The organism is Salinicoccus kekensis (genome assembly GCF_900220995.1).
GTDB classification, from domain to species: domain Bacteria; phylum Bacillota; class Bacilli; order Staphylococcales; family Salinicoccaceae; genus Lacicoccus; species Lacicoccus kekensis.
Genome location: NZ_OBQF01000003.1, coordinates 173,015 through 230,685, shown reverse-complemented (window position 1 = coordinate 230,685; position 57,671 = coordinate 173,015). Strand labels below are relative to the sequence as shown.

The 57,671-nt window shown below is 47.9% G+C and carries 57 protein-coding genes and 2 riboswitches (2 of these 59 running past the window's edge); of the genes, 27 read left to right on the top strand and 30 right to left on the bottom strand.

Going from position 1 to position 57,671, the window contains the following annotated elements:
* On the top strand, positions 1 to 1,071 hold the 3' portion of the coding sequence (gene serA, locus CRN96_RS07650; RefSeq protein WP_097040788.1) for a phosphoglycerate dehydrogenase. The gene continues 522 nt to the left of window position 1, outside the view; 1,071 of the gene's 1,593 nt are visible here — the last part of the coding sequence; its start codon lies off the left edge, out of view; its stop codon occupies positions 1,069 to 1,071.
* 343 nt (positions 1,072 to 1,414) lie between these two features.
* Here the strand turns inward: serA and CRN96_RS07645 are convergent, their stop codons facing one another.
* The gene (locus tag CRN96_RS07645; protein WP_097040786.1) at positions 1,415 to 2,509 is read right to left on the bottom strand and encodes an HAD family hydrolase; all 1,095 of its coding nucleotides are present in this window, start codon (positions 2,507 to 2,509) and stop codon (positions 1,415 to 1,417) included.
* 153 nt (positions 2,510 to 2,662) lie between these two features.
* On the opposite strand from CRN96_RS07645, the gene CRN96_RS07640 reads away from it, so the two are divergent.
* The 3 genes from CRN96_RS07640 to CRN96_RS07630 are packed head-to-tail and all read left to right on the top strand — an operon-like array spanning position 2,663 to position 5,995.
* Positions 2,663 to 3,622, top strand: a complete 960-nt coding sequence (locus tag CRN96_RS07640; RefSeq protein ID WP_097040784.1) for an AAA family ATPase — start codon at positions 2,663 to 2,665, stop codon at positions 3,620 to 3,622.
* Positions 3,612 to 4,811: a DUF58 domain-containing protein gene (locus CRN96_RS07635; RefSeq protein WP_097040782.1), complete on the top strand. Its 1,200-nt coding sequence runs from the start codon at positions 3,612 to 3,614 to the stop codon at positions 4,809 to 4,811. Before CRN96_RS07640 ends, CRN96_RS07635 begins: the two co-directional genes overlap by 11 nt.
* Positions 4,808 to 5,995 (top strand): hypothetical protein, encoded by a 1,188-nt coding sequence (locus CRN96_RS07630; protein ID WP_097040780.1) that lies wholly within the window; start codon positions 4,808 to 4,810, stop codon positions 5,993 to 5,995. The genes CRN96_RS07635 and CRN96_RS07630 overlap by 4 nt, the downstream gene beginning before the upstream one ends.
* A 19-nt stretch (positions 5,996 to 6,014) precedes the next feature.
* Here CRN96_RS07630 and glnA read toward each other — a convergent pair whose 3' ends face one another.
* From glnA to CRN96_RS07595, 7 genes are all read right to left on the bottom strand, one after another.
* Positions 6,015 to 7,352 carry a type I glutamate--ammonia ligase gene (glnA, locus tag CRN96_RS07625; protein ID WP_097040777.1) on the bottom strand — a complete coding sequence of 446 codons (1,338 nt, stop codon included), beginning with the start codon at positions 7,350 to 7,352 and terminating at the stop codon, positions 6,015 to 6,017.
* A 22-nt stretch (positions 7,353 to 7,374) separates the two neighbouring features.
* Positions 7,375 to 7,704, bottom strand: coding sequence for a MerR family transcriptional regulator (locus CRN96_RS07620; protein WP_097040775.1), 330 nt, complete (start codon positions 7,702 to 7,704; stop codon positions 7,375 to 7,377).
* A 188-nt stretch (positions 7,705 to 7,892) separates the two neighbouring features.
* Complete coding sequence (locus CRN96_RS07615; protein ID WP_179647147.1) at positions 7,893 to 10,979, bottom strand: efflux RND transporter permease subunit; 3,087 nt, start codon at positions 10,977 to 10,979, stop codon at positions 7,893 to 7,895.
* Between the two features lie 126 nt (positions 10,980 to 11,105).
* Positions 11,106 to 12,452, bottom strand: coding sequence for a sodium-dependent transporter (locus CRN96_RS07610; protein ID WP_097040772.1), 1,347 nt, complete (start codon positions 12,450 to 12,452; stop codon positions 11,106 to 11,108).
* A 347-nt stretch (positions 12,453 to 12,799) separates the two neighbouring features.
* Positions 12,800 to 15,157, bottom strand: a complete 2,358-nt coding sequence (locus CRN96_RS07605) for an FdhF/YdeP family oxidoreductase (RefSeq protein ID WP_097040770.1) — start codon at positions 15,155 to 15,157, stop codon at positions 12,800 to 12,802.
* Between the two features lie 66 nt (positions 15,158 to 15,223).
* Positions 15,224 to 16,513: an L-lactate MFS transporter gene (locus tag CRN96_RS07600; RefSeq protein ID WP_097040767.1), complete on the bottom strand. Its 1,290-nt coding sequence runs from the start codon at positions 16,511 to 16,513 to the stop codon at positions 15,224 to 15,226.
* A gap of 77 nt (positions 16,514 to 16,590) precedes the next feature.
* Entirely contained in the window at positions 16,591 to 17,880 is a 1,290-nt protein-coding gene (locus CRN96_RS07595; protein ID WP_097040765.1) for an L-lactate MFS transporter, read from the bottom strand.
* Positions 17,881 to 18,041: 161 nt separating this feature from the next.
* On the opposite strand from CRN96_RS07595, the gene fdhD reads away from it, so the two are divergent.
* From fdhD to thiE, 4 genes are all read left to right on the top strand, one after another.
* Positions 18,042 to 18,827, top strand: a complete 786-nt coding sequence (fdhD, locus tag CRN96_RS07590; RefSeq protein ID WP_097040763.1) for a formate dehydrogenase accessory sulfurtransferase FdhD — start codon at positions 18,042 to 18,044, stop codon at positions 18,825 to 18,827.
* 72 nt (positions 18,828 to 18,899) lie between these two features.
* Positions 18,900 to 19,018, top strand: a riboswitch (TPP riboswitch).
* A gap of 148 nt (positions 19,019 to 19,166) precedes the next feature.
* Complete coding sequence (gene thiD, locus CRN96_RS07585; RefSeq protein ID WP_097040761.1) at positions 19,167 to 19,964, top strand: bifunctional hydroxymethylpyrimidine kinase/phosphomethylpyrimidine kinase; 798 nt, start codon at positions 19,167 to 19,169, stop codon at positions 19,962 to 19,964.
* Between the two features lie 5 nt (positions 19,965 to 19,969).
* A complete protein-coding gene (gene thiM / locus CRN96_RS07580) occupies positions 19,970 to 20,749 on the top strand; it encodes a hydroxyethylthiazole kinase (RefSeq protein ID WP_097040759.1) in 780 nt (259 codons plus the stop codon).
* Positions 20,742 to 21,365: a thiamine phosphate synthase gene (gene thiE / locus CRN96_RS07575; protein WP_097040757.1), complete on the top strand. Its 624-nt coding sequence runs from the start codon at positions 20,742 to 20,744 to the stop codon at positions 21,363 to 21,365. The genes thiM and thiE overlap by 8 nt, the downstream gene beginning before the upstream one ends.
* A gap of 83 nt (positions 21,366 to 21,448) precedes the next feature.
* Here the strand turns inward: thiE and CRN96_RS07570 are convergent, their stop codons facing one another.
* The 4 genes from CRN96_RS07570 to CRN96_RS07555 form a co-directional block, all read right to left on the bottom strand.
* Positions 21,449 to 22,234 (bottom strand): N-acetylglucosaminidase, encoded by a 786-nt coding sequence (locus CRN96_RS07570; protein WP_097040756.1) that lies wholly within the window; start codon positions 22,232 to 22,234, stop codon positions 21,449 to 21,451.
* 65 nt (positions 22,235 to 22,299) lie between these two features.
* Positions 22,300 to 22,842: an NADPH-dependent FMN reductase gene (locus CRN96_RS07565; RefSeq protein WP_097040754.1), complete on the bottom strand. Its 543-nt coding sequence runs from the start codon at positions 22,840 to 22,842 to the stop codon at positions 22,300 to 22,302.
* A 104-nt stretch (positions 22,843 to 22,946) separates the two neighbouring features.
* On the bottom strand, positions 22,947 to 23,129 hold the full coding sequence (locus CRN96_RS07560) for a hypothetical protein (protein WP_097040752.1): 183 nt from the start codon (positions 23,127 to 23,129) through the stop codon (positions 22,947 to 22,949).
* Positions 23,130 to 23,221: 92 nt separating this feature from the next.
* Positions 23,222 to 23,410 (bottom strand): hypothetical protein, encoded by a 189-nt coding sequence (locus CRN96_RS07555; protein WP_143544301.1) that lies wholly within the window; start codon positions 23,408 to 23,410, stop codon positions 23,222 to 23,224.
* 119 nt (positions 23,411 to 23,529) lie between these two features.
* Here CRN96_RS07555 and CRN96_RS07550 point away from each other — a divergent pair, with 119 nt between their 5' ends.
* The 3 genes from CRN96_RS07550 to CRN96_RS07540 all read left to right on the top strand — a co-directional run bounded on the left by CRN96_RS07550 (position 23,530) and on the right by CRN96_RS07540 (position 27,369).
* Entirely contained in the window at positions 23,530 to 24,888 is a 1,359-nt protein-coding gene (locus tag CRN96_RS07550) for an aldehyde dehydrogenase (protein ID WP_097040748.1), read from the top strand.
* A 128-nt stretch (positions 24,889 to 25,016) separates the two neighbouring features.
* A riboswitch (SAM riboswitch) is annotated at positions 25,017 to 25,115 on the top strand.
* A gap of 59 nt (positions 25,116 to 25,174) precedes the next feature.
* On the top strand, positions 25,175 to 26,452 hold the full coding sequence (locus CRN96_RS07545) for an O-acetylhomoserine aminocarboxypropyltransferase/cysteine synthase family protein (protein WP_097041051.1): 1,278 nt from the start codon (positions 25,175 to 25,177) through the stop codon (positions 26,450 to 26,452).
* Positions 26,452 to 27,369: a homoserine O-succinyltransferase gene (locus CRN96_RS07540; protein ID WP_097040746.1), complete on the top strand. Its 918-nt coding sequence runs from the start codon at positions 26,452 to 26,454 to the stop codon at positions 27,367 to 27,369. The genes CRN96_RS07545 and CRN96_RS07540 overlap by 1 nt, the downstream gene beginning before the upstream one ends.
* A gap of 35 nt (positions 27,370 to 27,404) precedes the next feature.
* Here CRN96_RS07540 and CRN96_RS07535 read toward each other — a convergent pair whose 3' ends face one another.
* Both CRN96_RS07535 and aroF read right to left on the bottom strand, forming a co-directional pair.
* Entirely contained in the window at positions 27,405 to 27,695 is a 291-nt protein-coding gene (locus CRN96_RS07535) for a chorismate mutase (protein WP_097040744.1), read from the bottom strand.
* A 19-nt stretch (positions 27,696 to 27,714) separates the two neighbouring features.
* Positions 27,715 to 28,752 carry a 3-deoxy-7-phosphoheptulonate synthase gene (gene aroF / locus CRN96_RS07530; RefSeq protein ID WP_097040743.1) on the bottom strand — a complete coding sequence of 346 codons (1,038 nt, stop codon included), beginning with the start codon at positions 28,750 to 28,752 and terminating at the stop codon, positions 27,715 to 27,717.
* A gap of 416 nt (positions 28,753 to 29,168) precedes the next feature.
* Between aroF and CRN96_RS07525 the strand changes: the two genes are divergently transcribed.
* Together CRN96_RS07525 and argF are read left to right on the top strand one after the other, a co-directional pair.
* A complete protein-coding gene (locus tag CRN96_RS07525; RefSeq protein ID WP_097040741.1) occupies positions 29,169 to 30,029 on the top strand; it encodes a prephenate dehydrogenase in 861 nt (286 codons plus the stop codon).
* A 185-nt stretch (positions 30,030 to 30,214) separates the two neighbouring features.
* Positions 30,215 to 31,219, top strand: coding sequence for an ornithine carbamoyltransferase (gene argF / locus CRN96_RS07520; protein ID WP_097040739.1), 1,005 nt, complete (start codon positions 30,215 to 30,217; stop codon positions 31,217 to 31,219).
* A gap of 85 nt (positions 31,220 to 31,304) precedes the next feature.
* Here the strand turns inward: argF and CRN96_RS07515 are convergent, their stop codons facing one another.
* On the bottom strand, positions 31,305 to 32,150 hold the full coding sequence (locus CRN96_RS07515; protein ID WP_097040737.1) for a hypothetical protein: 846 nt from the start codon (positions 32,148 to 32,150) through the stop codon (positions 31,305 to 31,307).
* A 345-nt stretch (positions 32,151 to 32,495) separates the two neighbouring features.
* Here CRN96_RS07515 and CRN96_RS07510 point away from each other — a divergent pair, with 345 nt between their 5' ends.
* Positions 32,496 to 33,587: a PLP-dependent transferase gene (locus CRN96_RS07510; protein ID WP_097040735.1), complete on the top strand. Its 1,092-nt coding sequence runs from the start codon at positions 32,496 to 32,498 to the stop codon at positions 33,585 to 33,587.
* 40 nt (positions 33,588 to 33,627) lie between these two features.
* On the opposite strand, the gene mqo is transcribed toward CRN96_RS07510, so the two are convergent.
* The 3 genes from mqo to CRN96_RS07495 form a co-directional block, all read right to left on the bottom strand.
* Positions 33,628 to 35,136 carry a malate dehydrogenase (quinone) gene (mqo, locus tag CRN96_RS07505; RefSeq protein WP_097040734.1) on the bottom strand — a complete coding sequence of 503 codons (1,509 nt, stop codon included), beginning with the start codon at positions 35,134 to 35,136 and terminating at the stop codon, positions 33,628 to 33,630.
* Between the two features lie 201 nt (positions 35,137 to 35,337).
* Positions 35,338 to 35,667 carry a PH domain-containing protein gene (locus CRN96_RS07500; RefSeq protein WP_097040732.1) on the bottom strand — a complete coding sequence of 110 codons (330 nt, stop codon included), beginning with the start codon at positions 35,665 to 35,667 and terminating at the stop codon, positions 35,338 to 35,340.
* Positions 35,668 to 35,680: 13 nt separating this feature from the next.
* Complete coding sequence (locus CRN96_RS07495) at positions 35,681 to 36,349, bottom strand: HAD family hydrolase (protein ID WP_097040730.1); 669 nt, start codon at positions 36,347 to 36,349, stop codon at positions 35,681 to 35,683.
* Between the two features lie 96 nt (positions 36,350 to 36,445).
* On the opposite strand from CRN96_RS07495, the gene CRN96_RS07490 reads away from it, so the two are divergent.
* Entirely contained in the window at positions 36,446 to 36,886 is a 441-nt protein-coding gene (locus tag CRN96_RS07490; protein ID WP_097040728.1) for a YtoQ family protein, read from the top strand.
* A 147-nt stretch (positions 36,887 to 37,033) separates the two neighbouring features.
* Here the strand turns inward: CRN96_RS07490 and CRN96_RS07485 are convergent, their stop codons facing one another.
* Positions 37,034 to 37,507, bottom strand: coding sequence for a glutathione peroxidase (locus CRN96_RS07485; protein ID WP_097040726.1), 474 nt, complete (start codon positions 37,505 to 37,507; stop codon positions 37,034 to 37,036).
* Positions 37,508 to 37,632: 125 nt separating this feature from the next.
* A complete protein-coding gene (locus tag CRN96_RS07480; RefSeq protein ID WP_097041049.1) occupies positions 37,633 to 38,685 on the bottom strand; it encodes a PTS sugar transporter subunit IIC in 1,053 nt (350 codons plus the stop codon).
* Between the two features lie 364 nt (positions 38,686 to 39,049).
* On the opposite strand from CRN96_RS07480, the gene CRN96_RS07475 reads away from it, so the two are divergent.
* Both CRN96_RS07475 and CRN96_RS07470 read left to right on the top strand, forming a co-directional pair.
* Positions 39,050 to 39,397, top strand: coding sequence for a hypothetical protein (locus CRN96_RS07475; protein WP_097040724.1), 348 nt, complete (start codon positions 39,050 to 39,052; stop codon positions 39,395 to 39,397).
* Between the two features lie 197 nt (positions 39,398 to 39,594).
* A complete protein-coding gene (locus CRN96_RS07470; protein WP_097040722.1) occupies positions 39,595 to 40,065 on the top strand; it encodes a hypothetical protein in 471 nt (156 codons plus the stop codon).
* Positions 40,066 to 40,105: 40 nt separating this feature from the next.
* Here CRN96_RS07470 and CRN96_RS07465 read toward each other — a convergent pair whose 3' ends face one another.
* The 9 genes from CRN96_RS07465 to CRN96_RS07425 all read right to left on the bottom strand — a co-directional run bounded on the left by CRN96_RS07465 (position 40,106) and on the right by CRN96_RS07425 (position 47,247).
* Positions 40,106 to 40,954, bottom strand: a complete 849-nt coding sequence (locus tag CRN96_RS07465) for a MetQ/NlpA family ABC transporter substrate-binding protein (protein ID WP_097040720.1) — start codon at positions 40,952 to 40,954, stop codon at positions 40,106 to 40,108.
* A gap of 31 nt (positions 40,955 to 40,985) precedes the next feature.
* The gene (locus CRN96_RS07460) at positions 40,986 to 41,672 is read right to left on the bottom strand and encodes a methionine ABC transporter permease (protein WP_097040717.1); all 687 of its coding nucleotides are present in this window, start codon (positions 41,670 to 41,672) and stop codon (positions 40,986 to 40,988) included.
* Entirely contained in the window at positions 41,665 to 42,393 is a 729-nt protein-coding gene (locus tag CRN96_RS07455; RefSeq protein WP_097041047.1) for a methionine ABC transporter ATP-binding protein, read from the bottom strand. The genes CRN96_RS07460 and CRN96_RS07455 overlap by 8 nt, the downstream gene beginning before the upstream one ends.
* A 132-nt stretch (positions 42,394 to 42,525) precedes the next feature.
* Positions 42,526 to 43,212, bottom strand: a complete 687-nt coding sequence (locus CRN96_RS07450; RefSeq protein ID WP_097040715.1) for an ICP22 family protein — start codon at positions 43,210 to 43,212, stop codon at positions 42,526 to 42,528.
* Positions 43,199 to 44,536, bottom strand: coding sequence for a sensor histidine kinase (locus CRN96_RS07445; protein WP_342745140.1), 1,338 nt, complete (start codon positions 44,534 to 44,536; stop codon positions 43,199 to 43,201). Before CRN96_RS07445 ends, CRN96_RS07450 begins: the two co-directional genes overlap by 14 nt.
* A 45-nt stretch (positions 44,537 to 44,581) precedes the next feature.
* Complete coding sequence (locus tag CRN96_RS07440) at positions 44,582 to 45,256, bottom strand: response regulator transcription factor (RefSeq protein WP_097040713.1); 675 nt, start codon at positions 45,254 to 45,256, stop codon at positions 44,582 to 44,584.
* 151 nt (positions 45,257 to 45,407) lie between these two features.
* Positions 45,408 to 45,980, bottom strand: a complete 573-nt coding sequence (locus CRN96_RS07435; protein ID WP_097040711.1) for a thymidine kinase — start codon at positions 45,978 to 45,980, stop codon at positions 45,408 to 45,410.
* A 62-nt stretch (positions 45,981 to 46,042) separates the two neighbouring features.
* Positions 46,043 to 46,411: an iron chaperone gene (locus CRN96_RS07430; protein ID WP_097040708.1), complete on the bottom strand. Its 369-nt coding sequence runs from the start codon at positions 46,409 to 46,411 to the stop codon at positions 46,043 to 46,045.
* A gap of 20 nt (positions 46,412 to 46,431) precedes the next feature.
* Positions 46,432 to 47,247: a metallophosphoesterase gene (locus tag CRN96_RS07425; protein WP_097040706.1), complete on the bottom strand. Its 816-nt coding sequence runs from the start codon at positions 47,245 to 47,247 to the stop codon at positions 46,432 to 46,434.
* Positions 47,248 to 47,408: 161 nt separating this feature from the next.
* Between CRN96_RS07425 and dhaK the strand changes: the two genes are divergently transcribed.
* Genes dhaK through dhaM form a run of 3 tightly spaced genes read left to right on the top strand, consistent with a single transcriptional unit; the run spans position 47,409 to position 49,326 of the window.
* Positions 47,409 to 48,371 (top strand): dihydroxyacetone kinase subunit DhaK, encoded by a 963-nt coding sequence (gene dhaK, locus CRN96_RS07420; RefSeq protein WP_097040704.1) that lies wholly within the window; start codon positions 47,409 to 47,411, stop codon positions 48,369 to 48,371.
* Between the two features lie 11 nt (positions 48,372 to 48,382).
* On the top strand, positions 48,383 to 48,967 hold the full coding sequence (gene dhaL / locus CRN96_RS07415) for a dihydroxyacetone kinase subunit DhaL (RefSeq protein WP_097040702.1): 585 nt from the start codon (positions 48,383 to 48,385) through the stop codon (positions 48,965 to 48,967).
* Positions 48,964 to 49,326 (top strand): dihydroxyacetone kinase phosphoryl donor subunit DhaM, encoded by a 363-nt coding sequence (gene dhaM / locus CRN96_RS07410; protein WP_097040700.1) that lies wholly within the window; start codon positions 48,964 to 48,966, stop codon positions 49,324 to 49,326. Before dhaL ends, dhaM begins: the two co-directional genes overlap by 4 nt.
* Before the next feature lie 427 nt (positions 49,327 to 49,753).
* Here dhaM and CRN96_RS07400 read toward each other — a convergent pair whose 3' ends face one another.
* Complete coding sequence (locus CRN96_RS07400; protein WP_097040696.1) at positions 49,754 to 50,311, bottom strand: sugar O-acetyltransferase; 558 nt, start codon at positions 50,309 to 50,311, stop codon at positions 49,754 to 49,756.
* A gap of 112 nt (positions 50,312 to 50,423) precedes the next feature.
* On the opposite strand from CRN96_RS07400, the gene CRN96_RS07395 reads away from it, so the two are divergent.
* The 7 genes from CRN96_RS07395 to CRN96_RS07365 form a co-directional block, all read left to right on the top strand.
* Complete coding sequence (locus CRN96_RS07395; protein ID WP_097040694.1) at positions 50,424 to 51,695, top strand: amidohydrolase; 1,272 nt, start codon at positions 50,424 to 50,426, stop codon at positions 51,693 to 51,695.
* Between the two features lie 264 nt (positions 51,696 to 51,959).
* On the top strand, positions 51,960 to 52,178 hold the full coding sequence (locus CRN96_RS07390; protein WP_097040692.1) for a heavy-metal-associated domain-containing protein: 219 nt from the start codon (positions 51,960 to 51,962) through the stop codon (positions 52,176 to 52,178).
* A 22-nt stretch (positions 52,179 to 52,200) separates the two neighbouring features.
* Positions 52,201 to 54,096 carry a heavy metal translocating P-type ATPase gene (locus CRN96_RS07385; RefSeq protein ID WP_097040690.1) on the top strand — a complete coding sequence of 632 codons (1,896 nt, stop codon included), beginning with the start codon at positions 52,201 to 52,203 and terminating at the stop codon, positions 54,094 to 54,096.
* Between the two features lie 150 nt (positions 54,097 to 54,246).
* Positions 54,247 to 54,894 carry a Crp/Fnr family transcriptional regulator gene (locus CRN96_RS07380; protein WP_230822274.1) on the top strand — a complete coding sequence of 216 codons (648 nt, stop codon included), beginning with the start codon at positions 54,247 to 54,249 and terminating at the stop codon, positions 54,892 to 54,894.
* A 190-nt stretch (positions 54,895 to 55,084) separates the two neighbouring features.
* Positions 55,085 to 56,707 carry a BCCT family transporter gene (locus CRN96_RS07375; protein WP_097040687.1) on the top strand — a complete coding sequence of 541 codons (1,623 nt, stop codon included), beginning with the start codon at positions 55,085 to 55,087 and terminating at the stop codon, positions 56,705 to 56,707.
* An 87-nt stretch (positions 56,708 to 56,794) separates the two neighbouring features.
* The gene (locus CRN96_RS07370) at positions 56,795 to 57,349 is read left to right on the top strand and encodes a DUF4256 domain-containing protein (protein WP_097040685.1); all 555 of its coding nucleotides are present in this window, start codon (positions 56,795 to 56,797) and stop codon (positions 57,347 to 57,349) included.
* A gap of 170 nt (positions 57,350 to 57,519) precedes the next feature.
* Positions 57,520 to 57,671, top strand: the start of a protein-coding gene (locus CRN96_RS07365; protein ID WP_097041042.1) for an ABC transporter substrate-binding protein. 1,177 nt of this gene lie beyond the right edge of the window; only the first 152 of its 1,329 coding nucleotides appear in the window; the start codon lies at positions 57,520 to 57,522; its stop codon lies beyond the right edge, outside the window.

Below are 57,671 nucleotides of genomic sequence, written 5' to 3'. Positions count from 1 at the left end.
CTTTCCGATGAAAAGGCGAAAGAGTCCGGAATCGAGAAGCTTGAAGTGGACCAGATTGCTGAAGTGGCGGATTTCGTCACCGTCCATACACCGCTCACACCGCAGACCAAAGGCATCGTCGGCAAATCTTTCTTCGAAAACTGCAAGCCCGGCCTGCGCCTTGTCAACGTCGCACGCGGCGGCATCATCGATGAAGCGGATCTGCTCGAGGCGCTGAAGGCCAATAAGATCGGCGGTGCAGCACTCGATGTATTCGAAGAGGAGCCCCCGACCAATATGGAGCTCCTGTCCCATCCGTCCGTCGTCGTGACACCGCACCTTGGTGCTTCCACAATCGAGGCACAGGAGAAGGTCGCAGTGAGCGTTTCCCGGGAAATCATCGAAATACTTGAAAACAACACAATCATACATGCAGTCAACGCACCGCGCATGAGTGAGAATATCAACAGGGAACTCCAACCATACATCAATATTGCGAGCCATATGGGATCTGTCGGCATCCAGCTGATGAATAAGCCGCCGAATGAGATCCGCTTGAAGTATCACGGCGATATTGCTGTCGACGATACGAGCATGCTGACCCGCTCATTCATCGCGAGCATGCTCCGTCCGCATTTCGGGGAAAGCGTCAATATCATCAATGCGCTTTATTTCCTCCAGGAGCAGGATGTCACGTATAAAGTCGAAAAGAAAGGCAAGACCAAAGGATACAACAACTATCTGGAAGTAGAACTCGCGAACGCTGATGAAGACCTCGTGCTCGGAGCAAGCGTCCTCGATGGCTACGGGGAGCGTATCGTGAAACTCGACGATTACCAGGTCGACATCAAACCGACCCAGCATATCCTTGTCATCAATCATATCGACCGTCCCGGCATCATCGGCGATATGGGCATGATACTCGGCAAACACCAGGTCAATATCGCGAGCATGCAGCTCGGCCGTTCAAACGAAGGCGGTGCGGCATTGCTGTCACTCTCACTCGACTCACGGGTGAGCGATGAGGCCCTGGTCGAACTCAGTGTTATAGAAGGCTTCAGGGATGTTAAGCAGGTGGACCTGCAGATCTGATTTTGAATGATATGGAAAAGAGAAGTTCACGGTGAACTTCTCTTTTTTGTTGTTTGAAGTGGGACGCGGCCGATTTGAGAACTCTGATATAGGTGGTGAGATCGGATTCTGAGGCGTCATCCGATTTGAAAGCCTTGATATGGGGGGTTGAGATCGGATTTGAGGTCTGATTCCGATCTGGATTCATTAAAACGCACCGTGAGACCGGATTTGGTGCGGGATTCCGATTTGGCGCCACCTGAATATCCATCGAAATCGGATTAGAAAATCCCCAATATCCTGCGAGCAAATAAAAAACCGCTGGAGACCTTATTCGGGTCTTCAGCGGTCTTTATTCATCCAATCATTTAACCATATTTTCAACAGAGAGCACATCCGGCACGAGGTTCTCACGTGAGACACCGAGGTCGGTGAATGTCGGGATGATGTCATCGCCGGTCAGGCCGGTGAGTGTACCGATGAATTCGACTTCCATCTTGTCAGCGCAGAAAAAGTCTGCAACGGAGTCGCCGACGACGTACACTTTCTCATCGGAGATGTTCTCGCCTTTAACGGCTTCTTCGAAATATTTTTCATCCTGGGCGTACAGCGTCCATAAATAGCTGTACGGATGGGGCTTGGAGAGCTGGCGTTCCACGCCTTCCACGGCTTCTGCCTCTTTCACTTCGGAGGCGGTGGAGATCCTCTCGTCTTTGAAGTACTCAAGCAGTCCTGCCGCCTCGAAAGGTATGAGTGTCTCTTCTCTTGAGCGGCCGGTTGCGATACCGATCGTGAGATTCCGGTCGATCAGGTTCTGAAGCATCTTTTCAAGGTCTTCGACCGGCGCAAGCCATTCTTCCTGATGGAGGAAGCCTTCCTTGTCGCCTTCGATCGGCAGCGTGCTGCCCTTCATCCGCTCACTGCCAAGGTACCATTCCTGATACACGTGCTGTCCGAGCAGCCACAGTGTGCTGTTCGTCCTGAAGTCATCCTCTTCATTTAAGAATTTCAAAGATGTTGCATAGTTGACGAGACCTTCGTAAATCGTCTCTTTAGTGTATTCATCGCCGTCAAGGAATTCCAGAACTTTTCCATAATCGGGCTCGACATCGCCAAGCATCTCACCGATGCCGTATAAGTCATTGATATCCACATTGCTTATATTGATACCCGAGTCTTTAAGCAGATTGATATAAACGATTGAGAACGTGATATAGAGCATATCCCAATTCGAGTTCAGTCCCATTTCCTTATAGCGGCTTAAAACTTCATCATCCAGAAAGATTTTACTTCTGATTTCTGCAATCTCCTCATCCGTATAGGACGTTTTGAATTTTTCCTGGGTCAGGTTCAAATACCTCGGATTGAAAAGCAGTTCATGCACGGATAGAGCAGAAACATCAAAACATCTTTCCTCACTCAAAAATACACCGTCAACATCAAAAATTACAACGGACATAATGCGCCTCCTTCAAAGCGGGTTTTTTCGTCATGATTAACTAAATTTTCTCATAGAAGCGACAAAAAGTCGAATACTATTCCATTTATTCATTCTTTATAGTTCCATGTTTGGTATAATATCAACTAAATTTACAAATAAAGGGGAATTCACATGTCAGTGGCTGGTTATCTGAATGATTTGAAGAAGGAAATAGGCAAAGTGCTCGTCGGACAGGAGGAGGTGATCGACCTTATCTTCATCAGCATCATCCAGAAGGGGCATATTTTATTCGAGAGTGTGCCCGGCACCGGGAAGACCGTGCTCGCAAAGTCGATCTCCAAAGTGCTCGGCGGCGACTTCTCGAGGGTGCAGTTCACGCCGGATGTCCTGCCGACGGATATAACGGGGATGAACATCTATAATCCGAAGACGCAGGCGTTCGAATTGAACCGCGGACCGGTCATGACGAACATCCTCCTTGCCGATGAAATAAACCGCGCCACCCCGAGGACACAGTCGGCCCTCCTTGAAGTGATGGAGGAGGGGCAGGTGACGATCGACGGCGTCACCCATCCGGTCGATTCGCCTTTCATCGTGCTCGCCACCCAGAATCCGATTGAATCGAAGCAGGGCACGTTCGACCTGCCTGAAGCGCAGATGGACCGCTTCTTCCTGAAAATCGATCTGGGCTACCCTTCTTTCGAAAATGAAATGACAATGCTTGATCTGCACAGGGGGGACGGTCCCCGTGATGCCATCAATCAGGTTCTGTCGCTTGATATCATCAGGGAAATGCAGGCTGAAGCCGGGAAAATACATATCAACCGGACAGTAAAGGATTACATCATCAACCTCGTCCACCGGACAAGGGCCCATGAACATATCGCGCTCGGTGTCTCACCGCGCGGGACGATTGCGCTGATGCAGGCGGCGGTCGGTGCTGCACTGATCAATGGCCGGGACTACGTCACGCCGGATGATGTGAAATACATTGCACCCTACGTGCTGACACACCGCATCGTCTTGAACATCGAAGGGATGACGCTCACTTCGGAAAAAGAAGTCATGGACCGCATCCTCAAGAGTACGGAAGTGCCGGTCGAATACGGAGTTGAAAGAGATGAAGTATAAGAGGCAGCATACCGAATCAAAGATGGCATCGGCCCTTTTCTCCATCATCGCCGTCATGGTCATATTCGATCTGCTGTATACCGCGCAGCTGAATGCATGGCTGCAGCTCATCATCGGAATCACCGCCGCAATGGCCCTGTTGAATTTATTTCATGAAAAAAATGTCGCAAAACACCTCACCGTTGATGTGATGCCGGGAGAACTCAGAAAGTATAAGGGGCAGGAAGACGTCCTGTATCTGCAAGTCACCCAGCGCGGCCGCCTGCCGGTGTTGTCTGCAGAGATCACCATCACCGCAGGGGATGATATTGCCTTTTATAACGATGAGTCATTGAAAATCAGGAACGTCACCGAGACTTCCCGCATTTTTTCAGTATTTCCCGGGAAATCGACGACCATCGAAATTCCCTTCAAAGCCGTTCACAGGGGCACCAGCAAAATCATCGAAACCAAAATCGCCGTACCGCGCATATTCGGTTTCGGTCATATCAAGCTTGAGCAGGCCGGCTCCGCAAATCATGAAATACTGATTTATCCGGACCGCTACGCACTGCATAACCGGTCTTTGAAGGCAAAGATTGAACAAGGCGCATACAGGGATAAGAACACATTTTTCCACGATCCCCTCCTCACCACCGGCAGCCGCCCGTATGAGACGACCGACTCTCTCAGGGATGTACACTGGAAATTGAGCGCCCGCAGCGGTGAACTGATGACGCGGGAATATGAAAAGACGACGCATATGTCATGGCTTTTCCTCATCAACCTGCGCTCTGATAAGTCATTTGCCCCGCCTGCCGATATAGAGGTCACTTTCGAAAAGCTGGCCTTCATCTTCGGGACGATGGCCGAAGATGGCATACCGTACAGGATCATGGCCAATATGCGCACTTTCGACCGGCACCAGTTTTTCACGCTGGATGAAAGTTCCGGAAAACTCCATTACCGTCATGCCCTGGAGGCGCTCGCGAGGATAAAGACCGTCACTTACACGATCAGTTTCGACCGTTTCCTGAAATTCGTGAAGCAGTCTGACAAAATGCCCACCCACCTTATTTTCACAGGTGAAGCGGATCCTCTCATCATGGCGGAACTCAAATATTACATAGAACAAGGGACAGCTGTCTACCAGCTGGATGAACATGGCCTCGAACCATTCAAGTATGGCAGGAAGGAGGCGGTGACGTGAGCAGGATAAAATACCATGCTTCATTCCTGCATGCCTTCCTTGTCGAAATGGCATTGTTATTGTCGGTATATCTCTTTTTAAACATCCATAATGTGGCGGGCGACCGGGATCATGTGCTGTTCTTCCTTGCTGTTGTGCTGGCGCAGTATCTCGCAGGCCATCTGATTGCAGCAAGACTGCCGGTGAAATATATTTATTTACTGGTGCCCGTGACCCTCGCTGCCGCGCTCTTCAGCGGTGATTATTTCTTATCCGCACTGCTCATCAGCACCATTCCGGTGTGGCGCCTTGAACAGCTGCACTACAGCCTGGATGAAACCATTGCTCCCGGTACGGTGATCGCCGGTCTGGTCTGGCTCATCATCATCACGATGATCTCCACGCCTGAAACCGATGCGCACATCGCTACTTTCAACATCATATTCATCGCCTCACTCGCAGGATACATCACAGGGAGGATCCTTACATTGGCACTGGACAGCGGGTACGGTAAGCGGCCTTATATCAGGCTGACTTCGTTCCTCATCCTGGCCTTCATCACCCTGGGCATTGTGCTGATGCAGATGTACCGGCTTGCTGTGTTTATTTTGAGCTATGCGGTCATCTTCCTCCTGAATGCAATGGTGTTCATGCTGAGGCCCTTTTTCGACTTTCTGGAAGGCGTGGAGCTGGATTACCCGGAAGATGCCTTCCAGGAGGATGAAGCGGAGCTCGACGGCTATCAGACACCGGATGAAGTGGCATCAGAGACGGGCCAGGTGCTCGGCATCCCCTTTGGGGCGATCCTTCTCACGCTGGTGGCGGCTGCCGTCATTTTCGCCGTTTATTCGTATTTCAGGAAGCGGGAATCCCGCACACGGGAAGTGCATGTACAAGAGACGCCGCACACGGTAAACCATACGCCCGTGAATGCGCCGGCGTCCAAAAAAGCGCCGCCCGGCAAAGCCCGCAGGATGTATTTTGATTTTGAGAAATGGGCCGCTTCAAAAGGATACGGCAGATACACCGATGAAACGATCGAGCAGTGGTTCAAGCGGCTCCGCCTTCACGAGCACACTTCCATATCAAAGCTCGGACATTACCAGGCCATGCGTTATAAGGACCAGGCACTGACCCATGAGGAGCTTGAAGATCTGAAGACATATATCCGTGAGTTTAAAAATATCCTAAATAAAAAAGCCTGATTCCTCAGGCTTTTATTCATCAATACTGGTTCAAATACTGGTCGACTTCCCATTCTGAAATCTGGGCACGGTACATGTCCCATTCCACGGTTTTATTGCTGTAGAACTGCCTCATGATGTGCGGACCGAGTGCATCCTGCACCACCGCATCTTCCTTCAGCGCTTTCAGTGCCGTATACAGAGTGGAAGGCAGGTCTTCGACACCGAGTGCCTCACGCTCTTCCCTTGTCATTTCATAAAGGTTCACATTGATCGGCTCCGGCAGACCGATCTCATTCTTGATGCCGTCAAGGCCCGACTTCAAAATGACGGCAAGTGCCAGATAAGGATTTGCCGCAGGATCCACTGAACGGATTTCCGCCCTTGTGGACAGCTTCCTTGATGAAGGGATCCTGAGGAGCGGTGAGCGGTTCTTGCCGCTCCATGCGATGTAGCTCGGCGCCTCGTAACCCGGCACCAGACGTTTATAGGAATTGACGATCGGGTTGCAGACCGCCGTGAATCCTCTCGCATGCTTCAGTATGCCGCCCATGAAATGGCGCATCTCCTGGCTCAGGCCGAAACTGTCATTCTCATCATAGAACGCATTCTCTTCGCCCCTGAAGAGTGATACATTAAAGTGCATGCCGCTGCCGTTGATGCCGAAAAGGGGCTTCGGCATGAATGTCGCATGCAGATTATGCTTCCTCGCGACCGTTTTGACGATCAGTTTAAATGTTTGTATGTTATCACATGCACTGATTGCATCCTCATATTTGAAGTCGATTTCATGCTGTCCCTGGGCCACTTCATGGTGGGAAGCCTCGATTTCAAATCCCATGTCCTCGAGCTCAAGCACGATGTCACGCCTGCAATTCTCACCGAGATCCGTCGGTGCTAGATCAAAATAACCACCCTGGTCGTTCAGTTCCCTTGTCGGGTGACCATTTTCATCCAGTTTAAATAAAAAGAATTCCGGCTCCGGACCGAGGTTGAATGCCGAATATCCCATCTCTTCCATTTCCTTCAGCACACGCTTCAAATTTGAGCGCGGGTCCCCTTCGAACGGCTCGCCGTCCACTGTATAAATATCGCATATCAATCTTGCGACTTTCCCTTTCCCTGCCGTCCACGGGAAGATGGACCATGTTTCGAGATCCGGCTTCAAATACATATCGGATTCCTCGATGCGCACAAAACCTTCGATGGAAGAGCCGTCGAACATCATTTCACCGTCGAGTGCCTTATCCAGCTGTCTTATGGGCACTTCAACATTCTTGATCGTACCGAGTATATCCGTAAACTGCAATCTGATGTACCTGACATTTTCATTTTCGGCGATGCGCTTGATGTCATCCCTCGTGTAATTGTTCTTCATCCATTCACTCTCCCTCTTATTTCTAGAAAAATCTTGATAAATCCCCGCGGTTTGGCAGCGTCCTGTTCAGTTCTTTGTAATTCAGTATTTCACCAGCCGGGTGGCTTTCATCTCTGCCGAGTATCTCCCCGATCCGTTTCATCGTGAACCCCTTCTCCATCAGCATCCTGATGGTGAGCAGCCTTTCAAAATCATTCATCGAGAAGAGGCGGTGATTGCCCTCACTCCTTGCGGGCGTAATCAGTCCGGCCGCTTCATAATGGCGGATTTGACGCGCGGTCAATCCAGTCAATTTCATCGCTGATGACATTGGGAATACGGGAGCATTTCTTCGACTTTCATCATTGTTCATGATCACCACTCCAACTATGGGGAAAATAATAACACATTTTTTTCCATCCACAAAATCGATGTCAGATTATCTGACATCGGTCTAATTATATAGAAAAACAACCTGCAGGTATATCATTTTCAACATCAAAAAACGCACCGGATCCACCGGACGGTCCCGTGGATCAAATGCGTCTTTTATTTGTGATATCACCTGTTGAACTTATCCCGGTTCTTTTTACGGTTCATCGTCAAAGTCTCTTTTGTGAACAGCGAGTAGACGACAGGGACGATGACCAGTGTCAGGAGCGTGCTCGCAAGCAGCCCGCCGATGACACTGATGCCCATCGGCTGGTTGATTTCGGAACCTTCACCGAGTCCGATGGCGATCGGCACAAGCCCGAGTATCGTCGTGAAAGCCGTCATGAATATCGGCCGTGTACGGACATCGACCGCTTCGATGATCGCTTCATAGGCATTCATGCCGCGTGCCCTCAGCTGGTTGATGAAGTCCACGAGGACGATGCCGTTGTTCACCACGATGCCGATCAGTACGAGCATCCCGATGAACACCGGTACACTCAACGGTGTATCGGTCAGCCACAACCCGAGCATGACACCGACGGCGGAAAGCGGGATCGTGAACATGATGACGAACGGATACTTGAATGATTCGAATTGGGCCGCCATGACGAGGAATACGAGTATGACCGCAAGTATCATGGCCATGATCATATCCATGATGGAGTCTTCGATCAGCTCCTGGTCCCCCGTGAATGACAGATTGCTGCCGGCGGACAAGTCCAGTCCGTTCACGATATCCTGCATCTCGGTCACCGCTTCCGATAAGTTAGCACCCGGTTCAAGTTCCAGTTCATACTGGTAGGCATGCTGGCCGTTGATCCGCTCGACGGCGGACGGGGCCGGCTGCCTGTCGACCGTCGCCACTTCATCCAGCGTCACAGCACCTTCTTCCGTCCTCGAGATCACCATATCTCCGAGGGCCTCCTCCGAGTCCACATCTTCATCCGGCAGCGTCATGCGCACCATCAGATATTCCTCCGCGCTCTCGTCGAGGACCAGGAAGACATCCATGCCGGTCGTCATGTTATTGAACGTACTTGCCACTTCGGAGGCAGCGAGGCCATTCTCAAAAAGTGCATCATGATCCAGCGTGATGGCAAGTTCATCTATCGTATCGGTCGTGTTGTTCGACACTTGGGTGACGGAGTCCATTTCACCGAGCGCCCTTGTGATCTTCTCTTCATCTTCCTCCAGGTCCTGCTCGCTGCTGTTCATCAGGTCAAATGTCAATACGGAGGAATCGGTGCCGGTGGAAGTGGTCGTCATCATGCTGACCTCGGCATCCTCGACGTGGCTTTCCGCGATGCTCTGCAGCTCTCCGCCGACCTCATCCGCCACTTCATTGGTCGAACGTTCACGTTCATCCGGGGGCACCGTCGTCACATAGATCGAGCCCTGCGAGGCTTCCCCGCCGGCCCCGATGCCGCTCGTATCAGATGCACCGGCCATTGCAAGGAAGACATCGACCTCTTCGATGCCGAGCAGATAATCCTCCATCTCCAGTAGTGCCGCTTCGGTCGTTTCCAGGTTCGTACCAGAAGTCATGTCGATATTCGCTGTGAAGAAGCTCTCATCCGTTTCCGGCAGGAAAATCATGCCGGTGCGGTAAATACCGAAAGCACCGAGCGCGACCAGGGCACCTACAATCAGGAACGTCAGCAGACGGAATCTCAAGGCGAATTTGAGCATCCTCTGGATTACACGGTTATATATGCTCCTGCGCCTTTTCTCCTCCATGGAAGTGTTCACGGTCTTCATGAATTTGCTCGCAAACATCGGCACAACGGTGAGGGCCACAATCAGGGAGGCCAGCAGACTGAATGCAACCGTCAGTGAAAACTGCGTGAATATCTGTCCGATGATCCCTTCGATGAACAATACGGGCAGGAAGACCGCAATCGTGGTGAATGTCGAAGCCGTGATCGCAGCCGCAACTTCCCGCGCCCCTTCATACGCCGCCTCTTTCGGCGTTTTCCCGAGGCCAAGATGCCGGTTGATGTTTTCAATCACGACGATGCTGTTGTCGACGAGCATCCCCACCCCGAGCGCAAGGCCGCCCATCGTCAAGAGGTTCAGCGTGAAATCAGAAAAATACATCAGCACGAATGTGAAGATGACCGAATACGGTATCGCGATGCCGATGATGATCGGACTCCTCACATTCCTCAGGAATAAGAATAAAACCACCATCGCAAAAACGGCACCGAGAATCAGCGCAGTGGCGATGTCCTGGATTGAGCGGTTTATGTAGTCACCCTGATCGAACAGTACATCCCCCTCAATCCCTTCGAACCTCGGTTCATCAAGCGTACTTTCAAGCACATCCAGAAATTCTCCCGAGACCTGTGATGTATTCCCGTTGGATTCTTCAAGCACATTGATCAGGACGGACGGGTTTTGGTTCGTCCTGGAGATCGTCTCCCCGCTGTCACTCACCCGGACAATTTCGCTGATCTCACCCAAAGTCACCTCTTCGCCGGCCTCCGGATCGATGGTGACCGGGAATGCCTCAAGATCTTCAATCGACTGCATCTGTGCCTGGATGCGTGTGGTGATGGATTCTGTGCCATCGCTGATCGTCGTACCCGGCAGCGATATATCACTCGAAGCGAGCATCTGCTGAAGCGTGCTCATCTCCAGCTGATAATTTTCCATTTCATCGGAATCCAGCTGTATTTCAATGGTTTCCGTGGTCAGACCTTCGGCATCGACGCTCGCCACGCCTTCGATCCGCTCCAGTTCCTCGCTCAACTCCTCCACCAGACCCTGGAATTCAAGCTCTTCCAGTTCGCTGCTGACGGACATCTGGATGATCGGCAGCTGTGACGGGTCGAATTTCAGGAAGCTCGGATCGCCGGCACCGTCGGGCAGCTGGACATTATCCAGCGCCTGGCTGATTTCCCCTTCCACATCATTGATATCCGTCGCCCAGCCGAATTGAAGGAGGGTCAGGCTTGAGCCTTCCTGGGCGGTGGAAGCCATCGTATCCAGTCCTGTGGTCGTAGATAAGCTCTCTTCAATCGGTATCGTGACCTGATCGTTCACCTCTTCAGGCCCGGCCTGGTCATATGTGGCAACGACGACGCCGATCGGCGGATTGATTTCCGGTATCAATTTCAGCGGTATGTTCACAAGTGACACTGCACCCAGCACGATGACCAGCAGCATCGTCACCATCGTCAGCACCGGCCGTCTGATAGAAAGCTTTATCATGGACTTCTCCCCCATTCATCCCTCTGGCTTAACCCCTCATATCAAATTTCATTTTACCACTTTTAATGTGAATTTACTAAATACAATAAAAAAAGCGTCAACCTTGAATGGTTGACGCCTGTAGGTTTAAAAGAAGTTCAGGAGGTTCGCTGCGAACACCAGTATGATGATGACCGGCAGGATGAACTTCAACAGGAATATCCATGCCCGGAAAAGGGGGTACATGGCAGTGCCCTGAACGACACCGATCTGGTTTTTGATCGTTGAGTATTCCAGGATGTAGCCGACGAACACTGATGAAATCAGTGCGTTGAACGGAAGCATGATGTTGGAGACGAGGAAGTCCACATTATCGAAAATCGTCCCTGCAAAGAACTGCACCTCGTTCAGCACACCTTCGGACAGCGCGGAAGGGATGCCGATGATGAAGACGATGAGGCCGAATACATAAGCCATCGTTTTACGCCTGTTTTCGTTGCCTTTGATTGCGTTGGCTACATTGATCTCAATCATCGAGATGGCCGAAGTGAGCGTTGCGAACAGGAATGCGATCAGAAACAGTATGTAGAATACATTTCCAAGGGCAATCTCGCTGAAGACCTGCGGCAGCACGATGAATATCAGACCCGGACCGAACACGTTCTCCATTTCAAATGAAGCGATTGCCGGGAATATCGCAAGGCCCGCCATCACTGAAATCACGACGTTCATCAGTACGATGTAAAGCGCCGACTGCGTCAGATTGTGCGTTTTATCAAGGTATGAGGCATAGGTGATCATCGTCGTCGCACCGATGCTGAGTGCAAAGAATGACTGGCCGAGCGCATACAGCACCGCTTCGGAGTTGATGTTCTCAAACGACGGCCTCAGGAAAAATTCCACACCCTCCATCGCACCCGGCAGCGTGAGTGAACGGATGATGATGATCAGAAACAGGATGAACAATAAAGGCATCATGATCTTCGATGCACGTTCCAGACCTTTCTGGACGCCCTGGGCGACGATCAATACAGTAAGCAGTATAAATACGCCCTGCCCCAAAATGACATAGAGAGGATCCGTGACGACACGTCCGAACATCTCCCCGTAATCGGCAATCTGCAGCAGACCGACCGTATTGAAGAATGCCACCACAAGATAAAGCAGGATCCAACCGCCGATGACACTGTAGAATGACAGGAGGAGGATGACCGCTATATTACCGCTCCAGCCGAAAATCCGGTACCATCTTTTACCGCCGAGATATTCGAAACTCTCGATCGGGTTCCTCCCTCCTGCCCGTCCGATGACGAACTCTGATAAAAGCAGCGGCAGTCCCACAACAAGCGTGAACAATAGAAATATAAGAAGAAACGCCCCGCCGCCATGCTCTGCAGTCATATAGGGAAAGCGCCACAAAGCACCGAGACCGATCGCCGATCCGGCTGCAGCAAGTATGAATCCGATTTTAGAACCCCATTGAGATTTTTCCACGTCTTACCCTCCTGTAAAAAAGTTTAGAATAATTACATATGCTACCATATACAGCCCTACATGAACAGTAGGAAATTCAATCGGCATTCTGCTCATTTCCCTTGAAAATCGTCTTTGAATGAGCAGGATAAAGCAAATTCTGCTTACTCAACCTGAAAATCGTCGTCGAATGAGCAGAATAATAGGATTTCTGCTTATTGATTCCAAAATCTGCCCTTGAATGAGCAGACAAGAGCAAGTTCTGCTCACTTACTCCAAAATCTGCCCTTGAATGAGCAGACTCTTATATTTCCAGATTCCTCCAAAAAGAAAAGCCGGCGCGGGGCCGGCTTGCTTAAAATTCATATTTAGTTCGGATTGTCTTCCAGATCCGGAATCGATTTTTCGTAGTACTGACGGTCTTTATTGGCGTTGAAGTGGTCCGCTTTCTCCACTTTAACATCAGTGACGTAGTCAGGCATTTCAACGAAGTTTTCGTAGATGCCTTTCTCAACGAGGTAGTTCCCTTCAGGGAAGAGGACACCGACGTTGCCGTCCTTGATGTCTGCAATTTGGACGAAGCCTTGGAAAACGCCGTTCTTGTTGTAGAGTACGACCGCTTCGTTTTCTTCAAGACCTTGTCTGCGTGCATCCGCTTCACTCATCAGGACGCCGTAGCGGCCCATGTGGTTGAATGCATCCGTCTCGCCGTACACCATGGAGTTGAACTGTTTACCGCGGCGCATCAGGAGTTTGAATTCTCCGGCTTTCGCGTTGTTGTCCGGGATATCCATGCTGATCAGGTTGGCACGGCCGTCCGGTGTCGGACATACGCCGCCTTCACATAACCATGCTCCGCCGTACTGGTACACGTCGCCTGCCTTCTTCAAGTACTGGACACCGTCGTATTGAGGGTTCGCCTTGGCGATCTCATTACGGATCTCCTGTCCGGATTTGAAGTCGATCAGATGTGCATTTTCAGGTTTTACGCGCTTGGCAAGATCGATGTAGATCTTCCACTCACTGCGTGCTTCGGCAATGCGGTTGCGGTTCCCTTCGATTTCAGGGGAGAAGTAGATCATTCTCTCCGTTGAAGTCGACAGTCCGCCGCCGTCCTGCTCGTAGCGTGTTTTCGCCGGCAGTACGATGACCGCTTCTTTGGCATCCAGAAGTGTGGATGTGTTCAGGATGATATCCTGATGCACACGGATGTCCAGGTTCTCAAGGGCATCCTTTACAAAGTCCGGATCCGGCATCGTCTCAAGGAAGTTACCGCCCGACATGTAGTAGAGTTTCAGCTTTCGCTCGCTGTCTTCAGGGAGCATTGCATTTTCGATCGTCACACCCACGGAATCCCCAGGCCATTTCGGCAGTTCGAAATTCCAAAGTTTTTCAATTCTCTCAGTGTTGATTTCATCATAGTCTCCACCCGGCAATGAGAACGGGTCTGCACCCATTTCGCCTGAGCCCTGGACACTTGAGTGTCCGCGGAGCGGCATAAGGCCGTTGTACTTGCGTCCGAGCCATCCGCGCAGGAGGCCGATGTTTGCAACTTGTGAAATGTTGTCTGTCGCATGTTTGTGCATAGTGAGGCCAAGTGCCCATACCATTACACCATTTTTGGACTGTGCGAGCAGGTTGCCGAGCTCGACAATTCTTTCCTTCGTGATGCCTGAAGATTCGATGATTTCATCCCATGACTGGCTTTCGACTGTTTCTTTCAATTCTTCATAGTTGTTGACATGATCACGTACGAACTCGTGGTTGATCGCGGAACCTTCGACTTCAGCTTCCATTTCGAACCAGTGTTTCATGATACCGTGCATCAGCGCGATATCACCGCCGATGTTCACTTCGTAGAAATCATCTGCAAGCTGTGTGCCGAATAATGCAGACTCGACTACAGACGGCACCCAGTAGTTTTCCATAGCAGGTTCCCTGTATGGGTTGATCACGATGATTTTAGTACCGCGTTTTTTCGCTTCCATCATGTACTTGGTGGAGACAGGGCTCGCGTTTGAAGCCACACTTCCCCAGAATACCAGCACATCGGTACCGAGCCAATCCTGATAGTTACAAGTTGAAGCACCGACGCCGACTGAGCGTTTCAATGCTGATTTACTCGGTGAGTGACAAATCCTCGATGCGTTGTCGATGTTGTTCGTCTCAAGGTAACGCGCCGTCTTCGCAGCAACATAATATGATTCGTTCGTGATGCCGCGGCTTGTTAAGTAAAATGCATACTGCTTCGGATCAAGCTGCTTCATTTTGTCCGCAACGGTGTCCATTGCCTCATCCCAGGAAATTCTTGTGAATCTGTTTTCACCTTTACGGCGGATCATCGGATAAGGTATGCGGCCCAGTTCACGCAGCTCTGAAGAGCTTAGCTTCCTGAGTTCGTTGATGTCCTGGTGCAGCATCTTAGGTTCGATCGGCGGCGCTGTGTTCAGTCTTAAGACGTTGAAACGCGTTGTACAGACATGCGGGCCTGTCAGAGTCTGGTCCTGAAGGCCGCCCACGCCGAGCGCACATCCGTCACAGACCCCTTTTAAGATTATATTTTTGGCATAGTTCAGGTTGTCTTTGTTCTTCCATGCAATCTTGGCTGAATCTATGATATGTCGTGGTTTGACTTTTGTGATTCCAAAAGGTACAGGGCTGACCCATAAACTTGTGTCCCATCTCTTTGTTTTGTTAATAGGACCCGGGTGTAAAGTTTTACCCATTTATGACACTCCTTTTATCCATAATAAATATATTATACATTAATTTTATATGTTTCAAAAGGATATTTACTCAGCGAGCTGGGGTTTATCTTGTAGAGTTTGTGAACTTCCCGTCGTTTCGCCGGCACTTTCCCTGATCTTTCTGATATCAGCACGTATAAGCAGTGAAAGTATGAGCGCCACAACAAACATCCCCGTGAATATATACAGCGTCAATGTGTAGCTTGCCGTCGCCTCGTATATCTCAGCCACGATGAGCGGACCTGCAAGACCTGCTGCTGCCCATGCGGTCAAAATATAGCCGTGGATCGCACCGAGCTGCCTCGTGCCGAAGATGTCGCCGATGTAGGCGGGAATCGCAGCAAAACCGCCCCCGTAACAGGAAATCATGATGAATAATAATATCGCGAACAAGTATTCATTCGTGACGGCCGGCAGTATTGCGAACACACCGATCTGGATGACGAAGAAGATCGTGTACAGGTTCGGCCTGCCGATATAGTCTGAAATGGATGCCCATATCAACCTGCCGGCGCCATTGAAGACACCCATGACACCGACGATGAGTGCTGCGGCCGCCACCGTCACACCGGTGACTTCCTGAGCCATCGGACTGGCCACTGCAAGGATTGCGATACCGCAGGTGATGTTGATGAACAACATCAGCCACAGGAAGTAAAACCGTCTTGTCTTGATTGCCTCATTGGCGGTGAGCTGCACATAATCCCGCTTCACTTCCTTCGGTGAGTCGTCTTCATTCTTCATGCCTTCAGGCACATAGTCTTCAGGCGGCCGTTCAAGATACAGGCTTGAGGCCAGCATCACTATGAAATAAATGGCTCCAAGCACAAAAAACGTCGCCGGAATGCTGAGTGTACCCATCAGGAATTCCATGGCAGGGGATGCGATCATCGCAGCAAAGCCGAAGCCCATGATTGCAAGACCCGTCGCCATCCCCCTTCTGTCCGGAAACCATTTGATGAGTGTCGATACAGGCGTGATATAGCCGACCCCGAGTCCGATACCGCCAAATACCCCGTAACTGATATACAAGAGCCACAGGCTTTCAACTTGTACAGCATAACCGCCGATGCCCATGCCAATCGCGAAAAATAATGTTGCGACCAAGCCGGAAATCCGCGGACCGTACCTCTCAACAAAATGCCCCATGAATGCTGCCGAGAGCCCTGAAAATAAGATCGCCAGACTGAATGTGAACGATACATCGGACAATGACCAGCCGATTGATTCCTGAAGCGGGCCGGTGAAGACACTCCACGCATATACAGATCCGATCGATATATGGATTCCCACAGCTGCAAGCGCTATCAACCAGCGATTCTTTTTAACTTCCATACCCTTTTCCCCCATAAGCCTAAAGATTTACATCAAATATGGTCGTCATATAAAATGCATATGTTTAAAAAGGTTTTTTACTCAGCCAGCTGCGGCTTATCCTGTACACTTTGCGGACTTGCCGCCGTCTCACCGGCACTTTCCCTGATCTTTTTGATATCAGCGCGTATAAGCAGTGAAATGACGAGCGCCGCTACAAACATCGCCGTGAATATATACAGCGTCAACGTATAACTTGCCGTCGCCTCGTATATTTCAGCAACGATGAGCGGGCCTGCAAGACCTGCTGCCGCCCATGCGGTCAAAATGTAACCGTGGATCGCACCGAGCTGCTTCGTCCCGAAGATGTCGCCGATGTAGGCGGGAATCGCAGCGAAACCGCCTCCATAACATGAAATCATGATGAACAGTAATATCGCAAACAAGTATTCATTCGTCACGGCCGGCAGTATTGCGAACACACCGATCTGGATGACGAAGAAGATCGTGTACAGGTTCGGTCTGCCGATATAGTCTGAAATGGATGCCCATATCAGCCTGCCGCCACCATTGAACACACCCATAATGCCGACGATGAGTGCTGCAGCGCCGACTGAAATGCCCGTGATCTCCTGCGCCATCGGGCTCGCCACCGCCAGTATTGCGATGCCGCAGGTGACGTTGATGAACAGCATCAGCCACAGGAAGTAAAAACGCCTTGTCTTGATCGCCTCATTGGCGGTGAGCTGGACATAATCCTGCTTCACTTCCTTCGGTGAATCATCCGTATTCTTCATGCCTGCAGGCACATAACCTTCAGGCGGTCGTTCAAGATACAGGCTCGATGCCAGCATCACTATGAAATAAACGATTGCGAGTATGTAGAATGTCGCCGGAATACTGAATGCATTCATCAGGAATTCCATTGCAGGTGATGCGATCATTGCAGCGAAGCCGAAGCCCATGATTGCGAGCCCCGTCGCCATACCCCTTCTGTCCGGAAACCATTTGACGAGCGTCGAGACAGGTGTGATGTAACCGATTCCAAGTCCGATACCACCAAATACACCATAGCCCAGATAAAGCATCCACAAGCTTTCAATCTGTACTGCATAACCTGCTGTCGCCATACCGAGCGCGAAAAATGATGTCGATACCAAGCCTGATGCCCTCGGACCGTACTTTTCAACAAAATGCCCCATGAATGCTGCCGAGAGGCCTAAAAATAAGATGGCCAGACTGAATGTGAACGACACATCAGACAATGACCAGCCGATTGATTCCTGGAGTGGGCCGGTGAAGACACTCCACGCATATACAGATCCGATCGAGATATGAATACCTACGGCTGCAAGCGCTATCAACCAACGATTCTTTTTCACTTCCATTCCCTATTCCCCCATAAGCTTAAAGATTTACATTAAATACGTTTATCATATAAAATGTATATGTTTGATATAATGAATTATATAGGTTGCCCACAATTTCAACAATAGTTTATTTTTAAATTGTGAATATTTTATGAAAATATTTTTAAAGAGGTTAGATTATGGAAATTACTACAGAAAGGAAAATTGTCAGATATCAAAGCGGACAATTTTCAAATATAGACGATATGGTGGCTGAAGAATTCCCGCTCACTGTGTATATTAATGATATCGAATTCGTCACCCTCGTCTGTTCCCCCGACCATCTGGAGGAGCTGATCATCGGCTTCCTTGCTTCCGAAGGCGCCATAAGGTCATACAGTGATATAAAATCCTTCAATCTCGATGACAGGGGTGGTTTCTGCCACATCAAACTGCATAAGTCGATACCGACAGACCATTTCCAGTATTCGAAGCGGATACTCGGTTCATGCTGCGGGAAGAGCCGCCAGTTCTATTTTCAGAACGATGTCGACACGGCCAAAGTGTCGATGAGTAAAACGACGCTGACACCGGAGCAGGTCAGCAGGCTGATGATCGAGATGCAGACGACGAGCACGATCTTCAAGGAGACCGGCGGCATCCATAATGCAAGCCTCGGCGACCCGGATGGCACAGTGGTCCACCGTGGTGATATCGGCCGGCATAACGCCCTCGATAAATTGTACGGCTACTGTGTGCAGAATAATATCTCCGTCCGGGACAAAGTACTTGTATTCAGCGGCCGGATTTCATCGGAAGTACTGACCAAAGCCGCAAAAATCGGTGTGGGCATCGTGCTGAGCAAATCTGCGCCGACCGATCTTGCCATTGGACTTGCCCATGACTTGAACATCACAGCCGTCGGATTCGTCCGCGGTGAATCGTTCAATGTTTACACCCATCCATGGCGCATCACCGAAGACTGATTGTTTCCAAAATGCCGGATCCTTCATTTGACTTACGCACCCGGCACATCTATGATGAAATTAAGTAAATAACAGTACCACTAGGGGTGCATTGGCTGAGATAGCACATCCGGGAATAAACTTCCGGAAAGTGCTGATCCCTTCGACTTGATCTGGATAATACCAGCGTAAGGAAGTGGTTTAGTACTTGAATATCAGACAGCTGACCAAATATATACATCTATAGACTATGATGCGCTTTTGGTGTGTGCTGTTATTTATATTACTAAGCCTGCTTCTGCAATGTTGATATTGCTGGAAGCGGGCTTTTTATTCTGCAACATGGAAGGATGGTCATTTATGGCAAGTGCTTTACCTATTGCGCTGACGATAGCGGGAACCGACCCTTCGGGCGGTGCCGGGGTCCTCGCGGACATCAAATCTTTTCAATCCCGCGGTGTTTACGGCATGTCAGCGGTCACCTCACTCACCGCACAGAATACGCTCGGGGTCCAGGATGTCTTTAATGTGCCCGCCGGGTTTTTGGACGCACAGCTCGGAAGCATATTTTCCGATGAAGCGCCGCATGCGATGAAAAGCGGCATGATCGCAACCGAGGAAATGATGCATGTCATCAGGCGGTATGCAGATGAACACAGTATCCCCTTCGTCATCGATCCGGTCATGATTTCAACATCGGGGCACAACTTGATTGATGAGGGGGCCATCGATTATCTGCGGGACTCGCTCCTGCCCCTGGCCGCCACGGTGACACCGAATATCCCGGAAGCGGAAAAGCTCACGGGCATCACCATCGAAAGCGAAGCGGATATAGAGAAAGCCGCGAAGATCTTTATGGACGAAATCGGTGTGGAGAGCGTCATCATCAAGGGCGGACACCTCAAAGGGGACGCCGTCGATTACCTGTTCCAGAAGGATGATTCCCTGAAATTGTCATCGGAGCGGATCGACACCGGGCACACACATGGCACGGGCTGTACCTTTTCTGCAGTCATCACCGCGGAACTCGCAAAGGACCGGACACTTGAAGATGCGTTCCGGACAGGTAAAAAGTATATAACGGAAGCAATACGGAAGACACCCGAGCTCGGCCGGGGCCAGGGCCCGGTCAACCATTTCGCATATAAGGGGGAGTGAATGATATGACTACTTTAAGTAAACTGCGGGGGAATCCGCCGCTCATCGTCTGCATCACGAACGATGTCGTAAAAGACATTACGGCAAACGGTCTTCTCGCACTCGGGGCCTCCCCGATCATGAGCGGGGAGAAGAGTGAAGCGGCAGGGCTCATGCAGGCGGCGGACGGTCTGCTGATCAATATAGGGACTGCTGATACGCATAAGAAAAATCTCATGTTTGAAATGGCGGAAGCAGCGAATAAAAACAATGTGCCTCTGGTGCTCGACCCGGTCGGCTATGCCGCTTCGGACTTCAGAAGGAACCTGGTGGATGAACTGATCGAAAAATATGAGTTCACGCTGATCAAAGGGAACCAGAGTGAAATGATGGCACTCGCCGGCCTTGAGAGCACTTCCCGGGGCGTGGATTCCACAGATGCCGGGGATGCACTCGAAATTGCCGAAGCTGCATTTGAAGCTCTGAACATACCGGCGCTGGTCACCGGTGAAACGGACGCCTTCGTCACACGCACACGCCGGTATACGCTCCATAACGGAAATGGACTGCAGGGTAGGATCACCGGCTCGGGCTGTCTGCTCGGTGCGGTCATGCTTGCCTTCATCTCAAGAAGTGACGGGCTCACCGACGGCGCCCTCGATGCGGTGAGCTACTACAACTTATGCGCCGAGTCCGCTGCCGGGCAGAATCCGGGACCCGCCACATTCAGGACAGGTTTCATAGATGCCCTCTATTTGAATGATGCCTCACTGCTTTCAGGAAAGGACATCAGGCAGCATGAATAAGGTGGATTTAAGGCTTTACTTCATATACGGTTCGGCACAGGGCGATGCCGGCACGAGCCTGAATGTCATCAGGCAGGCGCTTGCAGGCGGCATCACGATGTTCCAGCTCCGTGAAAAAGGAGCCGGTGCACTCGAGGGAAGAAGCCTTTTGGATTTTGCATCTTCGGTGAAATCACTGACTTCTGAATATGGGGTTCCCTTCATTGTGAATGATGATGTGGATCTCGCGATGGAGGTGGAAGCCGACGGCATCCATATTGGACAGGATGATATGAAGCCAGCAGATCTGCCCCGGTGGTTCGACCGGAAAATCATCGGGCTCTCCGTCGGAAGTCGGGAGGAGCTCGTTCTGAGCGACCTCAGTAACGTCGATTATATCGGCACCGGCCCCGTGTTTCCGACTCGGTCGAAAGATGATGCCGGGGCGGCCATAGGCACGGCGGGACTCCGGCAGATGCGGGAAGACATCGGGCGCATGCCGATGGTTGCGATCGGCGGCATTACACATGCAAACTACAAAGCGTGCCTTGAGTCCGGTGCAGACGGAATCGCAGTGATTTCCTCAATTTCCGGTGCCGATGATGTCACCCGGGCAGCGCGCGAATTTTTAAAATGAGGGGAAGAGCGGGACCATTTAAAAAGCCGGATGCAGAAGCCTTTTCATAAGGTTTCTGCATCCGGCTTTTATAGTGCCGTCCATTATTCTTCCCGGTATTTCGTGAATTTGAAATCACCGGTCTGAAGTGCATGATCATCATAGTATGATGCCATTATACCGGCGATACTGACCGCCCAGCTGATGTCGGTCGCATACTGATTCGTGCCCGGTTCATGGGGGTTCCAACGCATCTTGTAGAGGGTATGCTGGCCGTTATTCACGTAGTTCCGGCTGATGAACTCCGCACCGCCCATGATTGCACGCTCTGGGGATGACCAGTCTTCTTCGGCCGCATAGCTCGATCCCGCTTCCACCGCCTGCCGGTCGAAAGCCCCGATGCCGAAGAAGTTATAATATGTCGTGCCGTCCGCTTCTATGCCCCGGGCGAGCTCGGATGCACCGTTACCGGTTTCGATCTGTGTATGGCTGATTAAATACAGTACATTGATATCATGAGCCTCCTGGGCTTCGAGGTATGTTTCCCCGTATCCTTCAAGGATGCCCCTGCCCTCCAGTATCTCATTCAAAGTACCTGCATCTACCTCCACCTTCTGTCTGAGGTCGAGATGCTGCAGCGGATAATACTCTTCATCCGTCTGCATGTAATGCCTGATCTGTTCTTCCCCGGCCTCCGTCAGCCGGCCGTCCTGGATGGTCACATCCTGGGTATTTTTGTCGAGCTGGAGGGCGACCGCCTCATCGAAAGTGTAAGGTGAACGATTTTTGTCATTCCCTCCGGTTTCTGAAAATATGAAAGTGATCACGAACACCCCCATGATCAGACTGAGTATCAATAATGGTAAATCATCTTTATCTTCCCTGAACATGGCCTTTATCCTTTACAAAAAATGAATACTCTTATATTACAACTTAAACATCAAAAAAGTAAGCATCAAATGTGATGCTTACTTTTCGTCATCGTTGCGAGGTCCATCAGGGAATCGATCATCTTACCGATCCTCTGCTTCATCTCATCACTGAGATGGGCATACTCGCCTTTCTCGTTCTTTTGATAATCCGCACTGCTTGCACAGACCTGGGTCGGCACAGCCAGCGCATGCAGCCCCCTCATCACTATCCGAAGCTGGGCCAGCGGGTCGGTGTTCCGCATGCCGCCGCTCGTACAGTACAATGCGACCGGCTTGCCTTCGAACTGATCGAATGACAGATGGTCCAGTGCATTTTTCAAGATGCCGGAAAATGAAGTATGGTAGTTCGGTGTGCCGATGATGATCGCATCTGCTTCCCTTGCGATGGTCTTGAATTCTTCAAGGTCCTCAGTCGCTGGAGATCCGAGAAGCGGGATATCCCATTGACACAAATCTATGATTTCAACATGGTTTTCAGGCTGTTCAATCTGAGCTTTTATTTCTTCTGCCAGAAAAGCAGCACTTGAACCCGGGAACGGACTCCCGGAAATGATCAGCAGATTCATAAGCTGGCTCCTTTATCAAAATATTTATTACATTCATCATACCATTTAGGCGCATTATATTCCCATACATCAAAAGATGTAAAAAAAAAGAGACTTTAAAAGTCTCAATTCATCAACTTATTATTCAGTTCTTCCAATTTATCATAGACATCATAGGGTAGTTCAGCAAGTGTGACTTCTTCATCAGCCAATTTCTGCGCAAGTTCCATATCGATACCTACAGCTTGGCTGATCTGGTATGGGGTCAATTTTTCCACGAGTAGTGAAAGGTTTAATTCTGTGCTCATAAAAGTCACCTTCCTTATAAGTATCGAAGAGTACTAATAATTAATTATACCATATAATCCACATACTGCAAGTATATGCTGAACACATTCAACTATTTCTTCACGCGGCCGAATAAAGCCCCTTCCAAATGATGGACTTTCTCCAGAATTTCAGGGCACAAATCCTCCAACGACATGCTGCCATCCAAAATGCTCTGTACCTGATCGATGGGTATTTCCAATGCTTCGCTAAGCTGGTAACTGGTAAGACTGCCGCCGAATATATTCAGCTCATGGATCATATGCATCACCCTTATCCTTGAAGTCTCTTAAGTATACGTCCTTTCATCCAAAAAGCAATCTATTCCACCTTAATTATTTCCCATTTAATCGGGTACAATATGCGTGAGGAGTGATTTTTATGTATGAATCTGTGTTCCATAAACAAAAACAATTTTTCCAGACAAAGGATACACTTGCCATCCCCACCCGCATAAAGGCGCTGAAACAATTGAAAGATGCCATAAAACTGCATGAGGATGATATCTTCTCTGCAATGAGGGCCGACTACAACAAAAATGAAAGTGATGCGTTCCTGACGGAAATCGGCATCATCTACAGCGAGATTAATTTCCATATCGAAAACTTGAAGGATTGGGCGGCCCCGGTGGATGTGAAGACGCCGGTCACCCATTTCGGTGCGAAATCCACCATATACAAGGAGCCCTTCGGTGTCACACTCATCATCTCACCGTGGAATTATCCATTCAACCTTGCAATGGCACCGCTCGTCGGGGCGCTTAGTGCCGGCAATACGGCGATATTGAAGCCTTCTGAACATACACCGAATGTTTCAAGCACCATATCCCGCATCATCGCTTCCGCCTTCCCGGAAAAGTATGTCACGACGATCGAAGGCGGCATAGAGACGAACCAGCAGCTGCTGGACCTTCCATTCGACTACATCTTCTATACCGGCAGTTCACAGGTCGGTAAAATCGTCATGGAAGCCGCCTCGAAGCATTTGACCCCCGTGACGCTTGAGCTTGGCGGCAAATCGCCGAGCATCGTCATGAAGGATGCAAATCTCAAACTCGCGGCGAAAAGGATCGTCTGGGGCAAATTCATGAATGCAGGCCAGACATGCGTCGCCACGGATTATGTATATGCCGACAACAGGATCAAGGATCAGCTCGTCAAACACCTGAAGCACTACACCCACAAATTCTATAACAAGGAGTTCGAGTCGGAAGATTATATGCAGATCATCAATGACAGGCATTTCAAACGTGTCCATGGTTATATCGAAGGTGATATCGCATACGGCGGCCGCAGCCATAAATCGAAGCGGATGATCGAACCGACGATCATCCAAAATGCAGACTTCAGCCATCCGGCGATGAAAGAGGAAATCTTTGGACCGGTACTGCCGGTGCTCGGCTTTGATGATTTGGAGAAGGCGATGATCGACATCAGGGATATGCCGGATCCGCTGGCATTATACGTATTCACCGAAGACCGCAGTGCAGCGCGCCACATCATTGAAAATATCCCTTTCGGGGGTGGTGCGGTCAACGATACAATGTTCCATCTCGCAACACCTCATCTGCCTTTTGGAGGCCGTGGCCACAGTGGTATGGGGAAATATCACGGGCGTTATTCCTTCGATACTTTCACCCACGAGAAAAGCATTCTGCATCAGACGACTCTGTTTGACATTCCCCTGCGCTATCCGAATTACAGGAAGTTCCAAAAGCTGTTGAAGTACATTTGGAAGTGATGTCTTTTTAGAATAACGCCGGGCGGTACGGGGACGGTCCGGATGAGTCTGTCGAACAATTTATAATTTTATAAAAATATTTGACAGACGACGCTTTAAATTGTAATATTAGACGCAATATTGAATATGGCTTATCAAGAGTGACGGAGGGAACTGGCCCGATGAAGTCCGGCAACCTTTTAAGTAAGGTGCCAATTCCAGCCGGGGATCCCCCCGGGAGATGAGCAGATCAGAGTCTGCTGAATTCGGCGGACTCTTTATTTTTTATCCAGGGAGGAAATTATTCATGTCTAAAGATTTCAAGTTCGAAACAAAACAACTGCACTCCGGCCAGGTGGTCGATTCCGAGACGAATTCACGCGCACTGCCGATATACCAGACGACTTCCTATGTTTTCGACAATCCGGAGCACGGTGCCAACCTTTTCGGCCTGTCGGAAGCCGGCAACATTTATACACGCATCACCAACCCGACGACTGCAGCACTTGAGACAAGAATCGCAGATCTCGAAGGCGGCACGGCGGGACTCGCAGTCGCGTCAGGTATGGCGGCAATCACTTACGCCGTCCAGGGAGTTGCGGATTCGGGTGACCACATCATCTCTACAACAAGCCTTTACGGCGGCACACATACACTCTTCACGCATACGTTAAAGAAGTTCGGCATTGACGCCACACTCGTCAATACAAAGAACCCGGACGACGTTTCACGTGAAATCAAGGATAATACGAAAGCGATTTTCGTGGAGACGATCGGCAACCCTGAAGGCAACATCGAAGATCTGGAAGCACTTGCTAAAATTGCAAAGGATAACGGTATCGTACTGATCGTCGACAATACTTTTGCGACACCTTACCTATGCCGTCCGATCGAGCACGGCGCAAACATCGTGGTGCATTCTGCAACAAAATTCTTAGGCGGCCACGGCACTTCCATCGGCGGAATCATCGTGGACGGCGGCAACTTCGACTGGAAAAATGGAAAGTACCCGGGCATGAGCGAACCTGACAATTCTTATCACGGCCTCGTCTTTGCGGACACGTTCGGTGACCAGGCGTTTGCATATAAGGTCAGGACGACCCTGCTCCGTGATACCGGTGCAGCGATTTCACCGTTCAACTCGTTCCTGCTCACACAGGGCGTCGAGACATTATCCTTAAGAATGGAAAGGCATGTTGAAAATGCCCAAAAAGTCGCTGAATATTTATCACAGCATGAAAAGGTGGAATGGGTGGACTTTGCAGGCCTCCAGGACAGCCCTTATAAGTCACTCCAGGAAAAGTACCTGCCGAAAGGTGCCGGTTCAATCTTCACTTTCGGTGTGAAAGGCGGATACGAGGCGGGCAAGAAATTCATAGAAGCACTCGAGCTGTTCTCACTCCTTGCCAATGTCGGTGATGCGAAGTCACTTGTCGTCCATCCCGCTTCAACAACGCATTCACAGCTGACCGAAGAACAGCAGGTGGAAGGCGGCGTCAAGCCTGAGACGGTGCGCCTCTCTGTCGGACTTGAGCATATAGATGATATAATAGAGGATATCAATAAAGGTCTGGATGCGATTTAATGCCAATAAAAATAATTGAAGGATTACCAGTAAAAACAAGACTGGAAGCGGAAAATGTCTTTACGATCGACGCTTCCAGGGCGATGACCCAGGACATCCGTCCACTGCGCATCGTCATATTGAACCTGATGCCAAAAAAGGAAGAGACAGAACTCCATCTGCTGAGACTGCTCGGAAATACACCTTTACAGGTCGATATTGAGTTTTTATATACAGAAACACATAAAAGTAAGAACACGCCGACGAGTCATCTTCAGAAATTCTACCGTACTCTGGATGAAATCAAAGACGAACGTTTTGACGGGATGATCATTACAGGCGCGCCGGTGGAAAAACTCGATTTCAACCAGGTGGATTATATAGAGGAACTTGAAGAGATTTTAAAATGGTCGGAAACTCATGTGTTTTCCAGGTTCTTCATCTGCTGGGGCGCACAGTTCGCCCTCAACCATTATTATGATTTCGACAAGATCACGCTGCCGAGCAAGCTGTTCGGCATCTTCAAGTATAAGAACATCCTTCCTTCACATCCTTTGATGAGAGGGTTCGATGATCAGTTTGAAGTTCCCCAGTCGAGGCATACAAGGATGGACTTCTCTACGCTTGATCAGCACCCGGATCTGAAAGTGTTGTCCGTCCATCCGGATTTCGGCCCGGATATTTTGAGCACATCGGACAGCAGGGACTTGTATATATTCGGCCACCTGGAGTATGAAAGGGATACGCTGCGGACCGAGTATGAAAGGGATGTAGAAAAAGGTCTGGATACAGGAATGCCGCATAACTACTTCCCGGATGATGACTCAAACAATCCACCATACTTCAACTGGAAGTCGCATGGTCACCTTTTATTCAACAACTGGCTGAACGAGACTTACCAGAACACTTATTACGACTTGAATGACCTTGGAAAATAAGAAGAGCACAGGCCGGCGGCCTGTGCTCTTTTTTATCATTTTTGGGAAACTTTCATATGATTGATGCTGTCGTTCTGATGCTTCCTGGAGAGTCCCATGAGATTTTTGATGAATAATTCACCATAAAGTTTTAACTCCTGCTTTTCAATCAAAGATACATTTTTGGCAATCACTTCTTTTTCACGCGATGAATCGAATACCGCGATGTCACGTGAGTACTTATACTGGGCAATTTCCTCTGACACTTGCATTCTTTTTTCAAACAAGCGCATTAACTCCCGGTCAATTTCATCTATCTCCCTGCGCAATTCTTCGTGTCTGCTCATGGGGACTCCTCCTTAATCATTATTTTTGGACGATTGTTTCGTTTGTAATCGTCTTGCCTTCCATTTCGGCAAGGATGTTGATATGCTGCATCAGATCTTTGAATTCTGCAGGCGTCAGGCACTGCTGGCCGTCACTCCATGCATTTTCCGGATCCTGGTGCACTTCTATCTGAAGTCCGTTCGCACCTGAAACTGTAGCTGCCTTCGCCATGGAAGGAATGACATATCTTGTTCCTGCAGCGTGTGACGGGTCGATGACGATCGGCAGATGTGATTCCTTCTGGATCACCGGTACAGCCTGAAGATCAAGCGTGTTTCTTGTCGCAGTTTCGAATGTACGGATACCGCGCTCACAGAAGATGACATTGTCATTTCCGCCGGCCATGATGTACTCTGCAGACATCAGCCATTCCTGAATTGTTGCTGACATGCCGCGCTTAAGGAGTACAGGTTTTTTCGTCTGTCCGAGTGCTTTCAGCAGGTCGAAGTTCGACATGTTACGTGCACCCACCTGGATGACATCCACCATTTCGACGAAATCATCGATATGCTCAGTGCCCATCAATTCGGAGACGATTGGCAGACCCGTTTCTTTCTTCGCCGTGTTCAGGATGCGCAGTCCTTCGATGCCAAGGCCCTGGAAGCTGTACGGGGATGTACGCGGCTTGAATGCACCACCTCTTAAAGTGTTCGCACCGGCATCCTTCAAAGCTTTCGCAAGCTCAACCGTGTCATCTTCATTCTCAACTGAACATGGTCCGGCACATACCATGAAATGGCTGCCCCCCACTTTCACGCCATCTATATCGATGACACTGTCATCTTCATGGAAGCGTCTGTTCGCTTTCTTGTATGGTGACTGTATCCTGAATACAGATTTCACTATCCTGTATTTCTTGAAGTCATTTTCGTCTACACGGGATGTATCACCGATAAGACCGATGATCGTCCTTCTTTCCCCGTCGGAACGGTGAGCGCGGAAACCTGCACTCTCGATATTCGAAACCAGCGTTTGAATCTCACTTTCTTTTGCATCATGTGTCACATGAATGATCATACAAAAACCTCCCAATAATTTTAAAAATAAAACTGCCACCTATATATAAATAGATAAGTGGCAGTTGGTGAAATAATATAAAAGTCCGTGCCTCCAGCCACTTATTTATAAATGGCTAGACATTACAAAATGCTTTAGCCATCACTGATACAAACTTTGATGAGTTTTACGTTTGTACACAATGATGGGTACAAACGGTATCAAAAATAGCTAAAGTAATACGGATTATTATTCTGTTGTTGAAGAATTGAGTTCAACATGATAACCGCTCCAATTTGTAATGTGTTGATTGCCATTATATTGGGTTGTGATTTATTTGTCAACCTTAAATATTAAAATGTTCAGATTTTTAAAAATCTTGTCGTATCCACCATTTCACTATATACTCACAATTATAATCATATTGGAGGAATTCTATGAACATAGTCATCATCGGCCTCGGAAATATTGGAGGTTCTTTTGCCGAGGCCATCCGGGAGGGCGGGGGCGGCCACAACGTCTATGCCATCGATGTGGATGAAGAGGCACTCTCACTCGCGGAAAAAGAGCAGCTGATCAAAAAGGGATTCACCGATCCGAAAGATATCATACCGGAAGCGGATCTGATCATTTTTGCAGTTTATCCCAGGGTCATCGTGGACATCATCGACCAGTACTATTCCCTTTTCCGTGACAATGCCATCATTACGGATGTCACCGGCGTCAAAAGGAAAATCATCGCAGAGATCGAAGAAAAACTTCCTCCGGAAGTCGACTTCATCTTTGGTCATCCAATGGCCGGGCGTGAAAACCGCGGTTTGAAATATGCAAGCAGCGAAGTTTTCAAAGGTGCGAATTATTTGATCACACCCACTGAACGGAATAAAAAAGAAAACATCGAATTCCTTAAAGGGTTCATAAAAGGGTTGGGCTTCCGTAACATTTCCGAGATTTCACCGGAATTCCATGATGAGGTCATCGGTTTTACAAGCCAGCTCGCACATGTCATCGCCATCTCCCTGATCAACAGTGATGATGCTGACCGGAACACCAAGAAATATACGGGTGACAGCTACAGGGACCTTACCAGAATTACGAACATCAACGAAAAATTATGGCCTGAACTATTTATCATGAATAAAGACTTTCTCCAGAAACATATAGATGACTTTACATTCCAGCTTGAAAAGCTTTCCAGGGCAATCAAGGATGAAGATATCGCCACAATGGAAGAGATGATGACAGAGTCACGGCGAAGGTATCATGATTTGCATGATTTAGAAATGCCCGATCAATGAAGAAAGCAGGACTGAACGGCCGGTCCTGCTTTTTTTGATGCAAATTCAATCAATTTCCGATGAGAAACAGATAATACACTAATTATTATGCACTTTATTAAATATTTATTTGCAAATGAGCATTTTATATGTATAATATGAATTATTAACTTTTTAGGAGATGGTTACATGGGGCGGCAAAGCAAATCAAATTAAATGAGTTTTACGGTAAAAGTTTTTTGAAGGAAGTGGATTTTTCCAAAGATGACCTGGAAGTTCTGATCGATCTTGCAGATGATCTTAAAACCAAAGAAAAACATGGGATTCCTCAGCGTTTCATGAGTGGAAAACACATCGCTTTGATCTTTGAAAAACAGTCGACACGCACACGTTCGGCATTCACGGTCGCAGCAACAAAGCTCGGCGCGAATGTTGAATATCTGAACAAGAACGATATCCAGCTGGGCTCGAAGGAATCTGTAGAAGATACCGCCAAAGTACTTGGACGCATGTTCGACGGCATTGCTTACAGAGGCAGCGAGCAGTCCACCGTCGAAGCACTTGGTGAATATTCCGACATACCGGTTTGGAATGCATTGACTGATGACTGGCATCCGACGCAGATGCTTGCGGATTTCCTTACCATCAAAGAAAATTTCGGAACTTATGAAGGCAAAACAATCACCTTCGTGGGTGATGGAAGGAATAACGTGGCGCATTCATTGCTCGTCACCGGCGCAATGCTTGGAGCAAACGTCCACATACTGGCACCTGAATCACTTCAACCTGCCCTTTCCGTGCAAAAAATGGCATATGATATCGCAGAGCAATCCGGCAGCAAGCTTTTAGTCACTGCTGACAAAGCAGAAGGTATGTATGGAAGTGATGCAGTATACACGGATGTATGGGTCTCGATGGGTGAAGAGGATGCTTTTGAAGAAAGGTTCAACCTGCTGTCTGAATACCAGGTGAATCAGGAGCTTATGGATATGAGCGGCAATCCGGATGCTATTTTCCTCCATTGTCTGCCTGCCATCCATGACACTGCCACTGATGTCGGTAAACTTGCTTATGAAAAGTTCGGCGTGAATGGAATGGAAGTTACGGATGATGTTTTCAGAAGCCCGGCTTCAAAAGTCTTCGATCAGGCTGAAAACAGGATGCACACGATCAAAGCATTGCTTGCAGTGACATGCGGCAATGTGCATTAAATGAATTAAGCATCTGATATAATGAATATAAAAACGACCCGGAAATGAATTTCCGGGTCGTTTTGCTGTCGTCTTTAAAACCTCTCTACTTCCTGAATATTTTTAACAGGCCGTCCAGGAAGCCGCCTTTATCACGTGAAGCATCATCTGACTTTTCTTTTTCCTCACTTGCCGGTTCATCGTCTGCATTCTCTCCTGAGCCGCCGGCACTGCTGTAATCACTCATATCGACATTCTTCCTGTCCGGGGTTTCACTAACTGAAGGTGCTCTTTTTTCATTGTTGTTGGCATCTTCAGCATCCGTGGCAGGAGATTCATTTGTATCGTCCATTGAAGCGTTCTTTTCTTCTTCCGAAACGTCACCTGAATCATCTTTATCAGCTGCATGGATGACTTCTTCCTGATCACTCTCATCAGGCGCTGAACCCATATTGGAATCATCTTTGTAAGGTTCAGACAGTCCAGTGTTTTCCAGAGCGCTCGCATACCCTATGTAACGTTGTGCGTTATCCTCATCATAACGCTCGAGCCTTTCAACCAGGTTACGGATATTACGCTTTAATTCACGATTTTCCTCCTGGATATCATCCAGTCTTGAAATGACGTGGCTGAACATTTCCCTGACTTCATCATTATCATTTGCCGGCACCATTTTATGAGATGCACCAGATATGATTTCATTGATTTCCCCCATGATTTCATCTGCAGCAGACTCAAGGGTATACCCCGGTTTCTTGGCTTTTTTAATCAATTCCCGGAGTATCAGAACATCATTTGCTGAAAACAGCCTCCTGTTATGCTCATCTTTTGCAACTTCATACTTTCTGTCTTCGAGGAGTCTGACGTACTTCCTCACATTCTGATCGGACAGTTCCACCAGTTCCGTAACCTGGGCCGTCGTATAATATACAGACTGATTGAGTTCTTTCATTACATTACCTCCGCTTTAAACGTTAATACTTATTATAACGGCATTACTGGATAATAACCATCCTTTAATCCATTATTTCTAAAATTATCGCCATTATAACACATGCGCGACCGCCGTTATAAGTGCTTAAGAACATTGATTTAAAGCCTTTCTAGGCGTTATTTCAACCATTCATGGAACATCATTTGAAAAATCATGCAGCATTCAAACCATTGCCCTCATAGCGTTAATTGTACTATAATTTTTCACTTTGATTGAAGTTGTCCCCTTCACCTTATTGACTTTAAATCGAATTATTTATAACATTGATTCCAATCTTCAAATTTCAGAATCCGGAGGTATTTAATGGATACTATACTTTCCCAATTATCATTAGTGAATGATCATACCGGTGCCACCTCGAACCCGATATATCTTGCCACAGCGTATCAGCACCCGGCGCTCGGCGAATCGACAGGGTTTGATTACACACGTACCAAAAACCCGACAAGGAGCCAGTTTGAAGAGGCTTTCGCCAAATTGGAAGGCGGCAGCCATTCTCTTGCCACTTCGAGCGGCATGGCAGCAGTGCAGCTGGTGTGCAACTTGTTCAGGCCCGGGGACGAAATCCTTGTGAGCTTCGATTTATACGGGGGTACGTTCAGGCTGTTTGATTTCTATACAGAACAGTATAATATAGCTTTCAGATATGTCGACTTCAACAAGCTTGAAGACGTCAAGGCGCATATGAGTGAAAATACGAAAGCCTTCTTCATAGAGCCGATAACAAACCCTTCCATGATCAGAGCGCCTCTGGAAGAACTGATTGATATTGCAAAAAACAACGATATTTTAAGCATTATAGATAACACTTTCCTGACACCTTACCTCTTGCGCCCTCTTGAAATGGGTGCTGATATAGTGCTGCATTCTGCGACGAAGTATATCGGCGGCCACAACGATGTATTGGGTGGCGTTGTGACCGTAAAAGATGAATCATTGGCCGAAAAGCTCGCCGCTTTCCATAATATGATCGGCGCTACGTTATCCCCGATCGACAGTTACCTCTTGATCAGAGGCTTGAAGACCCTGCATTTGAGGATTGAGCGCGCCCAGGAAAATGCAAGAGCACTTGCGAATCACTTCAATGATCATACAGCTGTCGAGGAAGTCCTCTATTCCGGACACACAGGCATGCTCAGCCTCAGGCTGAAAAAGAACTATGATGTCGGCAGGATTCTGGAAAACGTCAAATTATGCACATTCGCTGAGAGTCTCGGAGGGACGGAGACTTTCATCACATTCCCGTTTACCCAGACGCATGCAGACATGCCGGCTGAGGCCCTGGATGCAAGAGGCATCGACCGGCACCTGATACGGCTGTCCGTCGGGACAGAATCGTATGAAGACATCAGGGACGACCTCGATAATGCACTGGCTGAAAGCATAATTGATTGAATGCACAAAAAAGAAGCGGTTCATATGAACCGCTTCTTTTTTAACTCAACAATACACTGTCTTCATCCGAATACAGCTTCAACAGGTCGGAAGTATGCTCATGTATCTCCTGAAACTTTTCAGGGTGCTCCGACAACTTGATGCCGTACGAAGGAATCATCTCTTTGATTTTATCTTCCCAGCCTCTGTACTCTTCAGGGAAACAACGCTTCAGTATATCCAGCATCACTTCCACCGATACGGATGCCCCGGGAGAGGCGCCGAGAAGCGCAGCTACAGTGCCATCCGATGACGTTATAACCTCGGTACCGAACTGCAATGTCCCCTTCCCTTTCTCATCCGTATCCTTTATCACCTGTACACGCTGACCGGCTACGGTCAGCTCCCAGTCTTTGTCTTTTGCACTTGGTATGAACTCCCTCAATTCTTCCATACGTGCTTCATTGGAAAGCAGCACCTGCTGTATGAGGTATTTGGTCAACCCAAGTTCCTTTGCGCCCGCTGAGAGCATTGTGAACACGTTATAAGGCTTCACAGAATTGATGAGGTCAAAATATGATCCTGTCTTAAGGAACTTTGGAGAAAATCCGGCGAATGGTCCGAATAAAAGACTTTTTTCTCCGTCTATATATCTGGTGTCAAGATGAGGCACCGACATAGGAGGTGCTCCAATCTTCGCCTTTCCGTATACTTTGGCATTATGCTTGTTGACGATCTCTTCATCTTTGCATACAAGGAACATGCCGCTCACAGGGAAACCTCCGATATTTTTGGATTCCTCTATGCCTGTCTTCTGAAGCAGCGGCAGACTGTTGCCGCCAGCACCGATGAATACGAAATCGCTGATATGGAATTCTTTCTGGCCGGTCTCCAGATCTTCGACTTCCACCTGCCATCTGCCGTCATCCCTCTGCTTGAAGTTCTCGACGCTGTGGTTGTAGTGGACCTCGGCACCTTCCTCTTCCATGAGGGAGATCAATTTGCGTGATAAGGCACCGAAGTTGACGTCTGTCCCCGTATCAATCTTCGTTGCAGCAATTTCCTGTCCCGGTACACGGTCTTCCATCATCAACGGCAGCCACTCTTCCAGAGTTTCATAATCATCCGCAAACTCCATGCCTTCAAATAATGGATTCTTTGAGAGGCTTTCAACCCGTTTTTTCAGGAATTCCACATTTTTCCAGCCTTCCACAAAGCTTAAATGCGGAACGAGTTTTATGAAATTCTCAGGCGCTTCCAGTATCCCCTGTTCTACAAGGAATGCCCAGTATTGCTTCGATATCTGGTACTGTTCATTGATTTTCACAGCCTTGCTTATATCGAGTGATCCGTCCGCCATCTCGGGTGTGTAGTTCATCTCGCATAAGGCGGAATGGCCTGTCCCTGCATTGTTCCATGCATCCGAACTTTCCTGCCCAGGGCTGTCCAATCTTTCGAAAACCTTGATCTTCCAATCAGGATTAAGCTGTTTGATCATGGTGCCGAGCGTTGCGCTCATAATGCCGCTGCCGATTAAGATGATCTCTTTTTTATCATTTGAATGACTCATAACTGTTCGAGCTCTCCTTTTGAATACTTTGACCCTTTCCGACATATCAATGACAGAAGGTCGTATTTTTTGAATCTTTTATCATTAATACATTATACTCCTTTTGCCCGAATGATTAAAGGGTTTTCATATGATAAGGTCATACAGATTATCCAATGTGACATACTAATTAAAAAAGAGCCCTCACCAGGACTCTTTTAATCAGTTTAACTTTTCATCAACGAACTGGACAAATTCATCTCTGTCGCCTTTAGTGATATTAACCATCGCCATCTTACCCATACCCTGCGGGAATTCGAGGAATAAAGCATCCCTTTCCACGAAGACACTGACGATGTCCTGGTAGCTGAATACACGCTTGTATGGTTCACCGTTCATATCCACACTCATGATGAGACGTTCACTTGTTGTGATATAGGCGCCTTCAAACTCCGTCTGCTCTCCGACCTTGTACAATAAAGTACCCTGAAGTGCAGGTCCGAGCTTTTCAGTCGGGTATAATTCGTGTTCATCAATTGTTGTCAAATCCATTATTAGACACTCCTTAGTTGTATATTTGCCAATTTTTTTCCGTTGCTACCTTCAACAGCTTTTCATCCGGCTCCACGACAACCGGATTACCCACCAATTCCAGCATCTTTATATCCGAATAACTGTCACTGAAGGCCATGCTGTTCTTCCAGTCGACGTTCACCTTACTGTCTTTGAAATGGTTCATGAGCATTTCGACTTTCTTATCCGAATGCAGTCTGCTGAAGCGTTTCTTATGATCAAGTTTTCCATTCGTGTAATGGATGACCGAGCCGAATATATGATCGACATGCTCCGATTTGAACACACCTTCCAGCAACGGCATAAATGCACCGGACACTAAAACGATATAATAGTTCTCCTGCTTCAGCTTCCGCAGCCGGCCGACAAGATCAGGGCGCAGGTCAGCTACCATCGTTTCTGCAATCTCATGGAAAAACCTCTCTATTTCCTGTTGGTTCATTCCTTTGAATGCCTGGATATATTTTTCCAATGCTTTGTTCTGCATTGTCAGTTTAGGCACAAGCTTCATCTTGTAGCCGATATAAATGGGAGCGAAGTCTCTGAAAAATTTCTTATAGATATTTTTATAGTCAGGATGGCCTTTAATCTTATCAATCAGAATATCAAATGTTTCATCCGGGTACAGTGTACCGTCAAAATCAAACAGTGCAACTTTCATTATGCCACATCCTTATCAAACGATTCATTTCAATTCATATGTTACCATAATTATAGTAGAGTATGTATAACATGAGTTTTAAGGAGGAAATGATTGATGGAGTTTACAGTTTATCTCGCAGGGCAGATTCATGATGACTGGCGCGGAGAAGTTATTCAGAAATCAAAAGAAAAAGGCCTCAAATTGAATTTCGTGGGTCCGCAGACCGATCATGACCTGTCGGACAATATCGGTGAAAACATACTTGGTGAACAGCCCGGTTCCTACTACAAAGATGATGCCGCATCCAGCATCAACAATTTCAGAACAAGTGTCCTGATGAATAAGGCAGACTTCGTCATTGCATTATATGGTGAGAAATATAAGCAATGGAACACGACGATGGACGCAACTACAGCTATAAACCTTGGAAAGCCGCTGATCATCATCAGACCTGAAAGCGCAATCCATGCGCTGAAGGAATTATCCAACAAAGCGGATGTCACGGTGGAGACCGTGGACCAGGCGATCGAAGTCATCAATTATATTTACAAATAATCAAAACATGCTGATGTTTCCCGTGAAACATCAGCATGTTTTTTTAATGGAGGCAGTATTTCATAGATGATACATGAGCATTACAGCCAAAGTTCTTGAGGGCCTGAAGCCTTGATATCATGCATTTACCGACTGTAATGCATACCATTATAAAACTTTTTCTATATCCTCTTCGATGCTTTCCGGCTTGGTCTTAGGTGAGAACCGCTCCACCACTTCCCCATTTTTATCCACCAGGAATTTAGTGAAGTTCCATTTTATATTATCTGTAAACAACCCTTTTTTGGAAGACTTCAAATAATCATAGAGCGGGTGTGCATCCTCTCCGTTGACATATATCTTTTCATGTATCGGAAACGTCACTCCGTAGTTCAGCCTGCAGCTTTCTTCAGCCTCTTCAGCACTGCCCGGTTCCTGATTACCGAACTGGTTGCTTGGGAAACCAAGAACGACGAGGCCATCCTCTTTATGATCCTGGTACAGTTTCTCAAGACCGTCGAACTGGCCTGCAAAACCGCATTTGCTTGCTGTATTGACGATCAGCATGGGCCGTCCCTTATATTCCTCAAGCTTATAAGTGGTGCCATCCGTCTTTTTAACCTCGATATCATATATCGACATACATATCACTCCTCGAAAATATTATATCAGCTTCAATTTCAATATAATATCATTTAGTTTCCGGCGGCCTGCATAAAAAAGAAGCATACAGGCCAAATACCTGTATGCTTCCAATCATTGACTCATTAATATTTCTTCGCTGACTTGGCACTTGCAAAGCTCTGATCCGCCGGCAGGACTTCACTGTTTTTGATAGGGAAGTTCCTGAAAGCATAGCTTCCGGCAAGGCCCACCAGGAAACAGATGACGGCACAGATAGCTGCATAGAGCAGTACCTGGCCTGCAGGGTTGAATCCGAACATCACGAGCAGTCCAGGTGTAGGGGCTGCTGTTCCGGGCGCATTATTAATCATGCCGGAATATGCGATGATAATCCCGCTCAAGGCACCGCCGACAAAGTTCGTCGTATAAATCGGTATCGGGTTTGACGTGACCAGATCGGCCTTCGATAATGGTTCAATCGCAATTGAAATGACCGATTTCAGTTCCCCGATCTTAAGCTTGTGGAGCAATGTACTGTTCATGAAAGCTGAACCGAATGCGGATAAAGCGGCAACTGCCATCGGTGCACCCGTCAGGCCGAGCATTGCTGTCAATGCCATGGAACTGAGTGGTGATGTACCAACGACTGTCACTATTCCGCCGAGCATGAGTCCCATGATCAACGGGCTTGCATCCATGGCAAGTTCAATGATCGCACCAATCCTCAGCAATGATCCGTCAACAAGCGGTGTGATCAGCTGGCCGAACCATCTTGCCAGTGGTACAGCAAAAAGGATGACCAGAATGAAATCCATTCCGAGAGATACTTTCTCCTGTAAGAATTTTATAAGAAACGCAACCAGGTAGGCTGCAAATAATGCAGGTATCAGGCCGATTTCCCCGAAAGCGACTGCAAGTATTGCAGAGTTCTGAGGATTTACGCCCATTTTCAGACCTACGAGCATGGCAACGATGACGCCCGATAATGTCCCGGCGACCGTGCCCGTCTCCTTAAAGAAATCCAACGCAAAAATATCACCTATCACATATCCCTGAAGCGCTTCCACCAGGAACGTCGCAATTGCAGCTGCAGCCAAAGCGCTCATCACTTCGCTGCCGTACGGCGCATAATATGTAAACAGGCTGAAAAACACCAAAATCAACAGTAAAAGTCCTATACCTATTAACTGATCGATTATAAACTCCTCCAAACTTTTTTATAAAAAGGCTTTCATTAATGTGAAATTTCAAACTTCAATGTGAAAATTCAATCAATGAAAGATATTCAATATGTACCATTATAGTTAGTTGCTCTAATTATCACAAATCAAAAATTGGCAATATCAATGAAATTATGGTGATATTACACCGTTTTTAGTGAAAAAACACACATTTGTCTTATTTTTATCATAAATGTGTAAAGTATTCTTTATCCGCCAATCTGCAGCTTCACTCCATCCAAAATTTGATAATGAGTATTTAAAACTATATCATGTTATTATAAATTATCAATGCCGAATCGGGTATGGATAATTAACACACTCAATAGGAGGTTTCATTATGCTTCGTCATGTAGTCAACTTTTACGTCGGAAAGAACATGTTTGATAACGGACTTCAGAAAATCCAAAATGATGGTGAACTCGGGGAGGATTTTGAAGACAAGTTCAATGTCGACAGCACGCAGATGAAAGCCGCAGGTTACTTTGAGGCTATCGGCGGTGCGCTGCTGTTCTTTACATTATTCAGCAAGACACTTGTAAGAATCGGAATCATAATGATGAACATTGTACTCGGGGCAGCGATATTCAAGCATTACAAATCAGGTGACAGCTTTGAGGAAACGAAAGGCGCACTTAAGTTCTTCAGCCTGAACACTTTAAGCTTCCTTGAGACTTTCCGTAAATAAGATGCAAGCCATGGCATCAATTGCCATGGCTTTTATTTTGCCTTAAATCATCACCTTCCAGTTTATCCATCTGTCAGGCGGGATAAAGTACAAGTGACTGTATAATACGGAGCACCTTCCGGGATATTGAGAACCCGGGTTTTATTGAATGACTTTTACCGGGATTTGAAGTACAGTATTATAAATGAGGTGATGAAATGGTGAAGGAATATTTGGAAGACAAGAAACTGATGAAATCGATCATTGCTAAATATGCGTGCGACCTGGGCAGAATCTGGGAAAAGAGCCATATGGAAGATTTTAAATTAACGATCATCAACAAGAACAACAGCCGTTCAATCGACTTTAAGAAATTGAGGAATGATTTGAAGTCGGCTTATGATATACAATATGCACACCAGCTGAAAGGCATTTATATGCTCTTCAAAGATGGCGACCTGTTCATCGTCGGCAACAGCAGGGAGAACATCTTCAAGCAGCTGAAGACGGATTTCAGGAAAGATGAAGGTTTTGCACAGCTGCTGGAATCAAATGATGTCAGACTCACGGTGATACGTATGCATGATATGGACAGCATCCATAATGCACGCCTTGAAGCGGTCATCACGGATATTTACACCAAGCTCTTCAAAGCAAAGCTCGCCGAGCAGTACGAACTGAAGATATGAAAAAATGCCAACGTTATAAAATAACGTTGGCATTTTTTCATTATTCTCCAGGTTCAAAAGCGGGCTCCAGGTGCCCCTCTTCTTCAAGGTCGGATAGGAATTCATATACTTCATCGGAAGTGAATGCTTCCTGAAGCGCCTGGATCTCTTCTGAATCCTGATTGTCTTCACGTGCGACCAGAGTGATTGCGAAAGTGTTGTCTTCATCTTCCTCCAAAAATACCGCATCATCCGGCGTCAGCCCGATACTGTCGATATAAGTCGGATAGTTGAAGACGAGTTCGACCCCATCTTCATATGATGAAGTCAGATTCAAAAGGTCCACATGAGTGAAAGTGAAATCACGGGGGTTCTCTTCAATGTCATCAACAGTCGCATCATATGTTACGCCGTCCGCCAAGGTGATCAGATCATTCTGCTCGAGGACCATCAATGCACGGGCTTCATTTGTTGCATCACTTGGAATCGCGACCTCCGCCCCATCTTCAATCTCTTCAATCGAATCGTAAACAGGTGAGTAATAACCCACGATCGCATTATAGATCGGCTGGAGTGCAACGAGATTGCCGTCCCGCTCCTCATTGAACATTTCCATGAAAGGCTCATGCTGGGCGAAGTTTGCATCCACTTCTTCGTTTAACAAAGCTTCGTTGTATTGGATATTATCCGCCACTTCGATCATTTCGACCGAATAAGGTTCTTCAATCGATTCTCCCGCAATTTCGACGACGTCAGTCATTGGGATCGTCTGTGACGCCACCTGGATTTCCGTATCTCCGGAAGCCTCGCCGCCTGTTTCCTCTTCTGTTTCTTCCTCTCCGTTGCCGCATGCTGCAAGGGCAAATACCATGACACTCAGTACTATAAACCATAAATTACGTTTGAACATGTCTCACACTCCTTAAAATTTATTGATTCGATTATCTTTTATCCAATTTTTTGGCCAGTCTCAGCCCCCACCACTGAATCAGCTGGACAATGATGATGATGACGATGATCGCAGTGTACATGATGTCCGTTTCATATCTTTGATAACCGTAACGGATGGCGAAATCCCCGATTCCGCCGCCGCCGACCACGCCCATGATGGTGGAGTAGGATATGAAGCTGACGAAAGCGGTGGTGAATCCGATGATCAATGAACTTCTGGATTCCACAAACAGGAACTTCCATACCAACTGCGGAATCGACGCTCCCATGGACTGGGCCGTTTCGGTCACGCCTTTCGGCACATCCAGCAATGATTGCTGCACAAAGCGCGCATAGAGTGCGATGGCGATGAGCATCATGGGAAAAGATGCCGCCACCGGATCACCGGTTGCACGGCCGTACACTGCCCGGATGAATGGCTGCATCGCGACGACAAGCAGCAGGAAAGGGAATGATCTGACGATATTGACAAATGCGTTGGACAGCTGATATATGAACACATTCTGCATCGGCTGTCCCCTCGCCGTCAGGAATAAAAGCGTTCCAAGCGGAAGACCGAGTACGATGGCCGCCACCATCGCAAACCCCATCATGATACCCGTCTCCCAAAGGCTCTCGAATAATGCCGGCCAGTATTCTATGACCCGCGTGACATACTCCTGGAAAGTATCAGGCATCTTTCAATACCTCCAACACACGCTGGTGATATGAATCATAACTGCGCTTCTCTTCCCCGCGGACGATATCTATGATATCGACCAGATGACCATTTTCCAAAACCGCACAACGTTCACACATGCTTTTGACGACATCCAGTTCATGCGTCACCACAAGCACCGTCATGCCGAAAGTTTCGTGTGCCTTTTTCAACACCTCGACGATTTCTTCCGTCGTACTTTCATCAAGCGCAGATGTCGGCTCATCACAAAGGAGTATTTTAGGCCGGGTGATGAGTGCACGCGCTATGCCGACACGCTGCTTTTCACCACCTGACAGCTGACCGGGATAACGGTCTGATTTTCCGCCAAGGCCGACAAAATCCAGCACCTCGCCGACGCTCAGGGGATCTTCATATTTATGCAGCTCAAGCGGCAGCCTGACATTTTCACTGACTGTCTTATTATTCAACAGATTAAACTGCTGGAAGATCATACCGATGCTTTTCTGGTGCTGCCTCAATCTCTTTTTGGATAAAGAAAATACATCCGTCCCGTCCACTTCAACGGTTCCCTCCGTCGGTGTCTCAAGCGCATTGATGAACCTTAATATCGTGGACTTTCCTGCACCGCTCTCCCCGATCAATCCAAAAATCTCATTTTCACCGATTTCAAGCGACACATCATCCACTGCATTAAATGCGCCTTCCTGCCCCTTATATGTCTTGGTGACATTGGTCATTGTAATCAAAAGCCTGACCTCCCCGTGTCCAATCGTCTTTTAAAATATACCAGAGAACCCATGGAAAATAAAGCCTATCGACGAGGTATGAAAAAAGGAAACGGGTGGCATCCACCCGCTTCCCTTCCATCATCAATCATCGTCCCAATCATCATCCCAGTCATACTCTATATAGTAGTTCTGATTCTGGGCATTGGATTCAGCCACCTGTCTCATGAAGGTTTCCAGATCCCCGATCTCATCGAACTCTATATCGAGGAAAATCACTTTATTGACGCTTCCATTGACAGCATTGATGGAAACAATGGCGCCTTCATCGTCGCCGTCGATAAGATTAGCAATCAAATACTCACTCGGGTTCACATCTGTATTCAATGTGGAGTGCAGGAATAATCCCCCGACCTCCTCCATTGCGATATCTCTAGCCTCTTCAGCCGGCATTAAATCAGGGCCCTCATCCGGAACGCTTTCTGCCGGTTCTCCGGGGTCGTCCTCCGCATGCTGCTCATCCCCATTCTCTTCAATGGTTTCCTCTTCATAATCCGGATTTTCAGATGATGTTACATCCACCACCCGGCCTTCTGCTCTGTTTATCGTGATTTCATACAGGTATTCTCCATCATCGACGCTTACCACAAAGTATTCATCCCCACTCCCGAGCGAAACATTGCTTATATCACCCTGATAACGGTCCTGTACGATCGCCCGCACTTCTTCTTCATCCATATAGTCAGCAGCTGTATAGTGCATATATGTGATGCCGATTATAACGCCCAGAATTATAGCTCCCGCTGCGATCAGCAATTTACCGATTTTCATCTTTCCACTCCTTTACTCCGTCGAATTCCAGCGTGAATGTCGTACCTGAACCGACCCGGCTTTTGACACCGAGGGTGATGCCATTCACTTTTGCCAATTCATCTGCAATGGACAGGCCGAGACCCGAACCGCCCGTTTTTCTCGCCCTGGCTTTATCCACCCGGTAGAAGCGGTCGAATATTTTGTCCAGATCCTCTTCAGGGATTCCGATGCCTTCATCAGTGATGCTCACCATTACTGCCTCATCTTTTTTTTCAATGTCTATGGTGATATCCTCCGAGCTGTATTTATAAGCATTATCCATAAATATTTTAAGCAGCTGATCCAGGCTGTCCGGGTCTGCATTGACGAAGATCTCACTGTCTAGGGTCCTGAGATGGATGTTTCTCTTATAAACCGGCTCCAGGCGGGACTTGATCTCTTCTGCCATATGCACTATATTCAGCCGCTCCGGCCTGAAATTCTCCCTTGCCTGTGCGGCCTTGCTGAAGCTCAGCAGTTGTTCGGTCAAATACTTCATCCTTTTCGCTTCATCGGAAATCGCATGGATGCTTTCATCAAGGATGTCTTCCCTCGTTTTGCCGAATCGCTTCAGCATCTGGCTGTAGGAATCTATGACGGTGATCGGCGTCTTCAATTCATGGGATGCATTCATTATGAATGCCTGCTGGTGTTCATCATTCTTTTTAAGGTCGAGCATCATTTCATTGAATGATTCCGATAAATCTTTCAATTCCTTCGTGTCATTTTCGTTCACCTCGAGCATCGTATAGCCACTCGTATTTTCAGTTTCCTTCATCTTGCCGATCAGCTTGTTGATCGGCCGGATGATGATATTTGTGATCAGCCGGTTCAGCAGATAGATCACCACAATGATGATCACCGTCGATATGATCAGTATCCACTGTAAGATGTTGAATGTATCATAAATGAACTCTATATTCTCATAAACCTGCAGATTATAAACTTCACCGTTTTCCCATATGATCGGCAGGGAGACCATGACAAAATGTATATCGCCATACGTTACAACGTCGGTATACTGCCCGGTGCTGTAAGGTTCGAAGCTTTCAGAGTAACTTGCACTGGTCGATATCCGGAGCTCCTGCTCCCCCGTTTCGCTGATGAGAGTGATGAAACCGTCCGACAGCAGGTGTGACTGTAATACGGCCCGCCTGTCGACATCATTTTCCTCTGCATTTTGGAGCTCCTGCATTATATTGATGCCGCGTCCCTCCAGCTGGTTCATTTCGGCATCCAGCGAGAAATTCTGATAGCTGTAATAGACGAATATATTGATAAGTATGACTACGACCGCCGACATCACCGTGATATATAGTTGGATTTTAGTCCCCAGTTTCATCATCAGTTAGTCCTTTATCATGTAACCGATGCCTCTGACACTGGAGATCACAGACGGGGCTTCCCGGTCGATTTTTTTACGCAGATACCTGACATATACATCTACCGTGTTCGTATCGCCGAAATAATCATATCCCCATACCGCTTCAATGATCTGCTCCCGCGAGAGCACCTGGTTTTTATTCGTCAAAAGATAATAAAATAAATCATATTCTTTCTGGGTCAGATGCACATCTTCATCTTCAATGAAAACTTCCCTTGTCGACGGACGCACCTGGATATGCCTGAATTCCAGTTCATCGCGGGTTGCCGGGCGGTACGAACTTTCTTTGAGCTGCGCACGGATGCGTGCAAGCAGTTCTTCTATCTCAAACGGCTTCGTCATATAATCATTTGCACCCGAATCGAGGCCGCTGACCTTATCCATCACAGCATCCCGGGCCGTCAGCATTATGATGCGTATATGTTCATCTTTCTGCCGTATCCTCCTCAGCACTTCAAGTCCGTTCAATTCAGGGATCATGACATCGAGCAGGATCAGATCGAACCCTTCTTTTTCATACAGTTCCAATGCTTCTTTGCCCGTATATGCATTGACGACATCGTAGGATTCAAATTCCAGTTCAAGCTGGATCACGCGGGCAATCTTTTCATCATCTTCGACAATTAAAATTTTAGACATAATTTCCCCTCCCGAGACATCGTCCCCTCCCCCTCATCATACATTCCCGAACTGGAAAGATGATTAGAGGCATCTTAAAATTTGATTAAAACTTTTATTCTCATGATTATACAATAAAAAAAGCCGATATGATCACATATCAGCTGTTTCCCTATACCAGGGGCAGGTATTCTTTATAGCACTTCCTGCAGACGGGGACGTATTCTTCATCCCCGATTTGGATCGTTTCCCCCACATTGACGGGTTTCCCGTCCATCATGCGCATGTTCAGCGTGGCCTTCTTGTTGCAGTACTGGCACACTGTCTTCAACTCATCAATTGCATCAGCCAGTTCAAGAAGCGCCTTGCTGCCTTCGAAAAGCTGATTGCGGAAGTCGGTTTTAAGTCCGAAAGCGATGACTGGAATATCCAGCTCATCAGCGATATCGCTCAAATGATGCACTTCCGATTTTCTTAAAAACTGCGCTTCGTCCACCAGCACTGCGTAAACCTTCTCCTCAACATGTGCGGCCTTCACTTCATTGAATATATTGTCGGTGACATACTCCGCATCCAGTTCAAGGCCGATCCTGGATTCTATCTTCTTAAAGCCGCTCCTCGTATCCACCGGGGTTGAATATGCCAGGCATCTCTTGCCCTGGGTCGTGTACTGGTAATGTGTCGTGATGATCTGGTTGCTCTTGTTGCTCTGCATCGTGCCAAAACGGTAATATAACTTAGCCATGACGAAATCCTTTCAATAATGCATTCTCTTTATGAATATGATCAAATACAGCAGATGGGGCATCATCTCCAGAATTTATCATAACCCTTTTTATCTTCGATATTGTAGTCGATCATTTTCTTGAGCAGCCCGTAGTCCACTTCATCTGAATACTTGATGCGGAACAGGCCCTTGGTCTGCGAATAGCCTGCTTCCTCGATCTCTTCTGTGAAAAGCGCCATCGTCTTTTCTTCCGGTGAGATGGACATATGCTTCTTCGCGCTGTCGATGCCGAGTATGAACGTGCCGTTTGAAGTGTACATCGGCGTATTCCATTTCACTTCCTGATCCAGCTCCGGATAGTTCGAGTCGATCCAGCTGATGATTTCTTTGAACTGCTCCTGATGTGCAGAATCATCAATCGTCCGTATATAATCTTCAAAAGTTTCCATAGTCATTTCCCCCGCCTATTTTAAATTTCTATGACATAAAACGCATTTCCAATTTCTGTTCTGATATCGTCCGTCCGCCATTCCCTTTTGTATCCGAGGCACGGGCATATATAAGTGATGCCGTTTTCCGTGAGCGAATGCCGGAAATGTACATGCCCCATGATGCTGTAGTGCACCGGGAAATCGTTGCATATTGCATTGAAATCGCTTGTCCCTATGAAGGCATTATAATAGTCGAACAACCGATGCGGCATCGGTACTCTGAAACGCTTCGATGTAACGATGTGCGTTACAAGTATAATCTTCCTACCCCCGAGACTCTCAAGGTCTTCCCTCACCGCCTGTGAAAACTGCCTGGACATCTCAACATCGCTGTAACGCCATGCGATATTGTGCTTATCCTGCCATGTTCCGCCGTAATACGCACGTTTCTCCAGACGGTCGTATGAAAACTCCCCGGAGGCATATGTGTAGTCGTACCAGCCTGTGTGCCCCGCTATCGCCCATTCCTCATTGACGATATAAGGGCGTTCCACCAGACATTCGGGCTGCTCGGCATAACGCTTCAGAACTTCTTCTGTATCCTGTGTGATCTCCTTCTGCCAGAGATCGTGATTGCCGGGAACGAACTTTATTTCAGTGCCGCTTTCCTCTGCAACTGTGCGAATGAAATCCATCGTTAATTCATAACTGTTTGAGATATCGCCTGCAATCAGCAGCAAATCTATATTACGGTCCTTTATCTCGGCGATCAGGGCTTCCTCATACAACGGTATATTATCTTCACTGTTATTATAGCGGTCAATATGTAAATCAGATATGATCCCTATCCTCATTTTCAAAACTCCATTTACTGCGTAATTCCTTCTCTTCACCATTTTCCATTTCTTTGTTCAATTTGTCCAATATTATTGATGGATTGCATGTCGACTTCACCGGTCTTTTATTTTCAATGGAATTGTTAATGCGTATAATGGAAGGAAAGGGGGATTTTAAAATGAAGAAACTGATCAACAGCCGGGAACATTTTGTGAATGACATGCTGAAAGGCTTGAAGTTCGCCGATCCGAAAATTGAAATCATCGCAGATACCGTCGTCGTCAGGAAGAACAAAAAGGAATCGGGGGTCGCACTCATCTCCGGTGGCGGCAGCGGCCACGAGCCCGCTCATGCCGGATATGTTGCTGAAGGTATGCTGGATGCAGCCGTCTGCGGGGAAGTCTTCACGTCTCCTACACCGGATAAAGTGCTTGAAGCCATCAAGCATACAGATAACGGTGACGGGGTCCTTCTCATCATAAAAAATTACTCCGGTGATGTCATGAACTTCGACATGGCCAAAGAGATGGCTGAAGCGGAAGGACATAAAGTCGAATCTGTGGTCGTCAGGGACGACATTGCAATAGAGGACGCTGAAATGAGGCGAGGCGTGGCAGGTACAGTGCTCGTCCATAAGTATGCCGGCTGCCTTTCCGAAAAAGGGCACACACTCAGCCAGATTAAGGAAAAAGTGGAGAAGATGATGTCCAGCCTGCATTCGATCGGTATGGCGGTCCATCCATGCATGGTTCCCACCACAGGCGAATACGGCTTTGACCTCGGTGAGGAGGAAATGGAGATTGGCATCGGCATCCACGGGGAAAAGGGTATATACCGTGAAAAGATGGAATCGGTGGATAAAATTGTGGACCGGCTGCTTAAGGAACTTTATAAATACAATGACAGTGACAAACTGATCGTGATGATCAACGGCATGGGCGGGACGCCGCTCAGCGAACTGTACATCGTCACTGACAGGGTCATGAGCGCCCTGGATGATAAGGGTGTGAAAGTCTCAAAGCTGCTTGTCGGTGATTATATGACCGCGCTTGATATGCAGGGTTTTTCAATCACTGTTCTGGATCATGACGACCAGGTGGTCAGTGCATTGAATGCCCCGACGGAATCCACACACTTTTAAGGAGGAGACTTATGGATAATACGATGCTTCTGCAAAGGCTGCACAGACTGCAGGAAACCTTTACGGAAAAGGAGGCTGAACTCACCGCACTGGACCGTGAAATCGGTGACGGAGATCATGGGGTGAATATGAAGCGGGGGTTCAACGCTGTAAAAGAAAAAGTCACGGAAGGCAGCACACAGGAAATCCTCAAACAGACCGGTATGGCACTGATGGGTTCGATCGGCGGCGCAAGCGGCCCTCTCTACGGTTTCAGCTTCGTCAAAATGAGCGAGGCGGCAAAAGATGAAATCGATGGGGAGAATCTCAAGGAGCTGCTTGAGATTTTCGCTGAAACAGTAAGTTCCAAAGGCAAGGTCAGCGGCGGTGAAAAGACGATGTACGACGTCATATCCAGGGCCAAAGAAGTGCTGGGTGAAGACGGTGCCCTCAAATTGAAAGACCTCCAGAAACTGGCGGATGATACTGAAGACATGATGGCCACAAAAGGGCGCGCCGCATATTTCAAGGAAAAATCAAAGGGCACGGTGGACCCCGGCGCCCAAAGCGCAGTATATGTATTAAGTGCATTTACACTTGAGGAGGAAGCAGGATGACCGAAATTTTAATCATCAGTCACAGTAAAGATATTGCATCCGGTACAAAAGAACTCATTGAACAAATGGCTGAAGGCGTCACTGTCCATGCCTCCGGCGGCGTCGGCGGGGGCATCGGTACAAACATCGGCCAGATCGACCATATGCTTTCCGAGGTGGAAAGTGACACCATCTGTTTTTTCGATATCGGATCCAGCCTGATGAATCTTGAGATGGCAGTCGAAATGTATGAAGGTGAACACGAAATTCATATTGCCAATGCGCCGATCGTGGAGGGCAGCTTCCTGGCGGCGGTTGAAATAAGTATCGGCACAAATACCGCTGAAATAATGGGGAAATTGAGCGGAATGGTGAAGTAATAAGGGTTATAACGCATGGCATTATATGAGAATAATGGTATGCGTTATAACATCGTAACGCCCGGCGCACGGTCGATTTCTGATTATTTTACAGGTGGAGTTGGTTGTGAATCTTCTTTTATAATTAAGAACTTCCTCTAACGGGTATGCATAAAATACCACAGGTTAAAAAGATTCAGGAAGGTGATAGAATGATTCTCAGGGCGATTTTGGGTACGCTTGTAATGATCTTTTTCATCATCCCTTTTATAAGAAGGATACAGAATGACCGCAGGGAAGGTAAGGATATAAGCAAATGGAGCGTTACTTTCATTATCATAGCTGTAGTGCTTTGGCTCTTCATGATCACTTGGGTCATCATGTATTACGCATAAAGGATGAGTCGCATAAAAACAACTCCGGCATCCAATGATGCCGGAGTTGTTTTTTAATCGATTTCCCTGATCACATGACAGGGGACACCCATTGCCAGGCTGTTGGGCGGAATATCTTTTGTCACGACACTGCCTGCACCGATGACGCATTTCTCCCCGATTGTAACGCCGGGCATAACGCTCACGCCCGCGCCGATCCAGACGTCGTCACCCACCGTGATTGGGGAAGCTTTCTCCAGCCCTTTACGGCGCTCGGCTGCATCCAGTGGATGTTCGGCAGTGTAAAATCCGCATGAAGGACCTATGAACACATTATCCCCCAAAGTGATTTCTGCACCATCCATGAAATAGCTGTTCATATTGATGAATACATTCTTGCCGAACTGCACATTATAGCCGTAATCCACCATGAAAGGACTCGATATATTGAGGTTTTCAGGTATATACCCGAGCAGTTCCACAATGATTTTCTGTCTCCCTTTTTCATCGCCGGGATTCATTTGATTGAATGTATGACAAAGATTCTGCGCTTTATTTCTTTCCTCCGATAATATCCGGTCATAATTTGCGTTGTACCATCCACCGTCAATCATTTTTTCCTTTTCATCCATATGGACTGCCTCCAATACTGATATATATAAAATTCTACAACCCTTGAAGGGCAATCTCAAATATTAGTGATATAATTTACTGTAAATTCAAATATGATCACGAGGTGAGAAAATGGAAAGGCTTCAAAATCAAATGGTCACTTGGCGCAGGGATTTTCATAAGCATCCGGAACTTGGATTCCTGGAGATGCGGACCGCTTCCATAGTCGCGGAACAGCTTGAGGGACTGGGGTTTGAAATACAACTTGGCAGGGAAGTCATGCACCCTGATTTCTGCATGGGTAAACCGGATGAAAAAGCGACAGCCGCCCATTTTGAATGGGCAAAACGCCACGGGGCCGTGGAGAAATACTTACAGCACTTTGAAGAAGGTTATACGGGAGTGGTGGGCATATTGGATACCGGCACACCGGGTCCGACAGTGGCATTCCGGGTCGATATGGATGCCCTGCCCGTCTACGAAAGCGAAACGGACAATCATTTTCCGAACCGCAACCATTTCCGGTCGATCAATGAAAATATGCATGCATGCGGACATGATGTCCATACAACGATCGGACTCGGGCTTGCTGCAATGCTCAGTGAACATAAGGATGAACTGAGAGGGCGGATAAAGCTCATTTTCCAGCCGGCCGAAGAAGGGGTCCGCGGTGCGAGATCCATGGTGGAAGCAGGTGTGGCAGATGATGTGGATTATTTCATCGCTTCACATATCGGGCTGAATGTACCGTTCAACCATTTCATCGCTTCCAATAACGGTTTCCTGGCCTCATCAAAAATCGATGTATCATTCAAAGGCGTCGCTTCACATGCGGGCGGCCATCCTGAAGAGGGGAAGAATGCGATGCTTGCCGCAGCTTCTGCGGTTTTAAATCTGCACTCCATCCCAAGGCATGCAGACGGGGCCACCCGCATCAACGTCGGGGAAATCCATGCAGGCAGCGGCAGGAACATCATTCCCGACAGCGCCGAGTTGAAAGTTGAAATCCGCGGTGCCACAACAGAACTTAATGAATATATGAAGTCCTATGCCGAGAAAGTCATCGAAGGTGCGGCAATCATGCACCAGGTCGATTATGATATCACTCTTGCAGGGGAAGCGATCAGCGCCAAAGGCTCACCGGAACTCGCAGCAATCATGCACAAGTCGGCTGAGAAGGCCGGCCTCAACAGTGAGCTCGAGAACAATTCCGCAGCAGGATCTGAAGACGCTACCTACTTCATGGAAGCCGTGCAGAAAAGCGGGGGCTATGCGACTTACTGCATCTTCGGCACCGACCTTGCAGCCGGCCATCATAATGAAAAGTTCGATGTCAATGAAGACAGCATGATGTCTTCCGCCCGGGTCCTGTTCGAAGCCGCTAAAACACTGACACATGAATGATTCTTACACCGTACGTCCATTCCAAAGAATGGCGTGCGGTTTTTTATTTGGTAAATCTAAGATCTTCACATCATTTCTTGATCCGGGTCAATTTTTAACCCTCCACAATCCGGTAAAGTTATAAGTGACAAAAGTGAACCGCACGAAACCAGCGCTTTAAAAAGAGTTCTTCAAAACTTGACCTGGGTCAATTCCTTATCTGAAGAATTGACATACAATTAAGTTAATAAAGAAAACAAATATATCAAGGAGGGGTTTTCAGTGATGAAAACAAATTTAAGAACAGAAGATCTGACTTGTCCGAGCTGCATTAAGAAAATAGAGTCCGGTATCGGTAAAAAAGAAGGTGTCAGCAAGGTGGACGTAAAGTTCAACCTCAACAAAGTTACGGTGGAGCATGACGAATCGGTCACAGGAGACGAATTGAAAAATGTGATAGAAAAACTCGGATATCCGGTCAAATCGGTGAAATCATCCGCATAAAATATGATAAGGAGGGACAAACATGGCCCTATGGTTTAACAAACACTTGAACAAATTGATGTATACATCCGGCGCACTGATCATCATCGGCCTCATATTCATGTTCGCAGGCTTACCGGTCATCCGTGATGTCACATTCGTACTCGCGACACTGATCGGCATCGGTCCGATCATCCAGCGCGCATGGAGCGCGCTCACGGTTAAAAGTTTCAGCATTGAATTATTGATCACCATTGCAGTGGCAGGGGCATTATTCATCCAGGAATATACGGAAGGTGCGATTGTGACATTCCTGTTCCTCTTCGGCGCTTTCCTCGAAAAGCGCACCCTTGCCAAAACGCGCAGCTCGATCCAGTCGCTTCTCGATATGGCGCCTGATACGGCAAGGGTCATCCGGGAGGGTGAAATCGTCGAAATAGATATTGATGAAGTGGAAGTCGGCGATACAGTCATCGTCCAGCCGGGCGGTAAAATCCCGGTCGACGGCACAATCATCAAAGGTAAGGCGCAGATCAACGAATCCGCAATCTCCGGTGAATCCGTACTGCAGAATAAAACCCTGGAAGATGAAGTGTTCAGCGGCAGTATCATAGATAGCGGATATATTGAACTTGAAGCGGTGAAAGTCGGGGAGGATACGACATTTTCAAAAATCATCGAGCTGGTGGAAGAAGCATCCGAACGTAAGAGCGGCACCGAGAAATTCCTGAACCGTTTCGCACAGTACTATACGCCGGGCATCGTAGTTCTCGCAATACTGGTGGCAGCCATCACGCAGAACATACACCTTGCGATAACATTCCTTGTGATAGCATGCCCGGGTGCCCTGATCATCGGTGCGCCTGTCGCATATGTCGCAGGCATCGGCAACAGTGCGAAGAAAGGTGTCCTCGTCAAAGGGGGCGAGACGATCGACCAGTTCGCAAAAATCGATACAGTCATATTTGATAAGACAGGTACATTGACCGAAGGCCGTCCGAGTGTGACAAGCGTCGCAGTCTACAATGGTATGGACGAAGATGAACTCCTTGCACTCTCGGCATCACTCGAACAGGTGAGTGAACACCACCTTGGACGCACAATCATCAAAGAAGCGGACGACAGGAAACTTGATGACCGCTTCAAAGTCGAAAATGCAGAAGCGATCAAGGCACGCGGTGTCAGCGGTGTGATCGAGGGGGACAAATACTATATCGGCAACAAGAAATTGATCGATGAACAGAACATCAACGTTTCCGACAGCATCCTGGAAGATTACATCGGTGAGCAGAAAGAGGGGCGGACGGCGATGTTCATCACGAAAAATGATGAAGTCATCGGCTTGATCTCCATCATGGACAGGATCAAGGAAGATGCACTTGAAGCAGTCCGGACACTGCGTGATAAAGGCGCGAAGAAGCTTGTAATGCTGACGGGTGACAACCGTTACGCAGCGGAAAAGGTTGCAAATATCCTCGGCCTTGATGAATTCCATGCAGAACTGCTTCCGGATGAGAAGATGGCCTACATTGAAGAAGAGCAGGCGGCAAAACGTAAAGTTATGATGGTCGGCGACGGCATCAACGATGCACCGGCACTCGCACTCAGTGATGTGGGTGTTGCAATCGGCCACGGCGGCACGGATATCGCAATGGAAACTGCAGATGTCGTACTGATGAGTGAAAAGCTCAGCAAGCTTGCAATCGGCTACACCATGTCGAAATCCACATTCAACGTCATGCTGCAGAACACCGCGATCGCATTGCTCACAGTAGTGCTCCTGCTGCTTGGAGTCGTCTACGGCTACATCCATCTTGCTTCCGGCATGCTCATCCACCAGGCAAGCGTCCTGGCAGTCATCATCAACGCAATGCGCCTGATGCCGATGAACAGGAAAGACAACGAAGCAGAAGTCGCAGCCAAAGAAGCCACAGTTTAACCGGCATTTCCTTTAAAAGCACCCTTTCGGGTGCTTTTAATTCGTCATATATGCCTCAACCTCATTTCCTTTTCAGAGGTCGTACCAATGTTATAATTGAATTAATATGCATCAAGCACAGGCGGACAAAATATTCAGGAGATGATTCAATTGAAATTGAAAGGCCATCAGTTGTGTGTCAGCAGAGTACCCATCTTCAGCCATCTGGATGATGGGCAGTTGCGCGAAGTGTTCTCCAAGATAAACCATAAGCACTTGAAGAAGGGTGACTACCTGTACATGGCGGGAGACCGGAATGAGTCGCTGTCGGTGCTGCACAAGGGCAGAATCAGAATCTACAGGCTGAACCCGGAAGGCAGGGAGCAGCTTGTCAGGGTGCTCGGCCATGCAGATTTCACCGGTGAAATCGCACTTTTCAACGATGAAAACATCCACGAGTCCTATGCCGAAGTCATGGAAGATGCACAGGTGTGTACAATCAGGCGGTCTGACATATATGAACTGATGCAGAAGTACCCGGATATCGCCATCAAGATCATTGAAAGCTTCGCCGAAAGGTTGAATGAATCTGAATCAATGACTACGAATATATCACTGCTCAGCAGTACTGAAAGGCTCCGGGAGTATATACGCACTCATACGGAAGGGGAATTCCTGAAACTCGGGATGCCAAAAAAGGAACTGGCATCCTACCTGAGCATGCAGCCTGAAACACTCGCCCGCAACTTCAAAAGACTGGAAGACGAAGGGTCCATCAAAAAGATTGATAATAAAACTTATGACATCATCAATATATGATGCCATGCAAAGGCCAGGCACCCGGATCAAGGGGCCTGGCCTTTTTATTTTGACCGTATATAAAGTGAAAAAAGGGGAATAACCACTTAATCCTGTTGAAAATCGGAAGCACGATTGTTAGTATCAATAACGTTGCTTTAATTTTATATGATTTGTACACAATATATCATGTTACGGAGGAGGAGAAATCTTGGCCAAACGAAAAAACAACAGGAAGTTTTCGGATGTGTTCATCTACGGTGTTATCGTCATCGGCCTCATCGTCTTACTCGGTGCGGTTTTCCCGGTCAGTTTCGGTGAGATTTCCGGCTCGATATCTGATTGGATCACTGAATACTTCGGCTGGTATTACATGATACTGACTACATTGCTCGTTTTCTTCTGTGTATTTTTACTGCTCAGTCCAATCGGTAAATTAAAGCTCGGCAAGCCGGACGAAAAACCGGAGTTCCGTACGGTATCATGGCTTGCCATGCTGTTCAGCGCCGGCATGGGGATCGGTCTTGTATTCTACGGGGCATCGGAACCGATGTCGCATTATGTCGCACCCCCGAGTGCAGAGCCTGAAACCCGTGAAGCGATGCTCGAATCCATGCGGTCCACATTCCTGCACTATGGTTTTCACGCCTGGGCGATGTACGGTGTCGTCGCACTGGCCCTCGCATACTCACAGTTCAGAAAAGGCGAAGTCGGACTGCTGTCCAAAGTGCTCCGTCCGCTGTTCGGGGACCGTGTGGATGGTCTGCTTGGCATCATTGTAGATGTGCTCGCCGTCTTCGCGACAGTCGTCGGTGTTGCCGTGTCCCTCGGCATCGGCGCCATGCAGATCAACGGCGGCCTGAATTACCTATTCGGCCTCCCGGTCAACCTCGTCATGCAGGGTGTGATCATCGCCGTAATCACGGTTTTATTCCTGATCAGTGCCTGGTCCGGCCTGAGCAAAGGCATCCAGTATTTGAGCAATTTGAATATGGTCCTTGCCGGTCTTTTGCTCCTATTCATACTGATCGTCGGTCCAACCATACTCATATTGAATATGATGACGGCGGGGACCGGGCAGTACCTGGGGACCTTCATGACGCAGAGCTTCGATGTTGCCCCGCTTGATGCCCAAAAGAGTGAATGGATGAGCACCTGGACGATCTATTACTGGGGTTGGTGGATGAGCTGGAGCCCGTTCGTGGGCATCTTCATCGCACGCGTTTCACGCGGGCGCACCATACGTGAATTCGTCATGGCGGTTTTATTCGTACCGACCTTGATCGGCATCATATGGTTCAGTGCTTTCGGCATGACGGGAGTTTCCGTCGGACGGGAATTTCCCGGGATATTCGAGCTGCCGGCAGAAACCCAGTTGTTTGCAGTGTTCGACCAGCTGCCGCTGGGCTTGATTTTATCATTCATTGCCGTGCTGCTGGTGACGTCTTTCTTCATCACATCTGCAGACTCCGCGACATATGTCATCGGTATGCAGACATCGTTCGGTTCATTGACGCCTACAGGGAAAGTGAAGATCACATGGGGGATCGCGCTGTCAGCCATCGCTTATGTGCTGCTGCTCGCAGGCGGGCCGACAGGGCTCAATGCCCTGCAGTCTGCAGCCATCATATCGGCGCTCCCGTTCAGTATAGTCGTCATACTCATGGTCCTTGCATTCTTTAAAGATGCGAATGCCGAGCGCAAGTACTTCGGACTGACGATCAGCCCCGATAGAAAGCGTTATGAAAACTATGTCAAAGGCTCAGCAGAAGAGTATGAGGAAGACCTCGAGGAATACAGGGAGAGGGCCAAGGAAGACCCTCCGGGAATTTAATCAATTAAAACAGGCCGGCCGCATTTTTGTGCGCCGGTTTTCTTTATTGTAAAATATATTCAACGATATAAGGGGAGGTTGTGATCCATGAATAAAAGAGCTTTATCCCGTGAGGAAGCAGACAGCTTATTGGAGACGCTGGAACAAAGATTCACACAAAATGCACACAGGCACGCAGGCATTACATGGCAGGAGGTGGCATCCAGACTGCAAAGTGACCCGGAGAAATTATGGTCATTGAATGAAATGGAAGCTACCGGCGGCGAACCGGATGTGACCGGCCGTGATGGGGACGGGTTCATATTCATGGACTGCTCCCAAGAGAGTCCGAAAGGCCGGCGCAGTCTCTGCTACGATCATGCTGCTCTTCGATCGAGGAAGAAAAATAAGCCTGAAAACTCTGCAGTGAACGTGGCTTCGGAGATCGGCATCGAGATTTTAACAGAAGATGATTACAGAAATCTTCAGTCCAGTGAATCCTTTGACTTGAAAACTTCGTCCTGGATCGAGACGCCTGAGGAAATCAGGGAGCTCGGCGGTGCATTATTCTCTGATCACCGTTACGGCAGAACCTTCACATACCATAACGGGGTCGAGTCGTATTATGCTTCCAGGGGCTTCCGGGGAAAACTGAAAATATGAGTTTCACCGTTCCCGCTTCAGCCGGTCATCATCAGATGGCCGGTTTTATTTTGCTGTTCATCAAGTATTTAAAATATTCTATTTACTCATAGAGAAGAAGCAGAAGCTGTGCTACAATTGAAGTGAATTTTTTATATTTAAATTACATGTATATGAAGGGACTGAATGAAATGAAGAAAATTTTCTTTTTAGTATTTTTAAGCACTGTCATATTGGGGGCCTGCGGCGGCTTCACCACGGGCGATTCTGATACCTCATCAGACAGCGGCGGTTCCGAGGGGGCTGAAGCCCAGGATGAAAAAATCGTTCTGGATTTCTGGAC

Excerpts from the sequence above, each read along its gene's own strand:
- CRN96_RS07385 (WP_097040690.1), top strand. The coding sequence starts at position 52,201 with ATGGCCCTATGGTTTAACAAACACTTGAACAAATTGATGTATACATCC.
- CRN96_RS07450 (WP_097040715.1), bottom strand. The coding sequence starts at position 43,212 with ATGAAAATCGGTAAATTGCTGATCGCAGCGGGAGCTATAATTCTGGGC.
- CRN96_RS07425 (WP_097040706.1), bottom strand. The coding sequence starts at position 47,247 with ATGAGGATAGGGATCATATCTGATTTACATATTGACCGCTATAATAAC.
- CRN96_RS07570 (WP_097040756.1), bottom strand. The coding sequence starts at position 22,234 with ATGTTCAGGGAAGATAAAGATGATTTACCATTATTGATACTCAGTCTG.
- CRN96_RS07515 (WP_097040737.1), bottom strand. The coding sequence starts at position 32,150 with ATGAAAGAACTCAATCAGTCTGTATATTATACGACGGCCCAGGTTACG.
- fdhD (WP_097040763.1), top strand. The coding sequence starts at position 18,042 with ATGGAAATTACTACAGAAAGGAAAATTGTCAGATATCAAAGCGGACAA.
- CRN96_RS07500 (WP_097040732.1), bottom strand. The coding sequence starts at position 35,667 with ATGGATTTGACAACAATTGATGAACACGAATTATACCCGACTGAAAAG.
- CRN96_RS07565 (WP_097040754.1), bottom strand. The coding sequence starts at position 22,842 with ATGAATCTGCTGATCATTTCCGGGAGTCCGTTCCCGGGTTCAAGTGCT.
- mqo (WP_097040734.1), bottom strand. The coding sequence starts at position 35,136 with ATGAGTCATTCAAATGATAAAAAAGAGATCATCTTAATCGGCAGCGGC.
- CRN96_RS07390 (WP_097040692.1), top strand. The coding sequence starts at position 51,960 with ATGAAAACAAATTTAAGAACAGAAGATCTGACTTGTCCGAGCTGCATT.
- CRN96_RS07525 (WP_097040741.1), top strand. The coding sequence starts at position 29,169 with ATGAACATAGTCATCATCGGCCTCGGAAATATTGGAGGTTCTTTTGCC.
- CRN96_RS07445 (WP_342745140.1), bottom strand. The coding sequence starts at position 44,536 with ATGTCGGCGGTCGTAGTCATACTTATCAATATATTCGTCTATTACAGC.
- CRN96_RS07495 (WP_097040730.1), bottom strand. The coding sequence starts at position 36,349 with ATGAAAGTTGCACTGTTTGATTTTGACGGTACACTGTACCCGGATGAA.
- CRN96_RS07455 (WP_097041047.1), bottom strand. The coding sequence starts at position 42,393 with ATGACCAATGTCACCAAGACATATAAGGGGCAGGAAGGCGCATTTAAT.
- CRN96_RS07510 (WP_097040735.1), top strand. The coding sequence starts at position 32,496 with ATGGATACTATACTTTCCCAATTATCATTAGTGAATGATCATACCGGT.
- glnA (WP_097040777.1), bottom strand. The coding sequence starts at position 7,352 with ATGAAGAACAATTACACGAGGGATGACATCAAGCGCATCGCCGAAAAT.
- CRN96_RS07605 (WP_097040770.1), bottom strand. The coding sequence starts at position 15,157 with ATGGGTAAAACTTTACACCCGGGTCCTATTAACAAAACAAAGAGATGG.
- CRN96_RS07465 (WP_097040720.1), bottom strand. The coding sequence starts at position 40,954 with ATGTTCAAACGTAATTTATGGTTTATAGTACTGAGTGTCATGGTATTT.
- CRN96_RS07615 (WP_179647147.1), bottom strand. The coding sequence starts at position 10,979 with ATGATAAAGCTTTCTATCAGACGGCCGGTGCTGACGATGGTGACGATG.
- aroF (WP_097040743.1), bottom strand. The coding sequence starts at position 28,752 with ATGATCATTCATGTGACACATGATGCAAAAGAAAGTGAGATTCAAACG.
- CRN96_RS07400 (WP_097040696.1), bottom strand. The coding sequence starts at position 50,311 with ATGGATGAAAAGGAAAAAATGATTGACGGTGGATGGTACAACGCAAAT.
- thiD (WP_097040761.1), top strand. The coding sequence starts at position 19,167 with ATGGCAAGTGCTTTACCTATTGCGCTGACGATAGCGGGAACCGACCCT.
- CRN96_RS07395 (WP_097040694.1), top strand. The coding sequence starts at position 50,424 with ATGGAAAGGCTTCAAAATCAAATGGTCACTTGGCGCAGGGATTTTCAT.
- dhaM (WP_097040700.1), top strand. The coding sequence starts at position 48,964 with ATGACCGAAATTTTAATCATCAGTCACAGTAAAGATATTGCATCCGGT.
- CRN96_RS07435 (WP_097040711.1), bottom strand. The coding sequence starts at position 45,980 with ATGGCTAAGTTATATTACCGTTTTGGCACGATGCAGAGCAACAAGAGC.
- CRN96_RS07600 (WP_097040767.1), bottom strand. The coding sequence starts at position 16,513 with ATGGAAGTTAAAAAGAATCGCTGGTTGATAGCGCTTGCAGCTGTGGGA.
- CRN96_RS07440 (WP_097040713.1), bottom strand. The coding sequence starts at position 45,256 with ATGTCTAAAATTTTAATTGTCGAAGATGATGAAAAGATTGCCCGCGTG.
- dhaL (WP_097040702.1), top strand. The coding sequence starts at position 48,383 with ATGGATAATACGATGCTTCTGCAAAGGCTGCACAGACTGCAGGAAACC.
- CRN96_RS07550 (WP_097040748.1), top strand. The coding sequence starts at position 23,530 with ATGTATGAATCTGTGTTCCATAAACAAAAACAATTTTTCCAGACAAAG.
- CRN96_RS07430 (WP_097040708.1), bottom strand. The coding sequence starts at position 46,411 with ATGGAAACTTTTGAAGATTATATACGGACGATTGATGATTCTGCACAT.
- CRN96_RS07535 (WP_097040744.1), bottom strand. The coding sequence starts at position 27,695 with ATGAGCAGACACGAAGAATTGCGCAGGGAGATAGATGAAATTGACCGG.
- CRN96_RS07545 (WP_097041051.1), top strand. The coding sequence starts at position 25,175 with ATGTCTAAAGATTTCAAGTTCGAAACAAAACAACTGCACTCCGGCCAG.
- CRN96_RS07490 (WP_097040728.1), top strand. The coding sequence starts at position 36,446 with ATGGAGTTTACAGTTTATCTCGCAGGGCAGATTCATGATGACTGGCGC.
- CRN96_RS07620 (WP_097040775.1), bottom strand. The coding sequence starts at position 7,704 with ATGAACAATGATGAAAGTCGAAGAAATGCTCCCGTATTCCCAATGTCA.
- thiE (WP_097040757.1), top strand. The coding sequence starts at position 20,742 with ATGAATAAGGTGGATTTAAGGCTTTACTTCATATACGGTTCGGCACAG.
- CRN96_RS07460 (WP_097040717.1), bottom strand. The coding sequence starts at position 41,672 with ATGCCTGATACTTTCCAGGAGTATGTCACGCGGGTCATAGAATACTGG.
- CRN96_RS07635 (WP_097040782.1), top strand. The coding sequence starts at position 3,612 with ATGAAGTATAAGAGGCAGCATACCGAATCAAAGATGGCATCGGCCCTT.
- CRN96_RS07645 (WP_097040786.1), bottom strand. The coding sequence starts at position 2,509 with ATGTCCGTTGTAATTTTTGATGTTGACGGTGTATTTTTGAGTGAGGAA.
- dhaK (WP_097040704.1), top strand. The coding sequence starts at position 47,409 with ATGAAGAAACTGATCAACAGCCGGGAACATTTTGTGAATGACATGCTG.
- CRN96_RS07470 (WP_097040722.1), top strand. The coding sequence starts at position 39,595 with ATGGTGAAGGAATATTTGGAAGACAAGAAACTGATGAAATCGATCATT.
- CRN96_RS07370 (WP_097040685.1), top strand. The coding sequence starts at position 56,795 with ATGAATAAAAGAGCTTTATCCCGTGAGGAAGCAGACAGCTTATTGGAG.
- CRN96_RS07475 (WP_097040724.1), top strand. The coding sequence starts at position 39,050 with ATGCTTCGTCATGTAGTCAACTTTTACGTCGGAAAGAACATGTTTGAT.
- CRN96_RS07595 (WP_097040765.1), bottom strand. The coding sequence starts at position 17,880 with ATGGAAGTGAAAAAGAATCGTTGGTTGATAGCGCTTGCAGCCGTAGGT.
- thiM (WP_097040759.1), top strand. The coding sequence starts at position 19,970 with ATGACTACTTTAAGTAAACTGCGGGGGAATCCGCCGCTCATCGTCTGC.
- CRN96_RS07560 (WP_097040752.1), bottom strand. The coding sequence starts at position 23,129 with ATGAGCACAGAATTAAACCTTTCACTACTCGTGGAAAAATTGACCCCA.
- CRN96_RS07485 (WP_097040726.1), bottom strand. The coding sequence starts at position 37,507 with ATGTCGATATATGATATCGAGGTTAAAAAGACGGATGGCACCACTTAT.
- CRN96_RS07555 (WP_143544301.1), bottom strand. The coding sequence starts at position 23,410 with ATGATCCATGAGCTGAATATATTCGGCGGCAGTCTTACCAGTTACCAG.
- CRN96_RS07540 (WP_097040746.1), top strand. The coding sequence starts at position 26,452 with ATGCCAATAAAAATAATTGAAGGATTACCAGTAAAAACAAGACTGGAA.
- CRN96_RS07640 (WP_097040784.1), top strand. The coding sequence starts at position 2,663 with ATGTCAGTGGCTGGTTATCTGAATGATTTGAAGAAGGAAATAGGCAAA.